At 51.3% G+C, this 57,671-nt stretch carries 52 protein-coding genes, 1 tRNA gene and 1 pseudogene (2 of these 54 cut by a window edge); 37 read left to right on the forward strand and 17 right to left on the reverse strand.

Annotated elements, in window-relative coordinates; all coding sequences use genetic code 11:
• From purK to ppiB, 4 genes are all read right to left on the reverse strand, one after another.
• Window positions 1-699, reverse strand: partial view of a 5-(carboxyamino)imidazole ribonucleotide synthase gene (gene purK, locus I2D83_RS06915; protein ID WP_015841117.1) — the 5' portion only. It extends 372 nt beyond the left edge of the window; 699 of the gene's 1,071 nt are visible here — the first part of the coding sequence; it begins with the start codon at window positions 697-699; its stop codon lies off the left edge, out of view.
• On the reverse strand, window positions 696-1,205 hold the full coding sequence (purE, locus tag I2D83_RS06920; protein WP_180741834.1) for a 5-(carboxyamino)imidazole ribonucleotide mutase: 510 nt from the start codon (window positions 1,203-1,205) through the stop codon (window positions 696-698). Before purE ends, purK begins: the two co-directional genes overlap by 4 nt.
• Window positions 1,206-1,383: 178 nt before the next feature.
• Window positions 1,384-2,106, reverse strand: coding sequence for a UDP-2,3-diacylglucosamine diphosphatase (gene lpxH / locus I2D83_RS06925; protein WP_181829063.1), 723 nt, complete (start codon window positions 2,104-2,106; stop codon window positions 1,384-1,386).
• 10 nt (window positions 2,107-2,116) lie between these two features.
• Entirely contained in the window at window positions 2,117-2,611 is a 495-nt protein-coding gene (gene ppiB, locus I2D83_RS06930; protein WP_015841114.1) for a peptidylprolyl isomerase B, read from the reverse strand.
• A gap of 421 nt (window positions 2,612-3,032) precedes the next feature.
• Here ppiB and I2D83_RS06935 point away from each other — a divergent pair, with 421 nt between their 5' ends.
• Both I2D83_RS06935 and cysS read left to right on the forward strand, forming a co-directional pair.
• Window positions 3,033-3,464 carry a DoxX family protein gene (locus I2D83_RS06935; RefSeq protein ID WP_015841113.1) on the forward strand — a complete coding sequence of 144 codons (432 nt, stop codon included), beginning with the start codon at window positions 3,033-3,035 and terminating at the stop codon, window positions 3,462-3,464.
• 310 nt (window positions 3,465-3,774) lie between these two features.
• On the forward strand, window positions 3,775-5,160 hold the full coding sequence (gene cysS, locus I2D83_RS06940) for a cysteine--tRNA ligase (RefSeq protein ID WP_181829062.1): 1,386 nt from the start codon (window positions 3,775-3,777) through the stop codon (window positions 5,158-5,160).
• 79 nt (window positions 5,161-5,239) lie between these two features.
• Here cysS and ybcJ read toward each other — a convergent pair whose 3' ends face one another.
• The 3 genes from ybcJ to I2D83_RS06955 all read right to left on the reverse strand — a co-directional run bounded on the left by ybcJ (window position 5,240) and on the right by I2D83_RS06955 (window position 8,014).
• Entirely contained in the window at window positions 5,240-5,452 is a 213-nt protein-coding gene (ybcJ, locus tag I2D83_RS06945) for a ribosome-associated protein YbcJ (protein ID WP_015841111.1), read from the reverse strand.
• A 32-nt stretch (window positions 5,453-5,484) separates the two neighbouring features.
• Complete coding sequence (folD, locus tag I2D83_RS06950; protein WP_205947768.1) at window positions 5,485-6,348, reverse strand: bifunctional methylenetetrahydrofolate dehydrogenase/methenyltetrahydrofolate cyclohydrolase FolD; 864 nt, start codon at window positions 6,346-6,348, stop codon at window positions 5,485-5,487.
• Window positions 6,349-6,466: 118 nt separating this feature from the next.
• Window positions 6,467-8,014 carry a sensor domain-containing diguanylate cyclase gene (locus tag I2D83_RS06955; protein WP_205947769.1) on the reverse strand — a complete coding sequence of 516 codons (1,548 nt, stop codon included), beginning with the start codon at window positions 8,012-8,014 and terminating at the stop codon, window positions 6,467-6,469.
• A 552-nt stretch (window positions 8,015-8,566) separates the two neighbouring features.
• Here I2D83_RS06955 and I2D83_RS06960 point away from each other — a divergent pair.
• From I2D83_RS06960 to arnF, 8 genes are all read left to right on the forward strand, one after another.
• Window positions 8,567-9,733, forward strand: a complete 1,167-nt coding sequence (locus I2D83_RS06960; RefSeq protein ID WP_205947770.1) for a nucleotide sugar dehydrogenase — start codon at window positions 8,567-8,569, stop codon at window positions 9,731-9,733.
• Between the two features lie 212 nt (window positions 9,734-9,945).
• Complete coding sequence (gene arnB, locus I2D83_RS06965; RefSeq protein ID WP_181845392.1) at window positions 9,946-11,094, forward strand: UDP-4-amino-4-deoxy-L-arabinose aminotransferase; 1,149 nt, start codon at window positions 9,946-9,948, stop codon at window positions 11,092-11,094.
• A complete protein-coding gene (gene arnC, locus I2D83_RS06970) occupies window positions 11,087-12,070 on the forward strand; it encodes an undecaprenyl-phosphate 4-deoxy-4-formamido-L-arabinose transferase (protein ID WP_181848610.1) in 984 nt (327 codons plus the stop codon). The genes arnB and arnC overlap by 8 nt, the downstream gene beginning before the upstream one ends.
• Window positions 12,067-14,085: a bifunctional UDP-4-amino-4-deoxy-L-arabinose formyltransferase/UDP-glucuronic acid oxidase ArnA gene (gene arnA / locus I2D83_RS06975; protein ID WP_181829058.1), complete on the forward strand. Its 2,019-nt coding sequence runs from the start codon at window positions 12,067-12,069 to the stop codon at window positions 14,083-14,085. Before arnC ends, arnA begins: the two co-directional genes overlap by 4 nt.
• Entirely contained in the window at window positions 14,082-14,975 is an 894-nt protein-coding gene (arnD, locus tag I2D83_RS06980; protein WP_205947771.1) for a 4-deoxy-4-formamido-L-arabinose-phosphoundecaprenol deformylase, read from the forward strand. The genes arnA and arnD overlap by 4 nt, the downstream gene beginning before the upstream one ends.
• Before the next feature lie 17 nt (window positions 14,976-14,992).
• Window positions 14,993-16,663 (forward strand): lipid IV(A) 4-amino-4-deoxy-L-arabinosyltransferase, encoded by a 1,671-nt coding sequence (arnT, locus tag I2D83_RS06985; protein ID WP_205947772.1) that lies wholly within the window; start codon window positions 14,993-14,995, stop codon window positions 16,661-16,663.
• Window positions 16,660-17,001 carry a 4-amino-4-deoxy-L-arabinose-phosphoundecaprenol flippase subunit ArnE gene (gene arnE, locus I2D83_RS06990; protein WP_205947773.1) on the forward strand — a complete coding sequence of 114 codons (342 nt, stop codon included), beginning with the start codon at window positions 16,660-16,662 and terminating at the stop codon, window positions 16,999-17,001. The genes arnT and arnE overlap by 4 nt, the downstream gene beginning before the upstream one ends.
• Window positions 17,001-17,393, forward strand: coding sequence for a 4-amino-4-deoxy-L-arabinose-phosphoundecaprenol flippase subunit ArnF (gene arnF / locus I2D83_RS06995; protein ID WP_180779770.1), 393 nt, complete (start codon window positions 17,001-17,003; stop codon window positions 17,391-17,393). The genes arnE and arnF overlap by 1 nt, the downstream gene beginning before the upstream one ends.
• A 28-nt stretch (window positions 17,394-17,421) precedes the next feature.
• Here the strand turns inward: arnF and I2D83_RS07000 are convergent, their stop codons facing one another.
• From I2D83_RS07000 to I2D83_RS07010, 3 genes are all read right to left on the reverse strand, one after another.
• Window positions 17,422-18,492 (reverse strand): ABC transporter ATP-binding protein, encoded by a 1,071-nt coding sequence (locus tag I2D83_RS07000; RefSeq protein ID WP_205947774.1) that lies wholly within the window; start codon window positions 18,490-18,492, stop codon window positions 17,422-17,424.
• Window positions 18,493-18,494: 2 nt separating this feature from the next.
• A complete protein-coding gene (locus I2D83_RS07005) occupies window positions 18,495-20,072 on the reverse strand; it encodes an ABC transporter permease (RefSeq protein WP_205947775.1) in 1,578 nt (525 codons plus the stop codon).
• Between the two features lie 152 nt (window positions 20,073-20,224).
• Window positions 20,225-21,241, reverse strand: coding sequence for an iron ABC transporter substrate-binding protein (locus tag I2D83_RS07010; protein ID WP_015841098.1), 1,017 nt, complete (start codon window positions 21,239-21,241; stop codon window positions 20,225-20,227).
• 498 nt (window positions 21,242-21,739) lie between these two features.
• On the opposite strand from I2D83_RS07010, the gene I2D83_RS07015 reads away from it, so the two are divergent.
• The gene (locus I2D83_RS07015; RefSeq protein ID WP_015841097.1) at window positions 21,740-22,063 is read left to right on the forward strand and encodes a PTS sugar transporter subunit IIA; all 324 of its coding nucleotides are present in this window, start codon (window positions 21,740-21,742) and stop codon (window positions 22,061-22,063) included.
• Between the two features lie 115 nt (window positions 22,064-22,178).
• On the opposite strand, the gene I2D83_RS07020 is transcribed toward I2D83_RS07015, so the two are convergent.
• Complete coding sequence (locus I2D83_RS07020; protein ID WP_413232274.1) at window positions 22,179-22,628, reverse strand: (R)-mandelonitrile lyase; 450 nt, start codon at window positions 22,626-22,628, stop codon at window positions 22,179-22,181.
• A 294-nt stretch (window positions 22,629-22,922) separates the two neighbouring features.
• Between I2D83_RS07020 and I2D83_RS07025 the strand changes: the two genes are divergently transcribed.
• The 9 genes from I2D83_RS07025 to I2D83_RS07065 all read left to right on the forward strand — a co-directional run bounded on the left by I2D83_RS07025 (window position 22,923) and on the right by I2D83_RS07065 (window position 33,296).
• Window positions 22,923-23,816 (forward strand): LysR family transcriptional regulator, encoded by an 894-nt coding sequence (locus I2D83_RS07025; protein WP_205947777.1) that lies wholly within the window; start codon window positions 22,923-22,925, stop codon window positions 23,814-23,816.
• A 44-nt stretch (window positions 23,817-23,860) separates the two neighbouring features.
• The gene (locus I2D83_RS07030; RefSeq protein WP_205947778.1) at window positions 23,861-24,247 is read left to right on the forward strand and encodes a hypothetical protein; all 387 of its coding nucleotides are present in this window, start codon (window positions 23,861-23,863) and stop codon (window positions 24,245-24,247) included.
• 1,274 nt (window positions 24,248-25,521) lie between these two features.
• Window positions 25,522-26,658, forward strand: coding sequence for a D-alanyl-lipoteichoic acid biosynthesis protein DltD (locus tag I2D83_RS07035; RefSeq protein ID WP_180779727.1), 1,137 nt, complete (start codon window positions 25,522-25,524; stop codon window positions 26,656-26,658).
• A 129-nt stretch (window positions 26,659-26,787) separates the two neighbouring features.
• Window positions 26,788-27,906, forward strand: coding sequence for a membrane-bound O-acyltransferase family protein (locus I2D83_RS07040; RefSeq protein ID WP_180779769.1), 1,119 nt, complete (start codon window positions 26,788-26,790; stop codon window positions 27,904-27,906).
• Window positions 27,903-29,336, forward strand: coding sequence for an AMP-binding protein (locus tag I2D83_RS07045; RefSeq protein ID WP_181848599.1), 1,434 nt, complete (start codon window positions 27,903-27,905; stop codon window positions 29,334-29,336). The genes I2D83_RS07040 and I2D83_RS07045 overlap by 4 nt, the downstream gene beginning before the upstream one ends.
• Window positions 29,337-29,352: 16 nt before the next feature.
• Complete coding sequence (locus I2D83_RS07050; protein WP_010300175.1) at window positions 29,353-29,574, forward strand: acyl carrier protein; 222 nt, start codon at window positions 29,353-29,355, stop codon at window positions 29,572-29,574.
• 233 nt (window positions 29,575-29,807) lie between these two features.
• A complete protein-coding gene (locus tag I2D83_RS07055; RefSeq protein ID WP_205947779.1) occupies window positions 29,808-30,686 on the forward strand; it encodes a TauD/TfdA family dioxygenase in 879 nt (292 codons plus the stop codon).
• Window positions 30,683-32,116 carry an FAD-binding protein gene (locus I2D83_RS07060; protein ID WP_181848597.1) on the forward strand — a complete coding sequence of 478 codons (1,434 nt, stop codon included), beginning with the start codon at window positions 30,683-30,685 and terminating at the stop codon, window positions 32,114-32,116. The genes I2D83_RS07055 and I2D83_RS07060 overlap by 4 nt, the downstream gene beginning before the upstream one ends.
• Window positions 32,117-32,810: 694 nt before the next feature.
• Window positions 32,811-33,296, forward strand: a complete 486-nt coding sequence (locus I2D83_RS07065) for an Hcp family type VI secretion system effector (protein WP_014699424.1) — start codon at window positions 32,811-32,813, stop codon at window positions 33,294-33,296.
• A gap of 442 nt (window positions 33,297-33,738) precedes the next feature.
• On the opposite strand, the gene I2D83_RS07070 is transcribed toward I2D83_RS07065, so the two are convergent.
• The 3 genes and pseudogenes from I2D83_RS07070 to I2D83_RS07080 form a co-directional block, all read right to left on the reverse strand.
• Entirely contained in the window at window positions 33,739-34,371 is a 633-nt protein-coding gene (locus tag I2D83_RS07070; protein WP_194430552.1) for a hypothetical protein, read from the reverse strand.
• 135 nt (window positions 34,372-34,506) lie between these two features.
• Window positions 34,507-35,073 (reverse strand): annotated as a pseudogene (locus tag I2D83_RS07075) (tyrosine-type recombinase/integrase); the annotation flags it as partial.
• A 175-nt stretch (window positions 35,074-35,248) separates the two neighbouring features.
• Window positions 35,249-35,325, reverse strand: a tRNA-Arg gene (locus tag I2D83_RS07080).
• 397 nt (window positions 35,326-35,722) lie between these two features.
• Between I2D83_RS07080 and I2D83_RS07085 the strand changes: the two genes are divergently transcribed.
• Complete coding sequence (locus I2D83_RS07085) at window positions 35,723-38,170, forward strand: DUF3772 domain-containing protein (RefSeq protein ID WP_181829041.1); 2,448 nt, start codon at window positions 35,723-35,725, stop codon at window positions 38,168-38,170.
• 80 nt (window positions 38,171-38,250) lie between these two features.
• On the opposite strand, the gene I2D83_RS07090 is transcribed toward I2D83_RS07085, so the two are convergent.
• Window positions 38,251-39,111 (reverse strand): D-amino-acid transaminase, encoded by an 861-nt coding sequence (locus tag I2D83_RS07090; RefSeq protein WP_205947780.1) that lies wholly within the window; start codon window positions 39,109-39,111, stop codon window positions 38,251-38,253.
• A 42-nt stretch (window positions 39,112-39,153) separates the two neighbouring features.
• Entirely contained in the window at window positions 39,154-40,134 is a 981-nt protein-coding gene (gene dgcA / locus I2D83_RS07095; RefSeq protein ID WP_205947781.1) for an N-acetyl-D-Glu racemase DgcA, read from the reverse strand.
• Between the two features lie 353 nt (window positions 40,135-40,487).
• On the opposite strand from dgcA, the gene alaC reads away from it, so the two are divergent.
• Window positions 40,488-41,729 carry an alanine transaminase gene (alaC, locus tag I2D83_RS07100; protein WP_015841055.1) on the forward strand — a complete coding sequence of 414 codons (1,242 nt, stop codon included), beginning with the start codon at window positions 40,488-40,490 and terminating at the stop codon, window positions 41,727-41,729.
• 108 nt (window positions 41,730-41,837) lie between these two features.
• Window positions 41,838-42,251 (forward strand): type II secretion system pilot lipoprotein GspS, encoded by a 414-nt coding sequence (gspS, locus tag I2D83_RS07105; RefSeq protein WP_015841054.1) that lies wholly within the window; start codon window positions 41,838-41,840, stop codon window positions 42,249-42,251.
• Here gspS and gspB read toward each other — a convergent pair.
• Window positions 42,248-42,820, reverse strand: coding sequence for a type II secretion system assembly factor GspB (gene gspB / locus I2D83_RS07110; protein WP_194430544.1), 573 nt, complete (start codon window positions 42,818-42,820; stop codon window positions 42,248-42,250). The two genes, gspS and gspB, sit on opposite strands and share 4 nt — an antisense overlap.
• Window positions 42,821-43,338: 518 nt before the next feature.
• On the opposite strand from gspB, the gene I2D83_RS07115 reads away from it, so the two are divergent.
• The 14 genes from I2D83_RS07115 to I2D83_RS07180 form a co-directional block, all read left to right on the forward strand.
• Window positions 43,339-44,907, forward strand: a complete 1,569-nt coding sequence (locus I2D83_RS07115; RefSeq protein ID WP_180777596.1) for a pectate lyase family protein — start codon at window positions 43,339-43,341, stop codon at window positions 44,905-44,907.
• A 126-nt stretch (window positions 44,908-45,033) separates the two neighbouring features.
• Window positions 45,034-47,013 (forward strand): glycosyl hydrolase family 28 protein, encoded by a 1,980-nt coding sequence (locus I2D83_RS07120; protein WP_205947782.1) that lies wholly within the window; start codon window positions 45,034-45,036, stop codon window positions 47,011-47,013.
• Window positions 47,014-47,063: 50 nt separating this feature from the next.
• Complete coding sequence (gspC, locus tag I2D83_RS07125; RefSeq protein ID WP_015841050.1) at window positions 47,064-47,927, forward strand: type II secretion system protein GspC; 864 nt, start codon at window positions 47,064-47,066, stop codon at window positions 47,925-47,927.
• An 88-nt stretch (window positions 47,928-48,015) separates the two neighbouring features.
• Complete coding sequence (gspD, locus tag I2D83_RS07130) at window positions 48,016-49,968, forward strand: type II secretion system secretin GspD (protein ID WP_180777599.1); 1,953 nt, start codon at window positions 48,016-48,018, stop codon at window positions 49,966-49,968.
• On the forward strand, window positions 49,965-51,461 hold the full coding sequence (gene gspE / locus I2D83_RS07135; RefSeq protein WP_205947783.1) for a type II secretion system ATPase GspE: 1,497 nt from the start codon (window positions 49,965-49,967) through the stop codon (window positions 51,459-51,461). The genes gspD and gspE overlap by 4 nt, the downstream gene beginning before the upstream one ends.
• A gap of 1 nt (window position 51,462) precedes the next feature.
• Window positions 51,463-52,689: a type II secretion system inner membrane protein GspF gene (gspF, locus tag I2D83_RS07140; protein WP_205947784.1), complete on the forward strand. Its 1,227-nt coding sequence runs from the start codon at window positions 51,463-51,465 to the stop codon at window positions 52,687-52,689.
• A 32-nt stretch (window positions 52,690-52,721) separates the two neighbouring features.
• Window positions 52,722-53,177 (forward strand): type II secretion system major pseudopilin GspG, encoded by a 456-nt coding sequence (gspG, locus tag I2D83_RS07145; RefSeq protein WP_181829035.1) that lies wholly within the window; start codon window positions 52,722-52,724, stop codon window positions 53,175-53,177.
• A gap of 100 nt (window positions 53,178-53,277) precedes the next feature.
• Window positions 53,278-53,844: a type II secretion system minor pseudopilin GspH gene (gene gspH, locus I2D83_RS07150; protein ID WP_015841045.1), complete on the forward strand. Its 567-nt coding sequence runs from the start codon at window positions 53,278-53,280 to the stop codon at window positions 53,842-53,844.
• On the forward strand, window positions 53,841-54,206 hold the full coding sequence (gene gspI / locus I2D83_RS07155) for a type II secretion system minor pseudopilin GspI (protein WP_015841044.1): 366 nt from the start codon (window positions 53,841-53,843) through the stop codon (window positions 54,204-54,206). Before gspH ends, gspI begins: the two co-directional genes overlap by 4 nt.
• A complete protein-coding gene (gene gspJ, locus I2D83_RS07160; protein WP_181829033.1) occupies window positions 54,206-54,856 on the forward strand; it encodes a type II secretion system minor pseudopilin GspJ in 651 nt (216 codons plus the stop codon). The genes gspI and gspJ overlap by 1 nt, the downstream gene beginning before the upstream one ends.
• Window positions 54,853-55,839 (forward strand): type II secretion system minor pseudopilin GspK, encoded by a 987-nt coding sequence (gspK, locus tag I2D83_RS07165; protein WP_015841042.1) that lies wholly within the window; start codon window positions 54,853-54,855, stop codon window positions 55,837-55,839. Before gspJ ends, gspK begins: the two co-directional genes overlap by 4 nt.
• Window positions 55,836-57,113, forward strand: coding sequence for a type II secretion system protein GspL (gene gspL, locus I2D83_RS07170; RefSeq protein WP_205947785.1), 1,278 nt, complete (start codon window positions 55,836-55,838; stop codon window positions 57,111-57,113). The genes gspK and gspL overlap by 4 nt, the downstream gene beginning before the upstream one ends.
• Window positions 57,110-57,604, forward strand: coding sequence for a type II secretion system protein GspM (gene gspM, locus I2D83_RS07175; RefSeq protein WP_205947786.1), 495 nt, complete (start codon window positions 57,110-57,112; stop codon window positions 57,602-57,604). The genes gspL and gspM overlap by 4 nt, the downstream gene beginning before the upstream one ends.
• Window positions 57,594-57,671, forward strand: the beginning of a protein-coding gene (locus I2D83_RS07180) for a type II secretion system protein N (protein WP_205947787.1). The gene runs 669 nt beyond the window's last position; only the first 78 of its 747 coding nucleotides appear in the window; the start codon lies at window positions 57,594-57,596; its stop codon lies off the right edge, out of view. Before gspM ends, I2D83_RS07180 begins: the two co-directional genes overlap by 11 nt.

Raw genomic sequence — 57,671 nt, forward strand, 5'->3', positions numbered from 1 at the left:
ACGATCGCCGACAATAAAGCATTCCATCGCCATCACACCGACATAACCCAGCGCGTTCATAATCGCGGATAGCATCTGCTCTGCCTGTTGTTGCAATTGCGGGTTGGGCTGAGGGAAGGCCACGCTGGTGCGCAGAATGCCATCCTGATGCAGGTTATGGGTGAGCGGATAGAACACGCATTTGCCGTGCGTATTGCGGGCACCGACCAGTGAGACTTCACCGGAAAAATTAATGCCTTGTTCAACGATGCATTCGCCGTAGCAGTCTGCAGGCAACGTCTGCTGTTCCCCATCGCGCAAGCGCCACTGTCCGCGACCGTCGTAACCACCAACGCGACGTTTAACGATCGCCAGTTCACCTAATGAGGAAAAAACGTGCGGCCATTCATCGGCGCTGGCCAGTAATTGCCAAGGCGCGGTCGCCAGATTCAGCGAATCCAGCAGCTGTTTTTGCGTCAGGCGATCGGCCAGACGCGGGAAAATATCGCGGTTCGCAAACGCGGTGTGTTCGGCCAATTCACGGGTGAGGGCGGTTTCCGGCCAGCGCTCGATCTCGGCGGTAATCACACTGTTATGAAACGGTACCGATTCCGGCTCAGCATCCAGTCCCACCGGATAAACGGCAATACCTAATGGTTCGCCAGCCTGACGCAGCATTCTGCCCAACTGACCATTACCTAATACGCAGACCGGCTTCATGCCTCCTCCCGCGGATCGGGATGAGAGAGTACATCGTCGGTTTGCGCCTGGCGCCAGTCGGCCAGTCGGGTGGCGATGCCACGATCGTGCAGGGCGAGAATTTGTGCGGCCAGCAGAGCGGCATTCGCTGCGCCCGCTTTGCCAATGGCTAACGTGCCGACCGGAATACCGCGAGGCATTTGGACGATAGAATACAGGCTGTCTACACCGCTCAGCGTTGAGCTTTGAACCGGCACGCCAAGCACGGGAACCAGCGTTTTCGCTGCCAGCATACCCGGCAGGTGTGCTGCGCCGCCTGCGCCAGCGATAATCACATCAAAACCGTTCTGTGCCGCTTGTTCTGCAAAGCTGAACAGCTTATCCGGCGTCCGGTGTGCGGAAACGACTTCGGTATGAAAAGGAATGTTCAGCGTGGTAAGGATTTCCGCAGCAAACTGCATAGTGGCCCAGTCACTCTTTGAACCCATGACGATGGCAATTTTAGCCGGGGCAACGTTGGATGACATGCCTGTAACGCTCCTGTGATTGTACGTGTTCGTAACGCCTTTGCGTCGACCAGACGGGGAGGGTCTGGCGTTGAGGGCGTAGAGCATACCACGCCATTATGGCAAGGAAAACGGTTGCGTATGCGGAAATGCTGGGGAAATAAGATTAGAGGCCGTTAAGCCAATGGCAGGAAACGCATTAAAATGGGAAGGAAATCAGTTCGATATTTTGTGGCGTGACCTTAATCATCGACCCTTCTTCATGCCAGGCACCGAGAACGGCGCGACGGGCATAAGACTCGCCGAGATCGACCTGATGAATGGCCGGGCGGTGCGTGTGGCCATGAATCATTGTCTTTACCTGATAATGCCGTAGGCGTTCAAGTACCGCGTCATGATTGACATCCATAATCTGCTGCGATTTTTTCTGGTTTTCCTGCTGACTGGTTGCACGCATCTTCGCCGCGATTTTCACGCGTGATGACAGCGGTAATAGCAGAAAGAGTCGCTGAATGAATGGATTGTGAACCCGGCGGCGGAATTGCTGGTAGTGATGATCGTCGGTACACAGCGTATCGCCGTGCAGAATAAGGATCTTTTGACCGTAAAGATCGAGCACCGTTTCCGTTGGAAGCAGCGTCATTCCGCTTTGTTTAGCGAAACGCTTACCGATCAGGAAATCACGGTTACCGTGTACAAAATAGCAGGGAATGCCGCGCTGATGTAATGCATAAAGTTCAGCGGCGATGGTGGCATGTAGCGGCTGAGGATCGTCGTCGCCAATCCAGGCATCAAACAGATCGCCAAGAATGTATAACGCATCGGCATGAATCGCATCATGGCGTAAAAAACGCAGAAAACCGGCGGTAATCGCCGGTTCATGAAGACTTAAATGCAGATCGGCAATGAACAGCGTTGCCATGCAGATCGGATTATTCGCTGACCGTTACGTGGGTAATTACCACGTCTTCTTTCGGTACGTCCTGATGCATGCCGCTGCGGCCAGTAGCTACGCCTTTGATTTTATCAACGACGTCCATACCTTCGGCGACTTCAGCGAAAACGCAGTAGCCCCAGCCATCTGCACGCTCTGAACGGAAGTTCAGGAAGTCGTTATCGACAACGTTGATAAAGAACTGAGCCGTTGCAGAGTGCGGATCGTTGGTACGCGCCATTGCCAGCGTGCCACGCGTGTTTTTCAGGCCGTTGTTGGCTTCATTTTTGATTGTCGCGTTGGTTTCTTTCTGATCCATACCGGGAGCGAAGCCGCCGCCCTGGATCATGAAACCATTAATCACACGGTGGAAAATCGTGTTGTCATAAAAACCGCTGCGGCAGTAGTTCAGGAAGTTTTCTACGGTAACCGGCGCCTTGTCTGCAAACGTATTAATAACGATATCGCCGTGGTTGGTATGAAGCGTAATCATAATAATGAACCCTAGATAGCCTTAGTGATTAAGAGTGCTGTTCACAAAAGGCGGTGAACAGCAAGAGCGCTGTTATAGCATAACTGGTCGATTGAGTCAGTACTTCGCGCTTATCGCGCCGTTGTTAGCGGTTGGCTGGAGGGGTAAATCGTATAAAAATGTTTACTACTCTGATTTTGGTAGGCATCAGATAAGGTGTGCGCTGAAGAAGATTGCGTAATCAGGCGTTAATCAGGGAATAGGGACTTTTAAAAACAAATAAATTGATCAAATTTTTCAATTACAGTTAATTAATTTGAATGATATTTTTGTTGCCCTAGATCAATGTTTTGCGTAATCAACGTGTTCTTTTTTTGCGGCTCAGATTAATCTGAGAGTAATTCTTATTCCTCCTAAATAACTCTAAAGAGATAGGTGAACTATGCTGGGCATTCTGGATAGTGTTAATCGTCTGTTAGACAAGCCGGATTTTGGCAAACTGTTTCTGCGCGTATCTTTCAGCGTTTTGATGTTGTTCCACGGTTGGCACAAACTACACGGTGGCATTGGTTTTATTGAAGGAATGCTGACTAATGCTGGGCTCCCTGCGTTTGTAGGCTACGGTGTTTATATCGGGGAAGTGATCATTCCGATCATGATGATACTCGGCATCTTGACGCGGCCTGCCGCGCTGATCTTCTCTTTCACCATGCTTGTTGCTGCATTGCTGGTGCATTCTGGTGACTTCCTTTCTCTGGAAAAAACCGGCGCATGGGCAGTTGAAGGCGCTGCGGTGTTCTTCTTTGCGGGTATCGCGATTGCTTTTCTCGGCAGCGGAAAATACTCCGTGATGTCGAATCCACGCTTGCGCTGAGTGTTTTTTCGCCAGTACGTCGATTGTGTGAAATGGCCCGGATTTTCCGGGCCATTTCATTTTTATCCTTTCCTACCTTTCCCTTTTCTTATTAACCTTGCAATACAGTAGGGTTCAGGTTTCAATACGCCGTTGGGTATCAACCCGAACGCATTGATGTTACTGACGCTAGCCGCGTCTGTGATTGACCTATCGTGTGAACGCTATACTTTTTGAACATTGTGTCGAATGTCGTGCGTTTGTGAAAACCATTTCTTTGAAAAACGTTTTTTGTGAAAACCATTTTTTATAAAAACACTGGAACGCCCTGATGCTAAAGATTTTTAATACGCTGAGTCGCCAAAAAGAGGAATTTAAACCTATCCACGCCGGTCAGGTGGGAATGTATGTGTGTGGCATCACCGTTTATGACCTGTGTCATATCGGTCACGGGCGTACTTTCGTGGCGTTTGATGTGGTGGCGCGGTATTTGCGGTATCTGGGATATTCACTGAAGTATGTGCGTAATGTCACCGATATTGACGACAAGATTATTAAACGTGCGGCCGAAAACGGGGAAACCAGCGACCAACTGACGACTCGTATGATTGCAGAAATGCACGCCGATTTTGATGCTTTGAATATTCTGCGCCCGGATGCCGAGCCGCGTGCGACGCACCATATTGCCGATATCATCGAAATGGTGGAAACGCTGATTGCCCGTCGCCACGCCTATGTCGCGAGTAATGGCGATGTGATGTTCTCCGTTGATACCGCGCCGGGCTACGGTGTGCTGTCTCGCCAGGATCTGGATCAATTGCAGGCTGGCGCACGCGTTGAAATTACAGAAGTGAAGCGTAACCCGATGGACTTCGTTTTGTGGAAAATGTCCAAACCGGGTGAACCGCACTGGTCTTCTCCGTGGGGAGAAGGGCGTCCTGGCTGGCATATCGAATGTTCTGCCATGAACTGCAAACAGCTCGGCGAGCACTTTGATATTCACGGCGGGGGTTCAGATTTGATGTTTCCGCACCACGAAAACGAGATCGCGCAATCCAGCTGTGCACACGATGGTCCGTATGTGAATTACTGGATGCACTCCGGCATGGTAATGGTTGACCGCGAGAAGATGTCGAAGTCGCTCAATAACTTCTTCACCGTTCGCGACGTGCTGGCGTACTACGACCCGGAAACCGTGCGTTATTTCCTGATGTCAGGCCACTATCGTAGCCAGTTGAACTACAGCGAAGACAACCTTAAACAAGCGCGTGCGGCGTTAGAACGTCTGTATACGGCGCTGCGTGGAACGGATCCTGATGCTGCGGCGCAAGGGGGAGACGAGTTTGAAGCCCGTTTCCGCGAAGCGATGGACGATGATTTCAACACGCCTGAAGCGTACTCGGTGCTGTTTGATATGGCGCGTGAAGTTAACCGCCTGAAAACGGAAGATGTGCAGGCGGCGAATCAGCTGGCATCGGCACTGCGTAAACTGTCAGGCGTGCTCGGCCTGCTGGAACAGGATCCAGAACAGTTCCTGCAAAACGGTGCGCAGGTGGATAACGACGAGGTGAAAGAAATCGAAGCGTTAATCCAGCAGCGTAAAGATGCGCGCGCGGCGAAAGACTGGGCGTTGGCGGATCAGGCTCGCGATCGACTGAATGAAATGGGGATCGTGCTGGAAGATGGCCCGCAGGGAACGATCTGGCGCCGTAAGTAATCTTCTTCTCTTTCAATAAATAAAAAGCCCGCAAATATACATTGCGGGCTTTTTTTCACCATCATTGCCGTCTTAAGCGTTAGTCGGCGATTTTTACCGTTTCACCGTTGAACTGAACGGTTTGCCCGGCGACGATCTTGCAGCGCTTGCGTGTTTCTATCTGGCCGTCAACGGTCACGTCACCTGCGGCGATAGCCAGCTTAGCCGTCGCGCCGCTTTCACTCCAGCCCAGCAATTTCAAGAGATCGCACAGTTCAACGTGCGGATGTTTTTCAAGATTAAAGGTTGCCATAAGTTCCTGCTTATTCGTGTTTGACTCGCCAGTTATTCGGCGTGGTCATGGTACTCTTCGCACGCCTGCAGCGTGTTTTGAATCAGTGTGGCAACGGTCATAGGGCCGACGCCGCCCGGCACAGGACTGATGTAAGACGCTCTTTCCTGTGCGGTTTCAAATTCCACATCGCCGACGACTTTGCCGCTTTCCAGACGATTGATACCTACGTCCAGCACGATTGCACCCGGTTTAATCCATTCGCCAGGAATGAAGCCCGGTTTACCCACGGCGACAACCAGCAGATCGGCATTTTCAATATGGTGGCGCAGATTTTTGGTGAAACGGTGTGTGACGGTAGTGGTGCAGCCTGCCAGCAGCAGTTCCAGACTCATCGGACGGCCAACAATATTAGACGCGCCGACGACAACGGCATTCAGGCCGAAGGTGTCGATATTATAACGTTCCAGCAGCGTGATGATGCCGCGTGGCGTACAGGCGCGTAGCAGCGGCGCGCGCTGGCACAGGCGACCGACGTTGTAAGGATGGAAGCCATCAACATCTTTACTTGGCGCGATGCGTTCGATCACTTTGGTGTTATCAATGCCCTCTGGCAGCGGAAGCTGGACCAGAATACCGTCAATCGCCTGGTCGGCATTGAGCTGGTCGATAAGTGTTAACAGCTCTGATTCTGTTGTCGTGGCGGGTAAATCATAAGAGCGGGAGATAAAGCCGACTTCTTCACACACCTTGCGTTTGCTGGAGACGTAAATCTGTGATGCCGGATTCTCGCCGACCAGCACAACAGCCAGACCCGGTGCGCGTTTTCCTGCTGCCAAACGCTGTGTGACTCGTGCGGCAACTTCGTCTTTGACCTGCTGCGCAATCGTTTTACCATCAATAATCTTTGCTGCCATCTGAGATGAGACCCATCAATGTGAAATAGGGGGGAGATGGCCGCTATTCTGTCAGAAGCTGCTCGTGCTGTCAGGCATTGCATCAACATTAATTGTTTCTACATTGAGATTTTTCTCGCTATTCGCTCACTTCGATACGGTTTTTGCCGCCATTTTTGGCGCGATACAGCGCGGCATCGGCGATATCGATGACGGACGACGCGGTTGGCGGCGGAGTATCCACGCAGAACACGTAGACACCCGCGCTAATGGTGACGATTTTGTCTAGGAACAGCGTCGTTTCATGCGAAATTTTTTCTTCGCGCACTAAATCCAGTGCACGCTGAGCAAGCGTGGTGGCACCGTGCTTATCGGTGTCGGTGATGATGATAGCGAACTCCTCGCCGCCATAGCGGGCGACCAAATCCTCTTTGCGCCTCGGCATGTTGCTCAGGATATTACCAATCTTACGCAGGCACTCATCGCCAGCCACATGCCCATAGTGATCGTTGTATTTCTTGAAGGCGTCGACATCGATCATGATGAGCGCCATACATTCCCGCGTTTCCGCCGCTCGCAATAGCGTTTGCTGTAGGAACATGTCGAATTGACGACGGTTGGCTAATCCCGTTAGGCCATCAAACAGCGCCAGCGTTTGCAGGGTATGGTTAACTGAGGTGAGTTCATCACGCACGATGGTTAAATCGACCTGATTTTTCAAATTGATGCGAATTTGTCTCAGTACGATCAGGCCGAGCAGGACAATGGTGAACAGCAGGATGAGCGTAATGGCACCGTAAACCAGACTATCTGTTCTCCATTTTGCGAGCACTAAATTGAGGTCGTAGCCTGCTGCGATAACGATGGGGTAGCGCTTTAATTTGGTGTAGCCATAAATCCGTTCGATGTGATCCAGCGTGGAGACGAATGTCGCTGTACCACTCTCGGACTGTTTCAGATGTTCTGAAAAGAGCGGACCGTTGGATACATTACGGTTGATGTATGAATCGTCGTAAGGCCGACCGTACAGAATCCTGCCATCGGACAGCAAGATAGCGAGCACATCCATGTTCCCCATGGAGTAGTACCCATAATACTGTTTGAAATAGTTCAGCGAGAGGGTGGCAAGTAGCACGCCGTTAAAGCTGCCGTCTGGCTTATTGATGCGCATAGAGACGGGAATGATCAAATCGCCCGTAGAGCGACTCTGAATCACGCTGCCGATGTGCATGGTCTGGCTGACGTTGCTCTGGTGGTACTTGAAATATTCTCTGTCGGCGTTATTCGCATTTGCTGGTTTTGCTATCCCTGAGTTCACCAGCCACTCGCCTTTGTCGTCGTAAATGAAGATGCCATGCAACTGCGGCAGCGTCGCTTTACGATTTTTTAGAATATCGCCCAATCGGTTCAGCTGTGCGGGCGATTGACCATCCTGCTCGATACGCTCTTGTAAATCCTGTAACAATATGTCGACTTGTAAAAATGTATCTTCGGCATGGCGTGCCAGTGACAACGACAGGTTTTTGGCGTTTCGCTCTGTGGAATCGATAAGCTGTTGGTGAGAGTTGAATACTGCCCATCCGTTCAGCGCCACTACCGTGGTGATGATGAATAGCATAAAAATAATCATCAATTTTTGGAGCGGCATTTGATAGTGGCTGGCCTTGTCACGCGTGCTGACCTTCATTGTCCTTCCCATCCTTAGCCAGAGAGATGACTGATGATAAGTGTAGACGTTCTTGTCGTTTGCGCTGTTATTGATGAGATTTGCTTATGATTTTTTGCCGGATTTTATCGAGCAATAAGTCGCTCTGATAATAAGGTAACCCCTCTGGATTTCGTCTCCATCTACCGTTGATAAAAACGCTAAAATAAATCGGTATCATCATGCTTATTTACTAAAATCATCTACGATAAATGACGTTGTGTTACATAACGTTATGAAAATTTATTTCTATGCTAACGATCAAGGTGAGTCACAAGGTGTAAGGAAATTTTTATTTGGCATTAAATACGCTATGTTTAATTGGCGTTTAACTGAAATTGCTAATGATAGGGCTATTGTATTTTTACGTTTCGGTTGATGAGAGTGACGGAGCATTCGTGAATGTAGATTGCTCATCACGATTAAGAAGGGCAAGAAATAAATTGAAATGTAACACCTCTATTCAGATTGAAAAATAAGAAAGATACTGCGGCGGAATATGGTTTCAGTCAGTGATGAAATAAAGAGCCCTTCATGAAAATAGCGATTAGCGGAACAGGTTATGTCGGTTTATCGAATGGATTATTATTGGCACAACAGCATCAGGTTGTGGCGTTAGATATTGTGGCTGAAAAAGTGGCGATGTTGAATCAACGCAAATCGCCGATTAATGACGCCGAGATTGAGCGTTTTTTACAACACGAAACGCTAAATTTTTCCGCTACGCTGGATAAGCATGAAGCGTATGCCGATGCGCAGTTCGTGATTATCGCTACGCCGACAGATTACGATCCACACACTAACTATTTCAACACGTCGTCGGTAGAGGCGGTCATTCGCGATGTGCTGGCGATTAACCCACAGGCCATTATGGTGATTAAATCGACGGTGCCTGTTGGTTTCACCGAGAAAATCAGCCAGCAGTTGGATACTGATAACATCATTTTTTCGCCCGAGTTTTTGCGCGAAGGAAAGGCGTTGTACGACAACCTTTACCCGTCGCGGATTGTCGTGGGTGAGCGGTCGGAAAGAGCCCGTTTTTTCGCTAACCTATTGATGGAATGTGCATTAAAAAAAGATATTCGCGTGCTGTTTACCGACCCGACAGAGGCCGAGGCGATAAAACTGTTTGCGAATACCTTCCTGGCGATGCGTGTCGCCTACTTTAATGAATTGGACAGCTATGCTGAATCGCTGGGGTTGAATACCCGGCAGATTATTGAAGGTGTGTGCCTCGATCCGCGTATTGGCAACTACTACAACAATCCTTCTTTCGGCTACGGCGGCTACTGTTTGCCGAAGGATACCCGGCAGCTTTTGGCTAACTATCGTACTGTTCCGAATAACCTTATCAAGGCTATCGTGGACGCTAACCATACGCGGAAAGACTTCATTGCCGATACGATTATCCGTCGCCATCCGAAAATCGTCGGCGTTCATCGTCTCATCATGAAGGCGGGGTCGGATAATTTTCGCTTTTCTTCCATTCAGGGCATTATGAAAAGAATAAAAGCGAAAGGAATCAATGTCGTGGTTTATGAACCTGGGATTGATGATGATAATTTCCTGGATTTCCCCGTCATTCACCAACTCGACAGTTTCAAACAACAGTGTGACATTATTATTACCAACCGCTATGCCGACGAATTAAAAGATGTAATAGGAAAGGTTTATACAAGGGACTTATTTGGTGAGGATTGATTTCTTGTCGTAAATCAATAAATCGACATTTCGCTATTCGAGAAAAGTTCATTTTTGCATTGTAATTAATTATGTCTTCTTGCCGCTTTGTGATGTTGTGCGGTTTATCTGTGATTTTATGATTGTCGCAATAAATTAAGGTTGGCTTAAGGCTTCATTATTTAGACTGCTTAATGATGATTTGTCGCCATTATTTATTTTGGGAATACGTTATGACGGATTTTTTGCCTTTTTCCCGCCCAAGCATGGGCGAAGAGGAAATTGCTGCCGTGGCGGAGGTATTACGTTCCGGCTGGATAACTACAGGGCCGAAATGTCAGCAATTAGAACAGGCGTTTTGCCAGCAGGTCGGGTGCCGACAGGCGATTGCGGTTAGCTCTGCGACGGGGGGGATGCACGTTACGCTGATGGCGCTTGGGATTGGCCCCGGCGACGAAGTGATTACGCCGTCCCAGACCTGGGTTTCGACCGTCAATATGATTACGCTCCTGGGGGCGGAACCGGTGATGGTGGACGTGGATCGGCATACGCTGATGGTGCGACCGCAGGATATCGAGGCGGCTATCACACCGAAAACCAAGGCGATTATTCCCGTGCACTATGCCGGTGCGCCAGCCGATCTGACGGCGCTGCGTGCTCTGAGCGAACGCTATAGCATTCCGCTGATTGAGGATGCGGCGCATGCCGTGGGTACGCAGTATCGCGATGAGTGGATCGGCGCGCGTGGAACCGCCATTTTCTCGTTTCACGCGATTAAAAATATCACCTGTGCGGAAGGTGGCATGGTGGTGACGGACGACGAGGCTCTTGCCGAACGCATACGTAGCCTGAAGTTTCACGGGCTGGGCGTTGATGCGTTCGACAGGCAGCGACAGGGGCGCAAGCCACAGGCTGAAGTGGTAACGCCGGGGTTTAAATACAATCTGGCGGATATCAATGCGGCGATTGCGCTGGTGCAACTGGATAAGCTCCCGGCGATCAACGCCCGCCGTCAGCAGCTTGCCGCCCGTTATCTTACCCAACTGCGTTCGCTGCCGCTCCAGCCGCTGGCTGTTCCCGATTATCCCCATTTGCATGCCTGGCATCTATTTATGGTGCGCGTGGATGAAACGCGGTGCGGCATCTCGCGCGATGGCCTGATGGCGGCACTACAAACGCACGGCATTGGCACCGGACTGCATTTCAGAGCGGTGCACACGCAGAAATATTACCGTGAGCGCTATCCCCATTTGCACCTGCCGGAAACGGAGTGGAATTCGGCGTCGCTGATGACGCTGCCGCTATTCCCTGATATGCAGGATAGCGATGTCGATCGCGTCGTCGCGGCGCTAACCTCGATTCTGGAGTCTGTTCGTGATTGATGACATCAAAAATGTGTCCGTTGTAATTCCCGTTTATAACGAAGAAGAGAGCCTGCCGGTGCTGATTGAACGCACGCTGGCGGCCTGTCGGCAGATCGGTAAACCCTGGGAAATTATTCTGGTTGATGATGGTAGCAGCGATCGCTCGGCGGAACTGCTGACTGAGGCGGCGAGCGACCCGGAAAAGCACATTATTGCCGTATTGCTGAACCGTAACTATGGTCAGCACTCGGCCATCATGGCTGGATTCCAGCAAGCGGTAGGCGATGTGGTCATTACGCTGGATGCCGATTTGCAAAACCCGCCGGAGGAAATTCCACGGCTGGTGGAGTATGCCGCGCAAGGCTATGACGTGGTCGGCACTGTGCGAGCCAACCGGCAGGATTCACTATTCCGCAAAGTGGCCTCGAAAACCATCAACATGATGATCCGGCGTTCGACGGGGAAATCTATGGCGGATTACGGCTGTATGCTGCGTGCTTATCGTCGCCACATCGTTAGCGCGATGCTGCACTGCCATGAACGCAGCACCTTTATTCCTATTCTGGCCAACACCTTTGCGCGGAAAACCATTGAGATCGACGTGATGCACGCCGAACGCGAATTCGGCACGTCCAAATACAGTTTTCTGAAGCTGATTAACCTGATGTACGACCTGCTGACCTGCCTGACGACGACGCCGCTGCGCATACTCAGCCTGATTGGCAGCGTCGTTGCGCTGTCGGGTTTCCTGTTGGCGCTGCTGTTGATCGGCCTGCGTTTGTTTTTAGGGGCAGAGTGGGCGGCAGAGGGCGTGTTCACGCTGTTTGCCGTGCTGTTCATGTTTATCGGCGCGCAGTTCGTCGGGATGGGGCTATTGGGGGAATACATTGGTCGTATCTATACCGATGTGCGTGCCCGGCCACGCTATTTTGTGCAAAAAACAGTGAGCGCGGCAACGCCACTGACCACCAGTTTACGGGATGAAGAAGAATGAAAGCGATCGTATTTGCCTACCATGATATCGGCTGCGTCGGCCTTGAGGCGTTAAAGCTTGCCGGTTATGAGATTCAGGCGGTGTTCACGCACAGCGATGCACCGGGTGAGAACCACTTCTATGCGTCGGTGGCGAAAGCGGCAGCCGAGATGGATGTGCCGGTGTTTGCTCCGGAAGACGTTAACCATCCGCTCTGGGTGAACCGTATTCGGGAACTGGCGCCGGATGTGATTTTTTCCTTCTATTACCGCACGCTGTTAAGCGACGATATTCTTCAGTTGCCGTCGTTTGGCGCATTCAATCTGCATGGATCTCTGCTGCCGCGCTACCGTGGACGGGCACCGGTGAATTGGGTGCTGGTGAACGGTGAAACGCAGACGGGCGTGACGCTGCACAAGATGGTGTCACGCGCCGATGCTGGCGATATCGTTGCTCAGTCCGTGGTGGCGATTGACGATGAAGACACCGCGCTGACGTTGCATGGAAAATGTCGTACTGCCGCTGCGGCTTTACTGGCGCAGCAGCTCCCGCTGATCCGCTCGCGTGAGATTATGCTGACGCCGCAGGATGAGAGTCAGGCTAGCTATTTCGGACGTCGTACCGCGGCAGACGGGCTGATCGATTGGCAAAAAAGCGCCCGTGAGATCAACAATCTGATCCGCGCGGTGACGGAGCCGTATCCGGGGGCGTTTACGTTCCTCGGCGAGCGCAAAGTGGTTATCTGGCGTGCCCGCGTGCTGAAAAACGACAGTATGAAAGCCAATGGCGTGAAGCAGGAACCAGGCTCGATTATCTCGACATCGCCGCTGGTCGTGTCCTGCGGTGAAGATGCACTTGAGATCGTCAGCGGACAGAGCGAGTCCGGGCTGTATATGTCGGGTAGCCGACTGGCGGCGGAAATGGGCATGGTGCCACAGGCGAAACTGGGTAACCTTGCCAGCCGTGTGCAACGACGCCGCACGCGCGTCCTGATCCTCGGCGTGAACGGTTTTATCGGTAATCACCTGACCGAACGCCTGCTGCGCGACGATCGCTATGAAATTTACGGACTGGATATCAGTTCGGATGCCATCGCCCGTTTTCTTGGCGATCCGCGTTTCCATTTTGTGGAAGGCGATATCAGCATTCATAACGAATGGATCGAATATCACATCAAGAAATGCGATGTCATTTTGCCGCTGGTGGCGATTGCAACGCCTATCGAATACACCCGTAATCCACTGCGCGTGTTTGAGCTGGATTTTGAAGAAAACCTGAAAATCGTGCGCGACTGCGTGCGCTACAACAAACGCATTGTCTTCCCGTCCACCTCAGAAGTGTACGGCATGTGTGATGACAAAGAGTTTGATGAAGATACCTCACGCCTGATTGTCGGGCCGATCAACAAGCAGCGCTGGATTTACTCTGTGTCCAAGCAACTGCTGGATCGGGTGATTTGGGCGTACGGCGCGAAAAATGGCCTGCGTTTCACGTTGTTCCGTCCGTTTAACTGGATGGGGCCGCGTCTGGATACGCTGGACGCCGCGCGAATCGGCAGTTCCCGGGCAATTACCCAGTTGATCCTCAATCTGGTGGAAGGATCGCCGATCAAGCTGGTGGACGGCGGAGCACAGAAACGCTGCTTTACCGACATTCACGATGGTATTGAGGCGTTGTTCCGTATTATTGAAAACCGCAACGGTCAGTGTGACGGGCAGATTATCAACATCGGCAATCCGCACAATGAAGCCAGTATCCGTGAACTGGGCGACATGCTGCTGACCAGCTTTAATGCCCACCCGCTGCGCGATCGTTTCCCGCCGTTCGCCGGATTCATTGAAGTGGAAAGCAGCAGCTATTACGGCAAAGGGTATCAGGATGTGGCGCATCGCACGCCGAGCATTCGTAACGCCAAACGGCTGCTGGAATGGGAACCGACGGTGAAGATGGAGCAAACCGTCGCGGAAACGCTAGACTATTTCCTGCGTACCGTTGATCCCCAGCACGCCGATAACGTCACGGATACGCAGGGATGACGCGCGTTGGCCTGCGAATTGATGTCGATACCTGGCGCGGTACGCGGGACGGCGTGCCCGCGCTGCTGAAGGTGCTGGCGGAGTTCGACACTCAGGCGAGTTTCTTTTTTAGCGTCGGTCCGGACAACATGGGGCGCCACCTGTGGCGTCTGCTGCGCCCACGCTTTTTATGGAAGATGCTGCGCTCCAGCGCGGCCTCGCTCTACGGCTGGGATATTTTGCTGGCCGGCACGGCGTGGCCGGGGCGTCATATTGGCGCACGGTTTGGCTCGTTAATCCGCCAGACGTACGACGCCGGGCATGAAGTGGGGTTACATGCCTGGGATCATCACGGCTGGCAGGCGAATGTCGCTCGTTGGTCGGATGCGCAACTGGCTGCGCAGTTCCGTGAAGGCATGGACGCGCTGACGCCGATGCTGCCAGCGCCGGTACGCTGTTCTGCGGTGGCGGGTTGGCGAGCCGATCCGCGCGTCGTTGAGATGAAACAGCGCTGGGATCTGGACTATAACAGCGACTGTCGCGGCACCCGACCTTTTCGGCCGCGCCTGAAAAACGGTGAGTTGGGCACTGTGCAGATCCCGGTTACGCTGCCGACCTACGATGAAGTCATTGGTGAGCGCGTGAGCGACGACGAATTCAACGACTTTATTCTTGAGGCGATCCAGCAGGATCGCGGCGTGCCGGTCTACACCATCCATGCGGAAGTGGAAGGGGGCGTGAAGCTGGCGCTGTTTCGCCAGTTGCTGCTTCGAGCCCGTCAGCAGCACATCGAATTTTGTCCACTTTCTTCATTACTGCCTGATGACCGAGCGACGTTACCCGTCGGGCGAATTGTACGCGCGCCGTTTCCCGGACGGGAAGGGTGGCTTGGCGTGCAAACGGAAGAATAAATAAAGCAGGAGATAGCATGGAAAAAGGCATGATAAAGCTGAAAAGTACCGTAATACTGGTGCTATTTGCTTTGCTCTACCTGTTGCCACTTAACGGCCGCTGGCTGTGGTCGCCGGATGAAACGCGCTATGCGGAAATCAGCCGCGAGATGCTTCAGCGCGGTGATTGGATCGTGCCGCATTTGCTGGACGTTCGCTACTTTGAGAAGCCTGTTGCAGGCTACTGGCTGAATAACATCAGTCAGTGGTTACTGGGTCATACCAATTTTTCTGTGCGCTTTGCCTCGGTATTTTCTACTGCCTTGAGCGCGCTGCTGGTGTTTTGGCTGGCGCTGCTGCTGTGGAAAAACCGGCGTACTGCGCTGCTGGCGGCGACGATCTATCTGACGTCACTGCTTGTGTATGGTATCGGCACGTACAGCGTACTTGATCCCATGGTGACGCTCTGGATGACGGCGGCGCTGTTCAGCCACGTGCTGATTCAGCGCGCTACGCTGACGCGTGAACGGCTGATGGCCTGGGGACTGATGGGGCTGGCCTGCGGCATGGGGTTTATGACCAAAGGTTTTCTGGCGCTGGCCTTGCCGGTCATCAGCGTGCTGCCAGTCGCGCTGGCGCAAAAGCGGATTAAGGAATTGCTGCTGTTCGGGCCGCTGGCAATTGTTGTCGCGGTATTGCTGAGTGCGCCGTGGGCGCTGGCAGTGCATGCGCGAGAAGCCGATTACTGGCATTACTTCTTTTGGATTGAACATATTCAGCGCTTTGCAGAAGACGACGCGCAGCATAAAGCGCCGTTCTGGTATTACCTGCCGGTGCTGATTGTCGGCACATTCCCCTGGCTGGCGCTGCTGCCGGGTGCATTGCGCAGCGGTTGGACGGAACGAAAGTCCTCCCCGGAACGGTTCCTTCTGCTGTGCTGGATGGTGATGCCGCTGCTGTTTTTCAGCATCGCCAAAGGCAAACTGTTAACCTACATCCTGCCGTGCTTTGCGCCGCTGGCGCTGCTGATGGCGGCGTGGATTTCCGGGCTGGCCCCTGCGGTACGCGACCGTCTCTTGCGCATCAATAGCTGGCTCAATCTTGCGTTCGGCAGTGTGCTGGCGCTCGCCGTTGCGGCGCTGGGCCTCGGTATCATCATGCCGCATCTCTATCAGCCAGGGGAAGGGTTGACCATCGTATCGGGTGTCGTCTGTTTTGTCGGCTGGGTGGCTTTTGCCGCAGTCAGCCTGAAAAAGTCGCGATCGTGGGGCTATCTGGTGGCAGGCTGTCCGTTATTTTTGGCGCTGCTCGTCGGCGGGAGTATTCCGGCGAGCGTGGTCGATTCAAAGAATCCTCAAACCTTTATTCGTAGTCATCAGCCATTGCTGGAGGACAGCCGCTATGTGCTGAGCGATGAAGTTGGGCTGGCTGCCGGGCTGGCGTGGGAGCTTAAGCGTAGCGATATCACCTTATTTAAGGCACGGGGTGAGCTGAACTACGGGCTGAACTATGCGGATGCCGCCGATCGCTTTGTGGATGAGGGGGCTTTCCCTGCCTGGCTTGCTGAGAAGCGGCGTAGCGGAAATGTTGCGCTGGTGCTGAAGATCGATAGAGATACCGATGAAGAATACCGCAACCTGCCTGCACCCGATCAGTTGAAAAAATCGCACCGCTACGTGCTGTTGTTTTATAAGCAGATAGCGCCATGAGTTATCTGCTGGTTGCTATCGTCTGCCTGCTGACCAGTCTGGGACAACTGTGCCAGAAACAGGCGGCGGAGTGCTGGCGGCGTTTGCCGCCAGATCGACGCCAGCGCGTGACGCTGGGGTGGCTGATGCTGGCGGCTGTGTTGCTGGGTATCGGGCTGTTGCTGTGGCTTGTGGTGTTGCAGCATATTCCGCTTGGCGTGGCATACCCGCTGCTGAGCATCAATTTTGTTCTGGTTACGCTGCTGGCGCACTATTGGTTTGGTGAGCGTGTGGACAGACACCACTGGTGGGGCATTGCGCTGATTGTCACCGGTATCTATCTGATGCAGGGGGGATGATGGCGAGACGAGGCTATGTCTGGGCGCTGGGCAGCATTGTATTAGCCAGCATTGCGCAGGTGTTAATGAAAAGCGGGATGCTGGCACTGCCGAGCATCTCCATGACGCACTGGCCGTCACTCAGCACATTGATGGGCGGTTGGCCTGCGGTTGCGGTGTTCTGCGGGATGGTCTGCTACGGACTGTCGATGGTGTGCTGGTTCATGGTGCTGCGTTATCTGCCGTTAAGCCGCGCCTATCCCCTGATTAGCCTGAGCTATGCGGTAGTGTATTTGGCGGCGGTTTTCCTGCCGTGGCTGAATGAGCCGATGAGCCTGCGTAAAAATCTCGGCGTTCTGATTATTATGCTGGGCGTTTGGCTGGTGACGCGTAACGCGCAGGCGGAGCGATAAACCGCCTGAGCGCGCGGGTAGTGCGGGATTATTGACTGAAGACGTGAGCGGTACCCGTGACGCTCAGGCTGACCTGTTGGCCGACGGCGAAAGCAGCGTGGCTGACGGTTTTCAGTTCAATGATCTCGGTTTCTGCGTGGTGGACGTGCAGCGTGAGCGTAGAGACGAAGCCGGAAAAATCAACTTTACGGATGGTTGCGCGAATCGTCGCTGCACGCTTTTCCCCCGCTCGGCCTATCTCTGTGCTATCAACCTCGACATCCTGAATCGTGATCTGCTCGGGTCTGAGCATGATCCGGGCTTTACCGCTGGCGATTGGGCGATCCACTGCGATGCGCCCAAGCAGGCAGTCAGCCTGACCGCCGTTAACCTGCGCATCAAGAATTAGCGTTTCGCCGAGGAAGGTCGCGATGTCTTCGCTGGCGGGCTGATGATACAGCGTCCACGGCGAGCCGGATTGTGACAGTTGACCGTCGCGCATCACGACGACGCGATCGGCAAAAGACAGCGCTTCCCCCTGATCGTGGGTCACCAGAATTGATGCCACGTTAGCCTGCTGCAAGACGTCCATCACCGCTTTACGCGTGGCGGCACGTAGGCCGGTGTCCAATGCGGAAAAGGGCTCATCCAGCAGCATTAATGCAGGGCGTTGCGCCAGCGCGCGAGCCAGCGCGACACGCTGCTGCTGACCGCCGGAAATCTCATGCGGCGAGTGCTTCTGTAAATGCGCGGGAAGGGAAACCAGCGCCATCAACTCCTCCACGCGCTTTTGCTTTTCCGCCTTCGAGCCTTTTAGCCCAAAGGCGATGTTGTCCGCGATGCACAGATGCGGGAACAGCGCGCCATCCTGCGGGACATAGCCGATCCCTCGCTGATGGGCGGGGACGGAAAGCCCGTTATCGCAGAGCGTTTTCCCGTTCAGCGTGATGACGCCGATATCTGGTTTTTCAAACCCGGCAATCAGGCGCAGCAGCGTGGTTTTCCCTGAACCGGACGGGCCGACAATCGCCGTGCGGCGGCTGTTTTCTAACGTCAGATGAATGTCAGACAGCACGGTGCGCCCGTTAAAGCTTTTACTGACGCGATGAAGTTCCAACATGATTACAGCCCCGCCATTTTTTGTGATTGCGTGTAGAGAAACCAGGTCCACGGTAGCGACAGTAGGACCAGAATAAGCGCGTAGGGTGCCGCAGCGGGATAATCGATCTCACTGGTGAGCGCCCAAAACCCGGTTGCCAGCGTGCGGGTGCCGTTGGGGGCCAGCAGCAGCGTGGCGGTCAGTTCGTTAACGATCGCCAGAAAGACGAGCGTTGCACCTGTGGCGACGCCGGGCGCGGCCAGCCGAATCGTCACGGTCATCAGCGTCTGTAATGGCGAACGCCCCAGACTCGCCGCAACCTGCTCCAGCTCCACGGGTGCCTGTGCGATACCCGCGCGTAGATTAACCAGCGCCCGTGGCATAAACATCAGCAGGTATGCCAGTAACACGGTGAATTCCGTCTGGTACAGCGGCCTGATGAGGTGAATGGTGGTGGTCACTAGCGCCAGCGCGACGACGATACCCGGCAGAGAACTGGTGATGTAATTGCACCCTTCCAGAAACCGATACAAGCGGTTGGGGTGGCGAATTGTCAGCCAGGCCATTGGAATGGCCGCCAGCGTCGTCAGTACGGCACCGCTCAGCGCCAGCGTCATGGTCTGGCGAAAGGCATCGAGCAGCTCGCTGCGCAGCCAGACGTCCCAGCCGCCAAACCACAGCCAGCGAGACAGCGTAATAAAAGGCACGCCGAGCGTGAGCAGCACCAATGTCACCAGTAACAGCAGCGCCAGTAGCAGCGGAAACGGCGACAGATGTTTTGGTGTGATAGCCTGCGGCGCGCCGGAACCGACATGTGCATAACGCGTGACGCCGCGTACGCGGGCATCCGCACACAACAGAAACAGGCACAGTAGCGCCAGCACGCCAGCCAACATATTGGCCGCCGGACCATTAAACGTTGACTGAAATTGATCGAAAATCGCGGTAGTAAACGTATCGAAACGGATCATGGCGAACAGGCCATACTCAGCCAGCAGATGCAGAGCAATCAGCAGCAGCCCGCCGCCGATAGCCAGCTTTAGCTGCGGCAGCACCACGCGGAAAAATACGGTCACGGGAGGCACGCCCAGCGTAGCCGCGACATCTTCCAGCGCAGGATTAAGCCGTCGCAGCGTCGCGGCACAGGGTAAATACAGAAACGGTAAATAGGCGACGACGGATAAAAACACGCCGGCCGGGAGACCGTGCAAACCGGGAGCGGTGCTGATCCAGGCATAGCTTTGTACAAATGCGGGGATCGCCAGCGGCGCGGTGAGCAGCAGTGACCACAGGCGTCGGGCGGGCAGAGTGGTACGTTCCGTCAGCCAGGCCAGCAGTACGCCCAGAACCGTACAAATCGGCAGCGTCAGGGCAACCAGCAGCACGGTGTTCGTCAGCAGTTCGCCCACGCGAGGGCGAAACAGCAGGGCGCGCGCTGTTTCCCAACCGGTATCAATGCTAACGCCAATCACAAAGCCCAGCGGAACAAATCCCAGCAGGGATAATATCAGGGCGATGAGGGTAAGCAGCGCGACTGGCTTGCATAATGGCGAAGAGGGGGCGGTGAACGCGGTCGTTTCGCTGTAGCTAACGTTTGTCATACGGCCTGTAGCTGCCTCGTCAGGACGATATTTTAAGACGGTGAAGCCGCGCTGAGCGGGCATTCAGGTAAGGATTCATCAGGGCGCGAACGCCCTGATGAAAGGGGGTTATGACATCTATGTGCTATAACCCATGCGCGACAATCTATGTGCTACAGCAAGCCAGCTTGTGTCATCAGATCCACGACTTTTTTGCTGTTGAGCTTGGCAGCATCGACTTTCGGTGCGTCCAGATCTTTCAGCGGAACCAGTTTGTCATTTGAGGCCGCGTTAACGCCAACGGCATACTCAAAGGCATCGTTGGTGCGTAAGATTTCCTGACCGGACTTGCCCGTAATCCATTTAATAAAGGCCTGTGCGTCTTTTGCATGTTTGCTGGATGCCAGTACACCGCCACCGGAAATACTGACGAACGCGCCCGGATCTTTATGTTTGAAGTAGTACAGCTTGGTGTTGTTACTGTTTTCGCCGGTTTTAGCCTGATCGACAAAACGGTAATAGTGATAGATCACGCCGCTATCAATCTGACCCGCGTTCACCGCTTTCATCACCGTACTGTTGCCTTTGTAGGCGGTGAAGTTTTCTTTCATGCCTTTCAGCCACTCTTGCGTGGCTTTCTCACCTTTCAACTCCAGATAGGCGCTAACGATGGCTTGAAAATCTGCACCGGACGGCGAGGCAGCCCAGCGGCCTTTCCATTCTGGCTTCGCCAGATCGGCTAAGGATTTCGGCAACTGCGCGTCGGTAAATTTGGTTGGGTTGTAGACAAAGACGGTTGAACGCGCGGCAATCCCGATCCAGCGTCCGTGGGACGGACGATAATCAGACGACACCTGTGCGAGGGTGGCTTTATCCAGCGGAGCAAAGAGATCGGCGTTATCGACCAGCACCATTGACGGTGAGTTTTCGGTCAGGAACACATCGGCAGGCGACGATTTCCCTTCCTGCACCAGTTGGTTGCCCAACTCGGTGTCGCTGCCATTGCGTAATGTCACCTTGATGCCGGTTTCTTTGGTAAAACCGTCGACCCAGGATTTTACGAGATTTTCATGCTGGGCATTGTAAATCACAATCCCTTCATCGTTTTCTGCTGCATTTGCCGACGCGCTGAGAGCCAAACCGGAAGCGAATAAAACGGCAGAACTCAGTAATCCAAAACCAAGCTTCATATTATTTACCCTTATCAATACTTGTCGTGTTTGCGTATTGCTGGCCTACATGAGAGCCCCCGTATCGCTGACGATAACCACGTTATTTTAGCGATACAGGCCGATATGTAGCGGCAGTCAAGGATGGATTTTACATATTGGTAATAATAATGATAGTTATTATTATTTCGCTTTCTTAAGGTTAAATTAAGGTTTTGGTGAATGTGATATGTCGGTTATCACTTTATTTCAGGGCGTGTCACGGTGTGGAATAGTATTAATCCATTGCCTGAAAAATAGCCTGGGGCGGTTGTGAAATTTATTTCACCAGAAATGAGATATAACGTCATGATTTACAGAAACAAATCCTGATTAATCATCTATATTTACTGTGCAGGCTGTGAGTAGCGATACAACAAATGCACCGTATTTCTTCGGTGTCACGTGCGCTTGTCTGCAATTTTGGGTTAATTGACCGACAAAAGGTGACACAGCAACTGATATTCGGGGGATGGAAAAATGGATGTAGAAACGCGGATGATTGAGCTTATCGTTAAATCTGGCGAAACACGTTCCTGCGCAATGGAAGCCTTGAGATCTGCTCGCCGAGGGGAGTGGGATCATGTCGATGAACTATTAAAAATGGCAGCGGTGGCGTTGAACCGGGCGCAATTGATTCAGACCGGGTTCATTGGCAACCAGAGTAAGGAAAAAACGAATCTCGAACTTATCGTGGTGCACGCACAGGATCACCTGATGAATGCGATGCTGTGCCGTGAACTGGCTGAAGAGATTATTGAACTCAGAAAAGAGGTCTCTGGCGTCAATCTTCACGTGCGCTAAGCGCATCACGGAGCAAATAGAAAAGCCATTCGGCTTCACGCTGAGTGGCTTTGCTGTTTCTGCCCGCCGCGCTTTTTTCTTAGCGACGGCTTCCTTATAGTAATTTTTTCTTGTGCTACTTCGCTTTTCCGTACTGTTCGTCGCTGACTTTTTCCAGCCAGTCGACCGGGCTGCCGTTAAGTGATTCGGCAATGGCAATGTGCGTCATGGCGGTTTGTGCCGTGGCACCGTGCCAGTGTTTTATGCCTTCGGGTATCCAGACGATATCGCCCTGATTGATCTCCTGAACTTCGCCACCCCATTCCTGAAGCCAGCCTCGCCCCTGCGTGACGATTAGCGTCTGGCCGAGTGGATGGGTGTGCCATGCCGTACGGGCGCCCGGTTCAAACGTGACCGTCGCGCCGCCAACCCGGGCGGGTGCGGTGCTCTGGAAAGGGGCATCGATACGTACGTTGCCGGAAAAATAGCTTTCCGGGCCGGGCTGGGACGGAAGTGAACCGCTGCGGGTAATTTTCAATTTTTCCTCCATTCCGGCAATCGCAGCCGGAGCTAATATAGATAACATCACAGCAGAGGCTGCAAGTTTCATTTTTATGACGGACACCCTTGTCCGTCACCCTGCGCGGGCCATCGCAAGCGACGTTGAAAAACGTTACTGCGATTTATGGGGAAGCACCAGAGGGCAAAAGCCGCAAGAGGCTATGAATTATATTCATTAATTGTGCGAGTAATGCAGGAGGTTATTCCCGATTGCCGCTTTTCAGTGCCGCCAAATCGGCTATTTCCGGTTTCACATGAACATCATTCATGAATTTGTATAATAGGTACACATTGATGACACCACTATTCGGACACGCTGATGTTAAAAGAAAATTTTAATGACCTCATTTCGTTCCTTGTGGTGGCAAGAGAACGTAGTTTTACCAAAGCGGCGGCGAAGCTCGGGCTTTCTCAGTCGGCGCTAAGCCATTCGATTCGTGGCCTGGAAGAGCGACTGGGCGTGCGTTTGCTGACCCGAACCACGCGCAGCGTCGCGCCAACGGATGCAGGGGAAAAGCTGGCACATAGCCTCGGTCCGAGCTTTGCGGATATTGAAAGCGAACTGGTGGCGTTGGGCGATATGCGCGAGCGTCCTGCGGGGAATATTCGCATCACGGCGGGGGAGCATGCGGTTGATTCAATTTTATGGCCGGTATTAAAGCCATTTTTGGCGAATTACCCCGATATTAACGTCGAAATTACGGTAGATAACGCCTTAACCGATATTGTTCTTGGCCGCTTTGATGCGGGGATTCGTCTGGGTGAGCAGGTGGCGAAAGACATGATCGCCGTGCGTATTGCACCGGAAATGAGCATGGCAGTGGTTGGTTCCCCGAATTATTTCGCGCGTCATCCTGCCCCCGCAACACCGCAAGATTTACAGCATCACCGCTGTATTAACATGCGCCTGCCGACGATGGGGGGCATCTACGCGTGGGAATTTGAGAAAAACGGTCGGGAAATCAGGGTGCGCGTCGAAGGACAATTGACGATGAATAGCCTGCGTCAGCGGATCGATGCTGCACAAATCGGGCTTGGCCTGGCCTATGTACCGGAAGATGCGGTGCGTGAGGATATTGCCAGCGGACGCCTGATTCGAGTGCTGACGGAATGGTGCCAGCCGTTCCCTGGCTACTATCTGTATTATCCCAGCCGCAAACAGCACACCACTGCCTTCTCACTGTTTGTGGAAGCGCTGCGCTACCCGCGTTAGCGATTGGGATTTTGAGTTTTCTTGTTAATACTTAAGGAAATGAAATGCTCTCTGATAATAATGACGCGCATTTAGCGGTTTTTTCCGGTGAGTTTAGCGTTAGTGACGATGCCTGGACGCTGGATGCCGTGCGGTGGGGATTCGTTGAAAAGAAAAAGATCATCGCCAGCCTAAAAGGGAAAATGGGGAGCGGCCCGTTTAATGCAGAGATAGAGTTATTATGGCGGGAAGAACTCAACGACTATTTCGGCAGAGGCGAAATTACCTATGATAATTACCGCTCGGAATACAAAACTAATGGTTTCGCAATAAAAATAATGGCGTCAGATATTTATCTAGAAGACGATGTTTGCGTTATTGACGAGGCCGAATGGCTGGAAAATGGCTACCCGTATGCCTTTTATGGCGATTTAGAACGGGTAGGTCATTGAAGCGAATAGCGGCCATTTTCAATAATGACCGCTATTTTATCAGCGTTATTTTGAGGGAGAGTGGATTTATTCGAAGGCGATCGTATGTTCTGTAAAATACACCGGATCTTCGCGGGATCTGATGAACATACCTGCATCAATGCCTTGATTGCTCGCACTGATTTTTTAGCCTCATCATTTCCGCTGGTGGCAAGGGGGCTGTCATCATAGAACGATACTTCATACACGCTGGTGTTTCATCCGTAGGGGATCTCTTCGTGCTGGATGAGCAGGCGATAACAAATAGGGTTATTGAGACGATTAATAGCCGAGGGATCGTGGCCTGATAATTTTTCATCGATTCTCCTGTTTGCTTTTTATACATTACCTTTCAACACTATTCACTTCCACCCGTTATGGGAAAGGTATATGTAAATAGCATAGTTCACGGCCCAATAGCTTGTTGTTTTTGCACTCTGCCATTCTACATATCTCTGAATCAAGTCCGCCGTGGGCAAGAAGACAAAGATGCACCTTAGCTGCCTTTATTTCTTTATCTGAAGGTAATGAATTCACATCCTTCGTCTTTAATGCGAAGAGGAGGGAAGGGGAGTGTTCTGGGGTACACTCGATGTACCATGCTTGTCCACATTCCGCACAGTAATACATGGATTCCTCATAGTTCCACTGTGGTTCAAAATACTCACTATCTGGTGTTTCAAAATGCCGATTATGAGTTAATGCATTTGAAAAGTGGAAACCGTGCCCCCAATAGTCGAGTTCAGCCACGCTGGTGGGAAGTTGTTTGCAATTACACATAGTTTTTATATTAAATTTAATCGCACAATAGTAACCCTATAAAGCATGAGGAGGAATACCGAGCGAATCCGTAATATTGCGAATATATTAAGTTAACATTAAGAGAATGGTTTGTCAGATGAAATAAAAAGGAAGGTCAGGATGACGCTATTCGTACTTATTCATCACACCAAAGATTCTTGAACGCCATCATCACTGAAATCACTCACAAATCTGAGAACTCGGAGCTGTCAACAACCCTTTACTGCCTCATATTCAGGCGGCGTAGATGATAATGACGGCCTGAAAACCCTTCTCCTATCTGGTTATCAGCCTGATTATTGTGACGGACATAAACACTGTACATACCGTTACACAGCAACGCTCATCATCGGCGATAAGCCTGGTATATAATCCAAAAATACAGGGATCGATTTACTGTGAAGATAAAAATTCACAACTTTCAAACAATAAATATCATGTAGCCTTACTTTATAATGAAAATCAAAAATACTCTCTGCCTACATATCCTGATGGCTACCCTTGCCATCCTGTTTCTTAGCGTTCCCCCGCTGGTGAAGAGCGTTGATCCGGCGCTGACATTCCAGCCGATGATTAACACGATGGAAGGGACGGCAAAAGAACAAAAGGAAAAGATAGCCACCATTTCCCATGCATTACAGGGAAATGCGATTTTCTTTCTCGGCGCTTCCGAGGTCTCTACATCGGAAGATGAACATTACGCTGTCTATAATTACTTTAATAACCAGTTACATCGTCCGGTTGTGGCCTATGGCGATAGCTATGTAGATAGCGTCACGCACTTTTTACTGCTTTCACGTTTTAAAAATGAGCTTAACGCTAACAGTAAAGTTGTTTTGCTGCTGGCACCCGATAGCTTTTATTCAGACGGTATTCCCCCGGCAATTTTTGCCAATAATTTCCCGGCATCTATTTTTAATCCCCTGATGCAGGATGATCAGACGCGCCCCTTTTTGGTCAATTACTTACAACATATCGATAAAGAAGAGATAAGCCACTTAACGTTTGGCCAAATGCAAGTCTATGGCTGGGATCCACAAATTATCTGGCAGGAAGTGAGTTATCAATTTGCTAATTTCTGCGAGCTAATAAAAAACGACTGGCTGTCGATGCTAGGTATTATTCCCCAGCCGACACAACCGTGGCCACATCGGTCAACTGTCAATACGATTCCTGACTGGAATCGCGAGTTGGCGCAGGCTCAGTTGTTGAATCAGTCCCGCGAGCAAAGTGCAGACACATTGTGGATGGATAAATCCGTTTTTGCAGACGATAAAACACCGGAAGAGTGGGACGATGCACCGATTGTTCCGGCGCAGATGGAAGCGTTATCGGCGACGATCAAACTGCTGAAAGCGCGCAACGTCCAGTTTGTTGTGATTGTCGATCCGATTAATCCGTGGGCAATTAAAAATTCCGAGAAATTCCAGCCAGTCGATACCCAGATCAGATCGATGCTGGAGGCAAATCAGGTTCGCTATTTTGATATGTATGCGCAGCCTTATCAGAACGGCTGGAATTGGGATCGCCTGCACCCAACCGATCCGGCATGGGTCGCGATGGATCAATTTATTGCAGAGAGTTTTAAATGATGAAAACTGCCATTCGCCTTTTTTTCCTTTATCTCTTTCTGGCAGTCACCATCGTCGCATGGACTTCTGTTGATGAAAGCATGAGTTTAAAAGTGCATTTTGAATATCAAAAATTCTGAAGGATGAATGATGTACAGCTCCGGAATGTTTTTTTTCCTTCTGTTTTCATCGGCCTTACTGTTCGCGCTGGTTAATCGCGTATTCAGTTATCGGCTGACGTATTTATCCGCCTTTTCCGTATTGGCGGTGCTAGGCTGGGGATATATTTTCCAGGGGGATTACCTTGTTCCCGTGGCGGTTTTCCTGAGCTTTTATCTTCTGGTCACCTTAAAAGAGAAAGGGTGGTTAAAAACCTGGCAGGCAGTCAGCCTGACGCTGTTGCCGCTATTTTTGGTGAAATTACACCTCAATAACCACTGGGGCATGATCGGCCTGTCCTTTATGACCTTCCGCGCCATTGATGTGCTGCTTTATCGCAGCAAAAAAGATGGTCAGCATTTCCTGCATTACTTCTGCTACCTCTTTATGCCTTTTATTATTCTGGCTGGCCCGATGTATCGCTGGCGGACATGGGTTAATGACATCACTAAGCCTGTCTTCACGCTCACCCGTGAGCAGTTTTTGGTGGCCATGGAGCAAATTTTTACCGGCATTATTCAGAAGTTCTTATTTGCCATGCTGATCAATAATCTGGTTATTGAATCGTGGAGCCATCGCCCGTTTACGTTAAGCGTTGGCGTCGTGATGTCGCTGGCCTACAGCGCCTATCTCTACTTTGATTTTGCCGGCTACAGCAATATGGCTATCGGGGCTGGTCGCTTATTTGGCCTGAGTATCCCGGCAAACTTCAATCTGCCTATTCTGGCCAAAAACCCGCAGGATTTCTGGCGGCGCTTCCATATCAGCCTGTCTGAATGGCTGCGGGATGTGGTCTTTATGCCGATTTATATGAATCTGATGAAGCTCGACTTTTTCCGACAGAACAAAACGTTGGCGCAGAATATTGGCATCTTCTGCACCCTGTTTTGTATGGGGGCATGGAACGGGCTTGAACGACACTATGTCATCAGCGGCGCGCTGTTTGGCGCCATTTCCGTTGCTCACAACATGTTGCAGTGGTCAGCCAAACGCAGCCCAACGCTGAGCAATTGTCTACATCATCCGGTTATTGTGTTCATCGGTCGAATTCTGACGCTGGCAAGCGCTGCGGCCTCCCTCTACATCTTTAGCGGAATGTCTCCTCTATGAACCTTCACTCTGAGCTTCAGGAACTGCAAGATTTCCTCCGTGCGGCCTTACTCCAACCCGCCAACCCAGATTGGTTGGCGATTAGCGGCAGCGATGACGCGATGACCTGGCAACAGCTCTCCGTCGCCGTGACAGACTGGTGGCATCGCTATCAGCAATGCCAGCAGCCTGCGGGATTGCCGGTCGTGTTATATGGTCACCAGCAGGCTGAGTTTGCCGTAGCGATCTATAGCTGTTTGCTGCATAACATTCCGTATATCCCAGTGGATTGCATCTATCCGCAAGAGCGGCTTAAAGAGATTTGCCATCTGGCGAGCGCGCCTTACTATTATGATGTCGCGACCCGACAGTTCATTGCGACCGGGGAGGCCGGACAGGCGCTGGTCGAGCAGGACCTTGCCTATATTATGTTTACCTCTGGCAGCACCGGAAAACCTAAAGGAGTGCAGATCGGACGTGAAAGCCTGTGGCACTTCATGAAGTGGGTACGTCAGGACTTTTCGCTGCCGGACGTGCCGGTGCTGATGAACCATGCGGTGTTCAGCTTCGATCTCTCGTTGATCCCGTTGCTGGCGAATCTGGCAACCGGAGGGCATATCGTTCTGAATGCGAAAGAGGATATCGCGGCAGAAAACTGGCTCGATCGCCTGAAAGACAACGGCGTTTCCGTCTGGGTGTCAACGCCGTCTTTCGCTTACCAGAAGCTGCTCTCGCCTCAGTTCAACAGTGAATATTTACCTGAACTCAACGTCTTTGTGTTCATTGGCGAAGTGCTAAATAAAGCATTGGTCAAACAGCTACGCCGCCGCTTCCCGCAGGCCAAAATTCTCAACTCTTATGGGCCAACAGAAGCGACTATCGCGACCACTGTTATCGAAATCACCGATGAAATCCTACACAGCGACAACGATCTGCTGCCGGTCGGCGCGATGATGCCGGATTCCAGAATGGAAATTACCGCTGAAGGTGAGTTGATCATTTGGGGCAAAAACGTGATGCGCGGCTACCTTGGGCTCGCGAAAGAGAATGCCGAAAAATTGCTGCGTCGGGAAAGCGAAGCGTTCCGGGGCTACAGAACGGGCGATCTGGGCTACGAGAATGGGTTGCTATACTGCCAGGGGCGTAATGACAGCCAAATCAAACTAAATGGCTACCGTATTGAAATCAACGAGATTGAAAACCGCCTGCTGGCGATGTCCGACATCAGTGAAGCGGTGGTTCTGCCGCTGATGAAATCGGGCGGCGGCGTTCTGCGCATCGCGGCGTTCTGCGTCACGAACTTAGCGCCTGAAGCGATTAAAACGTCACTCTCGAAAGTCATCCCGCCTTACATGGTGCCTTCCCAAATTATTATCAAAGATGCGTTGCCGCTGAATCCTAACGGCAAAATCGACCGTAAACTGCTGGACACCCATGCCCGCACGATCTAATGACTCAGGAAAAATGATGGAACAAGAAATACTCGCGCTGTTTGAAAAGATCTTATCCCGCAAAGTGGGTTTCAATGATGAGCTGATAGAGTCCGATATTCTCGACTCTATTCTGGCGGTCGACTTGGTACTGGAAGTGCAGGACGTTTACGGCTGCGTGATCCCGCCAACCGAAGTCGCTACCGTACTGAAAACTCCGGCGGACTTGGCTCGCTATATTGAAGAGAACCGCGGCTAGGGCTGAAACGGCAACGGCTTTTCATGATTTAAAAACCCTGGATATTTATCTGGGGTTTTTTTATGGGATTTTATTCAGGTTGATTACATCATCAGATAGTGGTGAACAATAGGGGGAGTGATTCTCTATTCCAACCACCCTAATTATTATAATTGTATCCGTGGTGTTGAAAATTTGTTGCCGATATTATCTGAAAAGATCTTTCAACAATGGATAATACACGGAGACGTAAAATGGACTCATTCACTTTAGAAGATCGATTTAATTATCAACCTTTAACCAATTCTCAAGGTGAAATCTACCCTTTTGGCGTGAGTATTGAACCTAAACAGTCAGGTGTGCATATTGGCGAATTATCGCCTAACTGGCTGCGTACACTCGTAGAGAACCAACAATTAGTGATACTGCGGGGCTTTGATAGTTTTACGAGTGCAGAAAATTTAACAACATACTGCGCCGCCATGGGTGACATTATGCAATGGCCGTTTGGCGCCGTGTTGGAACTGGTTGAACAGCCCGATGCTACCGATCATATCTTTGCTAACAACTATGTCCCCTTGCACTGGGATGGCATGTACCTTAAGACCGTGCCTGAGCTCCAGGTCTTTCAATGCGTCTCAGCGATTGGCGAAGGGCAGGGTGGGCGAACCACGTTTTCTAGTACCACCACTGCGTTACGTCTGGCATCACCCGAAACCAAAGCGTTGTGGCAACGTGCAACAGGTCAGTATCAGCGTGCCGTCGAGCTATATAGCAGTACCGCAGAAGCGCCTATTATAGAACAGCACCCTTACCGCACTTATCCCGTCATTCGCTTTTGTGAGCCGCCGATTGCTGGCGATAAAGAATTCTTGAACCCATCCACTTATCATTTCTCAGGCATTGAACCTGAAGAGCAAGAGCTATTACTCAGCAGTTTGCAACAAGCCTTATATGATCCACGGGTTCAGTATGCGCATCAGTGGCAAAGCGGCGATATTGTCATTGCAGATAACTACTCGTTATTACACGGTCGTGAATCTTATGCCAGCCAGAGTGGCCGTCATCTACGTCGGGTGCACATCCATGCGAAACAGCCGCTGACTAACCCACATTTGGTGCAACCGTCATGAAACCACAGCATGTTGATCTCATGATTATCGGCGCCGGGCCAGTCGGCCTGGCCTGTGCCTATCTTGCTCAGCTGTCAGGTTTAAGCACTGTCATTATCGATAAATCATCAGGGCCGCTAACGGTAGGCCGTGCTGATGCGCTAAACGCCCGTAGCTTACAGCTGTTTGAAATTATCGGTTTATTCGACGAGCTTTACCCCTTAGGCAAAACCTGCAATACCAGCTCAGTCTGGTCAAAAGGTAAATTTATTTCACGCCAATCTACCTGGTGGGATGCTTTAGAAGGCTGTTTCCACAAGCATTTTTTAATGATTGGTCAGGCTTATGTGGAACAAGCGCTCGATAATAAGCTCACCGAACTAAAGAGTGCCGTGCGCCGTAATACTTCTGTGGAAAATATTGTGCTGGAGGGCGACGGCTGCCTCACTACGCTCACCAACGGTGAGACCGTGCGTTCCCGGTATTTGATTGGTGCAGATGGTTCACGATCGTTTGTGCGCCAACACTTTGCTATCCCGTTTGAGATCACGCGACCACAAATTACCTGGGCCGTGATTGATGGTGAAATAGAAACTGATTTCCCAAAAGTACCAGAGATTATTGTTTTCCAGGCTGAAACTGCCGATGTAGCGTGGATACCACGTGAAGGTAAGATTGATCGTTTCTATATCCAGATGGAGAGCGAGGACTTCACGCAACAGCAGGCGGTAGATAAAATTAATCATGCTCTGCAACCACACCGTCTTCGTTTCAAGTCGATTGAGTGGTACTCACAATTCTCGGTTAAAGAGTCCGTAGCAGAACATTATAGCCTTGAAAATAAATTATTTATCGCTGGTGATGCGAGCCATATTCACTCGGTAAATGGTGGGCAAGGGTTAAATACCGGGTTGGCTGATGCATTTAACCTCATCTGGAAAATAGCGATGATTACCCATCATCATGCGCCTCAAACGCTATTACAGACTTACGAAACAGAGCGAAAAGCGGTCGCGCTGGAAGTGGTAAAAACGTCAGCGGAACTCGTGCGTTCGACCAAAACCTCAGAGACAGGCAACCATGCCGATGATTACGTCAAGATTGTCGAAAAACGTGCGGGTTACATCACGGGGATGGGCGTTCGCTATGGAACCGACGGGCGTGTTGGTGAAAGGCTGCATGATTTTATGTGGTGTGATCCTCAATCTGGGCAGCCTGGCAGAATTTACTCACATTTAAATTATCGTCATTACAGTTTGCTCATCATCGGCGCGGCAGATGTACCTGCATCACTGCCTGATATCGTCAATATTCTGCACGTTGAAACGGGAAGTAGCCCCTATTCCGATCAATACCTGTTAGTTCGGCCAGATGGCTATATAGCCGCCACCGCTCCTCTCGACCATCCTTCAGTCATCAGTCATTACTTCAGTGACTGGCGAGTTCAATAGAATAAACGTTGCCGGCTCAGTGGGATTGTACTGAGCCGATTTTTCTCTGTCGTGCAAAGTGTAATAGAGCACGCTAGACGTTATTTTGCTTACAATCCAAACTTCAAAGTCTATAGAGATGTCATCTCTTTTGATCGGCTGCTGAACTCTGCTAACGAGCGCGCCTCTCTGCTGCTGAGACTAAGCAAGATGCGGTTAATGAAGTGGGGTTCTTCGCAACTAAATACGGTATGTAAACGGCGACACACGGTAGAGAAATTAAAGCGTTATTTCGGAAATTGGGGCGCGGAATGGTAATGTTCTGGTTATTATTTTCCCGAAATACAAAAAATGAGTATGTCAGACGACATGTAAAAGTGAATGGTTCGGTTTGGCGGGCGCTTACATCTGAATTTTATTAATCTCCCCAGCCTGACGGGTTTATACTTTTATGCTTATAATTTTTTAAATAAGTTCCAAAAAAACATCACGAGGCTCGACCTCACCACCAAGAAGTTCCTTCTTAAAATCGTATGTAGGGTTATTTAATTTTCTGTCGATGGGGAACGTTCATAATAATTTATAAATAATAAAATCGATTCACTGATTTCTTTGAACCTCATACCATTCTAATTATTATAATTGCATCCATAGTCTTAAGCATTCATTAGCGATAATATCTACAAGGCTCAAAACCATTGAAAAGGAAATTTATATGGCTAATTATGCATACATGACTATCGAAGGTAAATCACAGGGATTGATTTCTGAGGGATGTTCCACATTAGAATCAATCGGTAACCGATATCAGGCAGGGCATACCGATGAAATCATGATCCTGGCTTTTAACCACATGATGAGTAATGACGGTCATGCTGTTCATAATCCTATCACCCTGGTAAAACCTATCGATAAGTCAACACCGTTACTGGCAATGGCATTGAACGAGCAAGAAAAGGTCAAAGTGTTGCTCGATTTTTACCGCACCACGCAACATGCCAAGCAAGAGAAGTTTTTCTCCATTCAAATTAATGATGGACTCATATCAGATATCAATCTAGTCATGCCTAATATCATTGATGATGGTGCTGGTCTGATATTAGAGCATATCTCTATCAGATATAAAGATGTGACATGGACGCACCACAAAGCCGGAACGTCTGGTTATGCATTGTGGGAAATGACGAAGTTTATGAACTAAAAAAGTGCAGGGGAGACCCTGCATTCATTTTTCATCAAGCCATGTGAAGAACTTCCCTAATCCGAAGCAGACTGCAATGGCGATGATGAGATGAATGGCCTTTTCATTCCACGAAGCATAACCAACCAATAAAATATAGATGATACAAAGAAAGGATATGCTGAAAAGAGCAAATATGATGTTTTTAAATAAAAAATAAGCCGATTTTTTTAAGAGTTTAAGCATGTTATTGGCTCATGTTTATTTCTTATCAAACCAGTCAGATAACTTCCCAAGTCCAATGAAAGTGGAAACGGCAATGATTAAATGGACTGTTTTTTCACTCCAGGGGGCATATCCAACAAATAGAATATAACAAATCCAAAAGAAGCATATGCTGAAAAGAAACATGGTTATGTTGTTTAATATGAAAATAAATGCCTTTTTTAGAAAGGTAGTCATATCACTTAATCCTGTATTCTATTTTATCAATTAATTTATTAAAAATTCCATTACCATACACTCTCCTCATCTTTATCGCTTCGGTTAGTGGTTCAACATTTTCTTCAAACAGGAAGAAAAGAAAATCTAAATCATCTCTTCTCAACTCTGAATATACTTCAGGATTATGGTTTCTCAAATACATTGATCGATATATTGACCGCTTCGCCATCCCGCCAAGCAACAAAATATAATATACCGTGCCAGTAGATACTTTGGGGGCATTGCCGATTCTCTTAGCTATTTGAAAGACTGCCTGTGAAACAAGCATACTACCCACTACGGAGCCTACAGCTTTATGATAGATTGCTTCTTTTTGAGATTCAGAGGCATTTCGGTTAAAGACTTTAAATATTCTTTTTATTGCCTCAATAATTTTTTCTCTTGATACAATTCCTCTATGAATCGCTTTTATCAATCTCTCCATTTCTCGTGATTTGGCATACCGTGTATCCGTATCAATAAAATCATAGGCTAGATAGCCAAAATTCTTACCTATTTCTGATATGCCAGAACCCATCCCTTCATAAAAATCCGTAGTGGTTAGCATCTTCACTATACGGTCAGCCAGTTCATCCAAGTCTGCTTCGGTCATTGTTATTCCATCCGTGAATGACAAGATTACTTAGATTGTAGTGTAATCGACAGGTGAGCGGAATACATTCTTGTTATATTAATAGGCTGCTATCTGTCTGGTATGAATAAAAGATGTTGTTCTCAGAAAGCAATACTAAGCAATAAGACTGAATTCGGAGATATTACCCTTTCCCAGATTATCAACATAATCCGCATACCATTGAAGCATTTCCCGCCGACCATCCAGATATAGCGCGTGGTTGTATGTGGCACGGATAGTGTTTTTATCGACATGGGCTAACAGGAGTTCAATCCATGCGCTGTTATAGCCTTGTTCATGAAAGATGGTACTCATCGTGTGGCGAAAACCGTGTCCGTGAGTTTTTTATCGTATCCGACACGTTTGATGACCTGATTGATGCTCGCTGTCTTTTTTCAGATATTCAAGAATGTCTTCAGCATAGCCCTTTGACCAGTTAGGGCGCTTATGTTCGTGCCACTCTAATGCGATAAGCTTAAAGCTGTTATTGACCGCCGCGATTTTTGCCTGTTTCTCAACTTGCTTTTCTTCGCTCGGATCGCCGCCATTCGCAAGAAGCTTTCTGGCTTCCCCACGTTTTGTTCTTGCATCACCCAGTGAGATATCGGGATATGTGCCAATAGAAAGCAGTTTTTCTTTCCCTGCATAGCGATACTTTAAACGCCAGTAGCGTGAGCCATTTGAGCACCATCAATTAGCTTCATTTGGGGGTATCACTGCTATTGAACCTGCGAATACCCCCAAGTGATGCTGGAACTCAATAGACCACACTAGACCTTCGTAGCCCATATTGCAGAGGATAATGCTGATTTTAAAGGGGATTGTAGACTTTAAGATACGTCAAAAGACGAGATTATGGTACGCCCTACAGGATTCGAACCTGTGACCTACGGCTTAGAAGGCCGTTGCTCTATCCAGCTGAGCTAAGGGCGCATTGCGCAAAGAAATGGCTGCTGCTTGTCACAACAGTGGGCTGGATTATACCCACACGTCCCAGTGAGTCAACGGGTTAGCGCTGGATTTACGCTATACGGTGAATCCCTGTACAACTTTGGCGAATGTCGCTTTTTCGGGTGTGACTTTTTTGCACAATTGCGAGTGCTGTCCACACGTACTACACATAGCAATGAAAGTTTCAGTTTTATCTGCTGGATGCGTCCAGTAATTCTTTTCAAGTTATGATCGGACGTATTCTGTACCCTGCGCTGTTGGTACACTATGCCCGCATTCGTTGGGTTTTGGATGAGTGTGGGCTGCTTTCACATATCGGGTTTATCGCTCGGTTATTTGTGGATCCGCTATTCTGTCGAACTTTGGAACCTTTTGATTTATGAACATTCTTTCATCCGCATTCTTGCGCGTTTGCCTGCTGGCGATGTTGATGCTGCCTGTTGGATATTCATCGGCGGCGAGTGCGGATCCTGATCCACAGCCTGCGCAGACCGATGCGCCAGTAAAAATTAATGTTGATGCCGAGTTGGTCAAGCTGCAAAAACAGTTAGATAACATCAAGCAGCAGGTCTCAGGCACCAATAACGACAGCAAATTTGGCGCGTTGAATGACACCACGCAGGAACTGGCGAATAACGCCAGCGAGCTTGCCAATACCGTAGCGCCGCAGCGCGCTCAAATCCAGGCTCAGTTGGATGTTTTAGGGCCAGCGCCAGAACCCGGCTCTAGCATTACTGAAACCAGTGAGGTGACGCGTAAGCGAAACAGTTTGAATGCGCAAAAAGCAAAAATGGATGCGCAGAGCGAGCAGATTCAGGCGTTACGCACCAGCGCGGCCAACTTATCAGCGCAAATTGTCACTCTGCGTCGTAATGCGCTGAAAACGCAGCTGGCATTGAATTCCGGTAGCATTCTGGGCGGGCGTTTCTGGGCACCGGTTGTGACTCCGCAGGCCGAAGACGTACGTCGCCTGAGTGCCTTTCAGGAGCAGTTAAGCGATGCCTTTACTGTAGCCTGGGAGCCGGACTGGCGTTACGGTTCTGCCTTTCTGATTGTGATCGCCATGGTGATGAGTTCGACAGGGCGTCGGTATCTGGAGAAATATCTGGCCTGGGCGGGAATTCACTGGCTGCCAGAAGGGCGTCTGCGGCGGAGTTTTTTAGCTACGGCGTCGGTTATCTCGACCGTGGTCACGATCGGTATCGCAGTGAATCTGATCGACTTTACGTTTACGCGCCACGGCGAGGCTTCAGAACGCGTCGTGTCGTTCCTTGATGCGCTGGTGAGGCAGGCCATTTTCTGTTCGATGGTGGCCGGATTAGGACGCGCGTTCCTTTCAAATCAGCGCCCTTCGTGGCGTTTGCCTGCGATTGCTAATCCCGTCGCTAAAGCGATGAAGCCGTTCCCCGTGGTGGCGGCTGGCATTATTCTGATCTTCGGTTTTATTGAACAAGTGACGGCGACGGTGGGGACATCGGTCGCGGCAACCATTATGGTGAACGGCTTATCTGCGCTGTTCCTTGCGCTCACTGCCGGAACGATAACGCTGAAAAGCGATCAGATTCGTCGGCAGATGGTGCATTCAGGCGAACAGCCAGAAGCGCGTTCGACGTTATCCGGTGTTATTCATCTTGCGGTATTGGCGACGGCGTTCTCGATTCTGGTGTCGCTGGTCATCGGCTATATCTCACTGGCTCGTTTTTTGGCGTTCGAGCTGGTGTGGATTGGCATGGTGTTCTCCTGCCTGTATCTGTTCTCAACATTCATTACTGATATCTGCGAAAGCCTCTTTTCCCCCAACAATGCCAGCGGCAAGCGGATGAAAAATTCGCTCAATCTGGACGATCGCCATCTGGCTCAGGCCGCCTTGATCTTGTCAGCCAGCGGTAAAGTCATTTTAATTTTAATGGCGGCGGTCGCCTTACTTAACGGTACGTTTGGCACCACGACGCCTTTGGAACTGGTGCAAAAAGCCGTTGAGATCTGGGGCGGGAAAGGGCTGGAAACCTTAAGCATTGTGCCTGCTCATCTGGTCAATGCCGTGCTCTTTCTTGTCGTGGGGGTCTATGTTCTACGCTCCTCAAAACGCTGGCTGGAAGATGAGTTCCTTCCTAAAACGACGTTAGAGCGCGGAATCCGTGCGTCACTGGTAACGCTGTTCAGCAACATCGGCTATATCCTGATTATCCTGTTGACGCTGGCGACACTGGGGATTCAATGGAACAAGCTGGCGTGGATTGTCAGTGCGTTGTCGGTAGGTATTGGTTTTGGTTTACAGGAAATAGTGAAGAACTTTATCTCCGGCCTGATTTTGTTGACGGAGCGTCCGGTGAAAGTAGGGGACTCGGTCAGCATCAGTGGGGTTGAGGGAGATATCCGGCGGATTAATGTGCGTGCGACGGAAATTCAGTTGGGTGACCGTTCGACGGTGATCGTGCCGAACTCTCAATTTATCTCACAGAATGTGCGCAATATTACGATGGGTAACCCGTTTGGGGTTGCTACGCTGGCGCTGACGTTCCCGCTAGATATCGACCCTGAAGAAGTCCGGGCACTGCTACTGGATGCGTATATCAACCACGATTCGATTCTGGAATCACCGGCACCGTCAGTGAAGTTCAGTCAACTCACCCCAACGGGCATGGTGCTGAGCGTAACAGGCTATGTCAGCAGCCCGAGAATGGTATCGGAAGCAAAGAGCGATCTGTTGTTTGAGATCATCAAGCGATTACGGGCATCTAATATTCCGCTGGCCGTACCGCAGAAGATGGTGTTGGAAAACTCAGGGCTTGCGCTGACTGACGGCACTTCGGGTGAGGATAAATAAGTTGCTTCGCCATCCGTTATCCGACATTGGACGGGTAACGGATGAGCATCAAAGCCGTGCTGGCAGAGTGTGACGCGCGGCTATTTTCCCTGCTGTTTAATCATATCGAGATAGATTTCACGTAACTGCTGGGTAATTTTTCCAGGCTTGCCGTCGCCAATCGTTTTTCCATCCAGCATCACGACAGGAAGGACGAGCATGGTGGCTGAACTGACAAAAATTTCTTTGGCGTGATAAGCCTCTTCCGGCGTAAAACACCGTTCTTCCAGCGTAATCCCTTCCTTTTCTGCCAGCTTGAGCAGCGACTGACGCGTAATGCCGTGCAGAATATCGTTGCTGAGTGGACGTGTCACAACTGTGTCGTCATGCAGAACAATGTAACAGTTGCAGGAACTGCCTTCGGTAATGAAACCCTCTTCGACAAAGAAGGCATCATCGGCCTGATTTGCATGGGCGTACTCTTTTGCCAGGCTGGCAGCCAGCAGGCTGACGGTTTTGATATCCCGACGATGCCAGCGAATATCCTCGGTGGTGACAACGTGCAGGCCTGTTGTGGCTTTCGGGTTACCGACCAGCGAACGCGCCTGAGTGAATAGAACCAGCGTGGATTTGACGTCAGCAGAAGGGAAGTAGAAATCGCGATCGCCAGCATTGCCGCGGCTAAGCTGTAAGTAGATCGCGCCTTCTTTCAGATCGTTTTTACTGATCAGCTCATCGTGAATATCTTTGAGTGTCTCAGGAGTGACGGGCAACGTGAGCGATAGCTCGCGGCAGGAGCGTTGCAGGCGAGTGATATGATCGGGGAAATCAACTAGCTTGCCATCGATGACCGCAGTCACTTCATAAACGGCATCAGCAAACAGAAAGCCACGGTCAAATACAGAAATTTTTGCTTCATTTTCTTCCAGATACTGTCCATCAACATAAACAAGACGTTGCATCACAACACTCCTTAATAGTTGCTCAATGCAGGTTAACGCGCGTTATCCCCACAATAATGCGTTGGGCGGTAATATTTCGCTACCGTTATAGTGCAACCCGTTATTGCGATCGCGCTGCAAGAGCAGCGGACCGTCCAAATCAACCACGGCGGCACCTTGTGCGACGACAAATGCGGGTGCCATCGAGAGCGATGTGCTTACCATGCAGCCGACCATAATTTTTAAGCCTTCCTCCTGCGCGGAGTGGCGTAGGCGCAGGGCTTCCGTTAGACCGCCAGTTTTATCCAGCTTGATGTTGATCATGTCATAGCGCCCGGTCAGAGCGGCCAGCGATTGGCTGTCATGACAGGACTCATCGGCACAGACGGGAATCGGGCGGGGCAGATCTGCCAGCACATCATCTTTGCCCGCTGGGAAAGGTTGTTCGATCATCGTGACGCCAAGTGCGGCGAGTTCAGGCACCAGCATCAGATAGCGTTCAGCGTCCCATCCTTCATTGGCATCCACAATCAGGCGAGCCTGAGGGGCGCCCTCTCGAACCGCGGCGACTCTGGCCAGATCGTTTGCATCCGCCAGTTTTAATTTGAGAAGGGGACGATGGGCATTGTGTATTGCGGCGTGCCGCATACGATCGGGTGTATCTAGCGATAGCGTATAGGCGGTCTCCAGCGGCATAGGCGAAGGGAGATTCAAACGTTGCCAAATGCGCTGCTGGTGCTGTTTGCATTCCAGATCCCAGAATGCGCAATCAAGCGCATTGCGCGCCGCGCCTGCGGGCAGAATGTTTTGCAGCGTCTCCCGATCTAAACCGTTACGAAAATCGCTGTGCAATGAGGCAATTTGCGCCATTACGCTGTCGAGGGATTCGCCGTAGCGTGAATAAGGGACACATTCTCCGTAGCCTGCTACCGTGCCGGACTGAAGCGCAACCATAACGACATCCGCCTGGCGTTTGCTACCGCGCGAGATGGTAAATGCGCCCTCTATTGGCCAACTTTCGGTAAAACATTGCATCTCGGTCATAAGCTTATTCTCGGGTTAACCATCCTGTGCATCAGGGGATAAGCGCCTTGTCTACACGGCCTGAGCGGGTCACCAAGTGTAATGCTTCTTCCGGCATGTATTCTTCATTTTTCGCACTTTTAGTCGGAAATCGATGAGGCTTCATGTCGGGAAGAAAAAATTTATTAAGCGTGGTATCGACAGGGTGAATTATCTGAGATAGCTTGAATAAGCTCACTGCACTTCAGGTCGTACGTGCCGCCGTCATCAACAAAACTGGCTGGCTGCGTTTTGAATGATATTGAGTAGAGTGCCTTCTTACAGGCACTGCGTCGCTCGGACGGTCCGGGCGCTCACGTTAATTTGAGGATGTTATGGCTGATTCTACTTCTCCGCGCCGTTTTACGCGCATCGATCGTCTTCCCCCGTATGTATTTAATATCACTGCTGAATTAAAAATGGCTGCGCGTCGTCGCGGCGAAGACATTATTGACTTCAGTATGGGTAACCCTGACGGCCCGACACCTCCTCATATCGTGGAAAAACTCTGTACGGTTGCACAACGCGAAGATACTCACGGATATTCGACATCCCGAGGCATTCCGCGCTTACGTCGTGCAATCTCCCGCTGGTACGCCGATCGTTATGAGGTTGATATCGATCCTGAAAGTGAAGCGATCGTCACGATTGGTTCCAAAGAGGGGCTGGCGCACCTGATGCTGGCAACGTTGGATCATGGTGATACGGTGCTGGTGCCGAACCCCAGTTACCCGATTCACATTTATGGTGCGGTGATTGCCGGGGCGCAGGTTCGCTCTGTACCGCTGGTGGAAGGCGTCGATTTCTTCAATGAATTGGAACGCGCTATCCGCGAGAGCATCCCGAAGCCGAAAATGATGATTCTCGGTTTCCCGTCGAATCCGACAGCACAGTGCGTCGAGCTGGATTTCTTTGAACGTGTGGTTGAGCTGGCGAAACAGTACGGCGTGTTGGTGATCCATGATTTGGCCTATGCCGATATCGTGTATGACGGCTGGAAAGCGCCATCGATCATGCAGGTTCCCGGTGCGAAGGACATCGCGGTGGAGTTCTTCACGCTGTCAAAAAGCTACAATATGGCGGGCTGGCGTATTGGCTTTATGGTCGGGAACCCAGAGCTGGTCAGTGCATTGGCGCGGATTAAGAGCTACCACGATTACGGCACGTTTACGCCGTTGCAGGTCGCGGCGATCGCGGCACTGGAAGGCGATCAGCAATGTGTGCTGGATATTGCCGAGCAGTATCGCCAGCGCCGTAACGTTTTGGTGCGTGGTCTGCATGAAGCGGGTTGGATGGTTGATGAACCCAAAGCGTCTATGTATGTCTGGGCCAAAATTCCTGACGCCTATGCGCATCTGGGGTCGCTGGAATTCGCCAAGCGACTGCTGTCGGAAGCGAAGGTTTGCGTCTCCCCCGGCATCGGTTTTGGCGATTATGGCGATACGCATGTTCGGTTTGCCTTAATTGAAAATCAGGATCGTATTCGGCAGGCCGTGCGCGGTATTAAGACCATGTTCCGCGCCGATGGCATCTTACCGACGACCAAACCGGTATCAGGCAAGGGCTCCGCAGCTTAATCATCACGGCTCCCAGTCGGCTGACTGGGAGCAATATAAACATGCCGTGACAGCGGCTTATCATTTGCTAGAATGCCTACCGTTAATCTCAATCAGGATGAGTTCTTCATGTCGTTATCTCTGTCTAAATTTTCCGCGTTAACGCTGCTTTGCGTCACGCTGGCCGGGTGCCAACAAACAGGAACGTCTGCCCACAAAGGAACGGTGGCAGGTCAGTCTTCTGCGGTAACGGTCTCTCCTAACGATCAACTGAATCAGCTGTCGTCGCTGGTTGCAGCTACTCGCTATCTCAAATCAAAATGTAATCGCAGCGATCTTCCCGATGATGCGACGGTTATGAATGTTGCGTTGACAGTGGCGAAACAAAGAGGCTGGAATGTTGCGAGCTACCAGGCTTTACCGCAGCGCAGTGAAAGCCTGTATCAAGGATTATTAAAAGATAGCACGCCAAAAGAGACGCAGTGTTCGGAGTTTAACCGTACGCTGACGCCGTTTATCGATGCTATTCGCAGTCGCGGCTAGGGCGCGGCGCTTCCACTTTCATCGGCGGCGGAACGTTCATTCTCATTGAATTTTCCGCCTGGCCAATCCTCCAACGCCTCCAAAATAAACACTTCACCCTCGACGCTGAAAATGGTCATGTCCTGTTGGATTTGTTCGATGGTCAACCCTTCTATTGGCGAATCGCCTTCACGGAATTGCAGGCCGTTGAGCGTGATACTGCGCTTGGCTTCATCCGACGTGTAAACGTGTGCGCTGTAGGTCAGCGGTGGAACCTCACCATTGCTGATGGCAGGTAACGGCAATGTGGTTCTTTTCTCTGGCAGTGCAGGCGCCTCGACATGAGCTTCTTCTTGCTGAGGTGGTGTCGCCGCGGGTGCGGCTGGTGCTTGTCCCTCTGCCGCAGGCAAGGTAGCAGCTTGGGCAGCTAAAGCGACGGCAGGAGAAGTAGAACTCCCCCAGCGCTGATGGCTGAACCAGCCAAGTGCGATAAAAAGCAGAGCATAAATAACCATCAAATACCCAGGCATGGGGTATTTGGCAAGCAGCGCTGGCTGTGAGTGTGTCTGTGCGTCCGGTGCGTTATCCACGCGCTAATCCTTAATTATCTACTTAGGCCGTGTAGCCTCACATCATAAACGAAAGTAGGGTGAGTAGGATGGTGCCGTCTGCCTTATTTTGCAAAAAATAGGAAGAGCCAGAAAACTGAATCTCTCGGTTATGTGACAGTTCCTCCATTTTGATTAAAAACTATTGCAATCATAATAATCACATATGGAATCTTGAAGCGGGTCGCAAAAAAAACGTGCGAATTTGCTTTAATGAAACCATGTTTTACCCTTGTAGGTATGGCGTTTCTTTTCAAGGTTTGAATAGTCAATAAATGTGGAGGTCATAATCATTTAATTAACATTTCCGAGTGTTAAATCAGCAGTCTCATTATGTGGTTTTTACTACAGGTATTGCGCTGCTTTTTTATCAATCAGGGATGTAAAAATCTGCCGTTAATTTATGAATAAAAGCAATTTTAAAGTATGCGATTAATATCGCAGGGTTTTGTGCGGATTTATTTTTCTATTTTGATAATTAAAAAATACTGAGGGATAAAATGTTTAGAGCGGTTATTGGGACTGGTCGTTTACGCACCTGTGCGGTAGCTATTGCCTTTTCTGGGCTCGTGCTTTCCGGGTGTGATAATAGTCAGAAACCAGTGGAAGAAGCGGCTCCGCCAGATTTGCAGGTGAAAACGGCACCGTTTGGCTGGGCTGCGCAATATCAGAATACGGATGGTAAGTTTTATGCAACGACGGGGGGCGAAGGCGCACATGAAAATAGCATTTATGTCGTGACCAGCCGCCAGGAATTAAAAGATGCGTTAAATAATATACGCAGTCCCCTTTATATCGCAGGCGATGCCGATGCGGAGTTGAAGGCAAAGTTAGAGCCTAAAATTATCTATTGGCAAGGCACTATCCGCGGCGATGATTTAGGTAATGGGCGCTATGCGGATGCTGAGTATTATAAAACCAAGCCGAATAAAACAACGTTTGATTTTGATTTATATGTCAAAGCGTTCGATCAGGATTATATGGCGCAGTTGAAAGCGACGGCGGATGCGGGTGGCAGCGATGCGGCGGCGGCTAGCGCGGAACTGAGCCTGCTTAAGAAACAAAATGGTCAACGCTCGCAGTATGCCAACAACCAGAAGGCGCAGATTCAATTTCAGGTACCGCCGAATACCACGATTTTAGGCGTAGGTAGCGAAGCGAAACTGGTGGAAGGTTATTTATCCCTCAACACCTTAAGTCATACGTTTGGCAAAACTGATAACAGCAACATCATTATCCGTAATATTACCTTTCAGGCGCCGCGCGACTTTGCCCCAGCATGGGATGCCAGCGACGGCGATAAAGGGAACTGGAATGCCCGTTATGATGCCGTCTCGATTAATGCCAGCAAAAATGTTTGGGTTGATCACTGCACCTTTACGGATGGTGAACATCCTGACTATCAGGAACCGGTGTTATTTGGCAAACATATCCAACGCCATGATGGCCTGCTGGATATAGAAGACGCTGCCGATTATCTGACGATTTCCTACAACATTTTCGCTCAGCATGACAAAACGGTATTAATTGGCTCCGGTGACGGTGATAAAGGGGAATATCGAATCACTTTTGAAGGGAATTTATGGGACAACAGCGTGCAGCGTTCTCCGCGAGTGCGTTTTGGTCAGGTGCATTTGCTCAATAATTACCATCGCGGGGCAACGGACACGAATTACCCCATTCTGTATGCCGTTGGGATGGGATTCGACTCCTCCATTCTTTCCGAAAGTAACGTGTTTAATTTCCAGGGCGGGGGAGCGGATGAAAAGTTGATTATCGGCGCCTACAAGGGAAGCAAATTTAAAGACAACGGCTCCTGGTTCAATGGCAATCCGGCAAGCAATTTGAATCAAATCGCATTAGACAAATGCAGTGCATTGCAAGAAACCGAGAAGGCCGCTGCCGCAAACTCAGGGAAAGCAGTACCCGCATGGGCGCTGGAGACCTGCACCAATGAATTGGAATGGAGCCCACCTTATGCGTACAGCGCAGGGAAATCCCTCGCCGTCGTTGAGAAATATGTTCTGGAAAATGCCGGTGCGGGAAAACTGGAGATTGCCCTGCCGTAGCCATCTGATCTTACTCGTTATTTAAATTTTCATCTGTAAACCCTCCGCCTGATGTGTGTCTCCCTGTGGTAATGATTCTGCCGCAGGGAGAAAGATGTCGGGCGATATAAAAATACAGGAAATGTTATGACTGATTTTTTACCTCGTACTCGCCTTACGCTCTGCGCGACACTCGTTCTGAGCGGCCTGATTGCCGGATGCAGCGATAGCGACTCAACGCCGAATGTGGATGTTGACCGTTCTGCCGCGCCACAGAATCTTAAAGTGCCGACATTGGCCTATGATGACAACAGTGTGGTACTGGCCTGGGAAAAACCGACCAAACCTGCCGCGGGTATTAAGGATTACCGTGTCTACATGAATGGAACCTTGCTGGGCGGCACGATTGACAACCAGAACACTCATTCGCCCGCCAAGCCTTATATCGATAACTTCTACAACGCGATCGATACCGATAACTGGCATGTTCGCGTTAGCTTCCATAATTTCAAGGTGACGAATCTGTCGCCGGAAACGGAATATCGCTTCACGGTGCGCGCGCTTTATGACGACGGCAAAGAATCGGTAGATAGTGAAACCATCGTGCAGAAAACAACGGCGACGCCAGCCTCATTGAATGTAACCAACTACGGTGCAAAAGGGGATGGCATAGCCAATGACACGCTGGCGATTCAGAAGGCAATTGACGATTGTACGCCAACGGCGTATCCGAAAGGGTGTAAAGTCGTGGTTGAAGGGGGAACGTTTAAAACTGGCGCGCTGTTCCTGCATAGCGACATGACGTTTGAGGTTGCAAAAGGCGCTACGCTGCTGGGGTCGGCAAATGGTGACGACTATCCACTTGCCCGCGGTTACTATCTCTACCCTTACACTTCCCCTCAATTACCTAAGCGTCCGCCTTCGCTGATCAACGTGTTGGAAGCGGACGATCGGGGCAATAGCCATGCCGGTACCTTTAAAAATATTCGTATCGTCGGACAGGGTACGATTGATGGCAACGGTTGGACGCGCGGCATTAAAGCCAGTGATACAAACATTACTGAAATTGATGAATTAAAGAACGAATTGCCACTCTATCGTGCGAGCAAAGCGACCAATGTTGGCAGTGACGGTATTCTGGCAAAAGACCAAACGGCCAAAGCCGTTACTGAAGGCATGTCACTGGAGGAAGCGTACAAAAACCGACGCTCCAGCCTGATGACGCTGCGTGGCGTGAGCAATATGTATCTGGAAGGGCTGACGATTCTGAACCCGGCTTACCACGGTGTGATGGTGCTGGAATCCGAAAATGTGGCGATGAATGCGCTGGTGCACACGACGTATGATGCGAATAATGCGGATGGCATTGAATTCGGCAACAGCCAAAACGTCATGGTATTCAATAACTTTTTTGATACAGGTGATGACAGCGTAAACTTTGCGGCAGGGTACGGTGCCGAGGTGGCGACGCTGGGGCAAAAAGCGCAGAGTGGGGCCTGGATCTTCAATAACTACTTCCGCCGCGGACACGGCGCGGTGGTCACGGGTAGCCATACCGGTGCCTGGATTGAAAAAATTGTTGCTGAAGATAACGTCATGAATAAGACGGATGTTGGCTTGCGCATGAAGAGTCGACCCTATTATGGTGGCGGCTCGCGTGACGTGGTATTCCGTAATAACGCGATGCGTGATATTGTCAACGAGCCGTTCGTTTTCACTATCAAATATAAAGCGGACGTGAACGATACCCAGCCTGCGGCTGAACCTGCACAATTCCGTGATGTGACCGTCTCCAACGTCACGATTGATGGCTCAGCGAAGAAAAACAGCATTCTGGTCGATGGGATGACCATCGCTGAGATGGCTGATGCGTATAAGTTCTCTTTTGAACGTGATGCCTATCATCAAGGCTTGCATTTTGAGAATGTAAAATTCAGAAGTGTAAAAGCCACGGACATTACGTTCCTGAAGAACAGTGACTTTAAAAATGTCATTTTTGAGAATGTACCGGGAGCCTGGAATTTCGGTCATATTGAAAATATCAGGCTCGAAGACCGTGTAAATAATGATGCCGCGCTGACGACCAGCGGTGATGAAACCATCACCCGGGAAGCCGCAACGGAATAAGGCATTTTCCCCACGCCCATCGGCGTGGGGAGTATTATGGATGATTATCTATGGCACGATTGCAAGCTTTCAAAGAACCGTCTTTTAATTCGTTGGTTGCGACTTTTCGGTCACTGCCCGCGCCGCTGATCCGACGTATCGTGTTGGGGCTGATTTTACTGCTGATTTGCCAGCAGTTGGCCGTCTTGACCTGGCGCTTTCTCCTTCCTGAAGATTCACGCATTGTTGGCGTGTCGGTGACGCCTGCCCAGGCGAAAGAAAAACCCGTGACGCCCGGTGACTTTACCCTGTTTGGCCATGCTCCTGATGCGGATGCCGCTGCGGCTAACGATGCTGCGCTATCTGGTGATATTCCGCTGACATCGTTAAATATCAGTCTGACAGGGGTTCTGGCGAGTGAAGATGCTAAGCGTTCGATTGCCATCATCGCTAAAGATAGTCAGCAATACAGCCGCAACGTCGGCGATGCCATTCCGGGCTATGAAGCCAAAATTGTGACTATCTCTGCCGATCGTGTTGTGATCCAGTATCAGGGGCGCTATGAAGCGCTGCATTTGTATCAGGAAGAAAACACCGCCGATGCACCGCCGTCTTCTGGCGCATTTAGTCAGGTGAAAGAGGAAATACAAAAAAATCCCCTCTCGGCACAGGATTACCTCACCATTTCTCCCGTCACGGAAGAAGAAGTACTGAAAGGATATCAGTTAAACCCCGGCAAAAATCCCGATCTTTTCTACCGCGCAGGCTTGCAGGACAACGATCTCGCAGTGTCATTAAACGGCATGGATTTACGCGATGCAGGTCAGGCACAGCAGGCGATGGCGCAACTGGCAGGGATGAGCAAATTTAATTTGACCGTTGAGCGTGATGGTCAACAGCAGGATATATATCTGGCATTGGATGGAGACCACTAATTTGTTTAGCAAGGGACAGGGATTTTTTAAGCCTCAGGTTTTTTCAAAACATAAAAACCAATGGCTTGGTCATGTACGCCGTAAGAGCATGTTATTACTCAGCGGGAGCGTTTTGCTGATGGCGTCATCATTGGCGTGGAGCGCCGAATTCTCCGCCAGTTTTAAGGGCACGGATATTCAGGAGTTTATCAATACCGTCAGTAAGAATTTGAATAAGACGGTCATTATCGATCCGTCGGTCAGCGGAACGATCACCGTACGCAGCTATGACATGATGAACGAAGAACAGTATTACCAGTTCTTCCTGAGCGTGCTGGATGTCTATGGATTTACCGTTATTCCGATGGATAACAACGTCCTGAAAATCATTCGCTCGAAGGATGCGAAATCGACGTCTATGCCGCTGGCGACTGACGATCAGCCGGGCATTGGCGATGAAGTGGTGACACGCGTCGTGCCGGTGAACAATGTCGCTGCCCGCGATTTGGCGCCGCTGCTGCGCCAGTTGAACGATAACGCTGGCGCCGGGAGCGTGGTGCATTACGAACCGTCGAACGTGCTGCTGATGACCGGCCGCGCGGGGGTGATCAAACGGTTGATGACGATTGTCGAACGGGTTGATCAGACGGGCGATCGGAATGTGACCAGCATACCGCTGTCTTACGCTTCCTCGACGGAAGTGGTGAAAATGGTGAATGAGCTGAACAAGATGGATGAGAAATCCGCCTTGCCCGGCATGTTGACCGCTAACGTGGTGGCTGACGAACGAACCAACTCGGTGCTGGTGCGCGGAGAACCTAACTCACGCCAGCGCGTTATCGACATGATCAAACAGCTCGATCGCCAGCAGGCGGTACAGGGCAACACCAAAGTTATCTACCTTAAGTACGCGAAAGCGGCCGATCTGGTCGAAGTGCTCACTGGCGTCGGCGACAGTATTCAAACCGACCAGCAAAATGCGCTGCCTGCGCTGCGCAAAGACATTTCGATTAAGGCCCACGAACAAACTAACTCACTGATTGTGAATGCGGCACCTGACATCATGCGCGATCTGGAACAGGTGATTGCACAGTTGGATATCCGCCGTCCGCAGGTACTGGTCGAAGCGATTATCGCAGAAGTACAGGATGCCGATGGAATGAATCTGGGTGTTCAATGGGCGAATAAAAATGCCGGGGTAACGCAATTCACCAATACGGGATTGCCGATTACGACAATGATGGCAGGAGCGGACCAATTTCGACGTGATGGAACGCTTGGCACGGCAGCGACAACGGCACTTGGCGGTTTCAACGGGATTGCCGCCGGTTTCTATCAGGGTAACTGGGGCATGCTGATGACGGCGCTGTCTAGCAACAGCAAGAACGACATTCTGGCAACGCCCAGTATCGTGACGCTGGATAATATGGAAGCGACGTTTAACGTTGGGCAGGAAGTACCTGTATTGGCAGGTTCGCAGACGACATCCGGCGACAACGTTTTCCAAACAGTGGAACGTAAAACGGTCGGTATCAAACTGAAGGTGAAACCCCAAATCAACGAAGGCGACTCCGTTCTGCTGGAAATCGAACAGGAAGTCTCCAGCGTGGCTGATGCCGCCTCCAGCAGCAGCACCAACCTTGGCGCAACATTCAATACGCGTACCGTTAATAACGCGGTGCTGGTCAGCAGCGGCGAAACCGTGGTGGTTGGCGGTTTGCTGGATAAAAGTACGAATGAGTCTGCAAGCAAAGTGCCCCTATTGGGCGATATTCCCGTTCTGGGATACTTGTTCCGCTCCAACAGTCAGGAAACGAAAAAGCGTAACCTGATGCTGTTTATCCGTCCTTCCATTATTCGCGATCGCAGTCAGTACCAGAGTGCTTCTGCCAGTAAGTATCATTCGTTCAATGCTGAAGAAGAGAAGCAGCGAGAGGCGAATGGCGGGAAGGCTAATCTGCTGGATAACGATTTACTGCGCTTGCCGGAAGGCGGGAACGCCTATACGTTCCGTCAGGTTCAGTCCTCTATTGTGGCGTTTTATCCGGCGGGCGGGAAATGAGTGACGTTGCCTCCCAGATTATAGAATTACGCCCCATACTGCCTTTTGCCTATGCTCGGTCGCAGCAAATTTTGCTGTTGCAGCGGGAAAATGATACCAGTCTGCGGACGATCTGTGTCGCGCAAACGCCGCCAGCCGCCTTGCTGGAGGCACGTCGGATTGCAGGCTGTTCGCTTAAGATTGAACGCGTTACGGAAGACGAATTTGAGCGGCAATTAGTTATCAGCTATCAGCGTGATTCGGAAGAAGCCCGTCGTCTGATGGAAGACATCGGCAATGAGATGGATTTCTATACGCTGGTGGAAGAGCTACCGGACAGCGATGATTTGCTTGATGCCGATGATGATGCGCCGATTATCCGCCTGATCAATGCGATGCTGACCGAAGCGATTAAGGATAAGGCGTCGGATATTCATATCGAAACGTATGAGCGCTATTTGTTGATCCGTTTCCGTGTCGATGGTGTGCTGCGTGAAATCCTGCGTCCACAGCGTAAGCTGGCGTCGCTGCTGGTATCGCGTATCAAGGTCATGGCCAAGCTGGATATTGCGGAAAAACGTATCCCGCAGGATGGACGCATGGCGCTGCGGGTGGGGGGACGAGCGATTGACGTTCGTGTCTCCACGCTGCCGTCGAACTATGGTGAACGCGTTGTGCTGCGTTTGCTGGATAAAAACAGCGTGAAGCTCGATCTTGAACTGCTGGGCATGTCGCAGCGCAACCGGCAGCAGCTGGACAGCCTGATCCATCGTCCACATGGCATTATTCTTGTCACCGGTCCGACAGGGTCGGGGAAAAGTACCACGCTGTACGCTGCGCTCAGCCGCCTGAATGCTTCGGAACGTAACATCATGACGGTGGAAGATCCCATCGAGTATGAGCTGGAAGGCATTGGGCAAACCCAGGTCAATACCAAGGTGGATATGACGTTTGCCCGCGGGCTGCGTGCCATTCTGCGTCAGGACCCGGACGTTGTGCTGGTAGGGGAAATTCGTGATGGTGAAACGGCACAGATTGCCGTGCAGGCATCGCTGACCGGTCACCTTGTGTTATCCACACTGCATACCAATAGCGCGCTGGGCGCGCTGTCTCGTTTACAGGATATGGGCGTCGAGCCTTTCCTGCTGTCAACCTCTCTGCTGGGCGTGCTTGCACAGCGTCTGGTCAGAACGCTGTGTTCTGAGTGTAGCCAGCCGCATCCGGTCGATCCGGTTCAGGCCGAACAGATGGGGATCGCACCGGGTACGCTGCTGCATAATCCGGTGGGTTGCCCGCAGTGTAGCTATACCGGCTATCGGGGACGTATCGGCATTCATGAACTGGTACTGATCAATGACGACGTTCGCGCCGCGATCCACCGCAGCGACGGTGAAATGGCGATTGCGCAGATTCTGGGCACAAGTCGAACGACAATTCGTCAGGACGGGCTGGAAAAGGTACTGGCGGGGTTCACGACCTGGGAAGAAGTGATCCGCGTAACCAAAGAGGAATGATATGGCACAGTACCACTATCAGGCGCTGGATGCGCAAGGGAAAAAATGCCGTGGCACTCAGGAAGCGGACTCTGCCAGACAGGCGCGTCAGCTATTGCGGGAGCGCGGACTGGTGCCGCTGTCGGTTGATGAAGGCCGCGGTGACCAGCAGAAAGCCGGTTCTTCGGGGTTTTCCTTACGCCGCAAAATTCGTATCAGTACCTCAGATTTGGCGCTGTTAACTCGCCAGTTGGCGACGCTGGTGGCGGCGTCATTGCCGCTGGAAGAAGCACTGGATGCGGTGGCGAAACAGAGCGAAAAGCCGCATCTGAGCCAGTTGATGGCGGCAGTGCGCAGCAAGGTTATGGAAGGGCATTCGCTGGCCGATGCGATGAAATGTTTTCCCAGCAGCTTTGAGCGACTGTATTGCGCGATGGTGGCCGCAGGCGAGACCTCCGGACACCTTGATGAAGTGCTTAACCGACTGGCGGACTACACCGAGCAGCGCCAGCAGATGCGTAGCCGCATCCAGCAGGCGATGATCTATCCGTGCGTGCTTACCGTCGTTGCGATTGCCGTGGTCAGCATTTTGCTATCCGTTGTGGTACCAAAAGTCGTCGAGCAATTTATTCATATGAAGCAGGCGCTGCCGCTTTCAACCCGCGTGTTGATGGGAATAAGCGATGCCGTGCGCACATTCGGGCCATGGGTGGTGCTGGTGCTGCTGGCCGCGTTCATGGCGCTACGCGTGATGCTGCGACAGGAAAAACGGCGCATCAATTTCCATCGGCGTTTGCTGTATTTGCCGCTGCTCGGCCGTATTGCTCGCGGTCTGAATACGGCACGCTACGCGCGGACGCTCAGTATTCTCAATGCCAGTGCCGTGCCGCTGTTGCAGGCGATGCGCATTAGCGGCGATGTGATGAGTAATGACTATGCCCGCCATCGGCTCTCTCTGGCGACGGATGCGGTACGAGAAGGCGTCAGTCTGCATAAAGCGCTGGAACAGACGGCGCTCTTTCCCCCAATGATGCGTCATATGATCGCCAGCGGTGAACGCAGTGGCGAGTTGGACAGCATGCTGGAACGGGCGGCGGATAATCAGGATCGGGAATTCAGTTCGCAGATGACGCTGGCGCTGGGGTTATTTGAACCTCTGCTGGTGGTCAGCATGGCGGCGGTGGTGCTGTTTATCGTACTGGCGATTTTACAGCCGATTCTGCAACTGAATACGTTAATGAGTTCGTAAGCGAACCAACAATTGAACGAGGAAAAGTAAGGATGCAACAGTCTCAGCGTAGTTGTGGACAAAATAGTTATGGTCAGCGTGGTTTTACCCTGTTGGAAATTATGGTGGTGATCGTCATTCTCGGCGTACTGGCGAGTCTGGTAGTACCCAATCTGATGGGGAATAAGGAAAAAGCGGATCGGCAAAAAGCCGTCAGCGATATTGTGTCTCTCGAAAGCGCACTCGACATGTACAAGCTGGATAACAACCGTTACCCGTCCACGGAGCAGGGACTGAAAGCGTTGGTGACGAAACCAACCGTTCAGCCGGAACCGCGTAACTACCCAGCCGATGGTTACATCCGCCGCTTACCACAGGATCCGTGGGGCTCTGAGTATCAACTGTTGAACCCTGGTCAGCACGGTAAGCTGGATATCTTCTCTCTGGGGCCAGATGGCATGCCGGGAACGGAAGATGATATCGGCAACTGGAATCTGGATAAAAAATAAAGGCATGGGGCGATTATGCCCGTCTTTATAAGTGACTGTTGCAGATGGAACTGTAGATAGTTGCTGTCGATAGCGTGCGGGAAAAGGATGGCAAGGCGCAATGAAGCGGTCAACGAGGAAACAGCAGGGGTTTACCCTGCTGGAAATGATGCTGGTCGTGTTACTGGCGGGCATTGCAGCTAGCATGGTGGTCATGGCGTTTCCTCGCGAACGCCAGAACGACAGCGCGTGGCAGTTGGCTCGCTTTCAGGCGCAGTTAGAGTTTGCCGCTGAAAGCAGTCAGGTTAACGAATACATGCTGGGTGTTCGCATCTATCCCGACCGTTGGCAGTTTTATCAACTTCAGCGACCCGCTGCATCGGAAGGGACACCGATCCCGAGCGGCGATCGCTGGCAGGGCTACAAGTGGCAGCCGTGGCAACCGCATCGGGTGAGCGCCTCGGCGACGCTGCCTGAGGCATTACGGCTTGAGCTCTTGCAGGCCGATGGGAAAAAAGTGGATAAAACGCAGAGTGGCGACGATCCCGATATCCTGATTTTGCCCGGCGGTGAAATCACGCCTTTCCGTCTGCTCGTTAAGTCTAAAGACAAAGCGCTCTCGAATTGGCTTCAGGTCGATAGCAACGGAAAATTTGTGACGTCGATGAGTCAGGGTAAGAAACGATGAAACGACAGAAAGGGATGACGCTGGTGGAGGTGCTGGTCGCGCTGAGCGTTTTTGCGCTGGCGGGGATCGCCGTTTTGCAAACCACAGCCAGACAGGCAAGCAGCCTTAGCAGACTGGAAGAGAAGACGTTTGCAGGCTGGGTAGCAGAAAACCAGCAGGTTCAACTGCGGCTGGAACAGCGCTGGCCGGAAGCATCGTGGGTGAGGGGCGAAACGCAATTCGCGGGCATGCGCTGGCATTGGCGCTGGCAGGGGGTAGAGACGGGTGACCCTCAGACCAAAGCGCTGGATGTAGAGGTGCGGCGTAATAAAGACGCCTTTGCCGCCGATGCTTCGCTGCGTACCTATGTGGTGAAGCAATAATGTTTAATAAAACAGGGACGTGTAGTCAAACAAGAAGGGAGCGAGAGATCGCACGGCAGAAACGCCAACAGGGGTTTACTCTGCTGGAGATGATTCTGGCGATTGCTATCTTTGCCGCGCTGAGCCTCAGTGCGTTTCAGGTGCTGAATGGCGTGATGCGTAACGATGAAATTTCGCAGCGCAAGGCCGAACGTCTGGCTGAAATACAGCGTGCCTTTTCACAAATGGACAGCGATTTCTCCCAGATGATCGCACGTGGAAGCAGAGGAAGTACCTCGATATTTTATGCTGGCCGCGATCAGTTAAAAAGCGATGACTGGGGCGTCAGCTTTATGCGTAATGGCTGGCAGAACCCGTTTGGCATATTGCCGCGCTCTGAACTTCAGCCTGTAGCCTATCGGCTACGGGAACACACTCTGGAACGGTTAACCCACGCGGTGCCTGACCCGATTGAGGGGCTCGATCCCGGTGTAAAACCGCTTCTCACGCAGGTCGATGGCTTCCGCCTGCGCTTTTTCAGCAATAAAACCTGGCGCGATCGCTGGGATAACACGACGCAATTGCCACAAGGGATCGAAGTGGTGTTGACCTTAAGGGATTATGGCGAAATGTCGCGTATGTTTTTGATTACCACCGGGCCGGCTAAATGAGGCCGCGTCAGCGCGGTGCGGCGCTGCTGGTGGTGCTCCTGATTCTGGCATTAATGGTGACGATTGCCGCGGTGATTACGGAACGCACTGGTAAAGCGTTTTTGCGCACCGAGAGTCATTTGAGCCGTCAGCAGGCGAAGTGGTACGCCTTGGGGGCAGAAACGCTAAGCGGGCAGATATTGCTGCGCGATGCGCGGAATATGCCGGGACGTACGTTTGCCGGACAGAACTGGTCACAACCGGGGCATCGTTTCCCAGTGGACGGCGGGGAAATCATCGGCCAGATTAGCGATGCGCGTACCTGCTTTAATCTGAATGCGATCAATCAAGGCGTGGATAACGACAGCACGCTGGTGAAGACGCCTTATCCGGCGCAGGTTTTCCGTTTGCTATTGAAAAATCTAGGCGAAGATGCGGATCGTGCAGAAAAGATCACTGCGGCGGTGCGTGACTGGATTGATGCGGATAACTATCCGTCGGCGAACGGTGCAGAGGATGATGTCTACGCCACACTGCCAGTGCCTTATCGTACGGCCAATCAGAGAATGAGTGAAATCAGCGAATTGCGGGCAGTCTATGGCGTGGACAGCGATCTTTATCGTCGTTTGTTACCTTATGTTTGCGCGCTGCCGGTGGATACGATGTCAATTAATATCAACACGTTAACCGAGTTTGATGCCCCGCTGTTATCCGCCATATTCTTGAATGAAATGACGATGTCGCAGGCGAAGGCGCTGGTGCAGCAGCGACCTCGTACGGGATGGGCAAGCCTTGAGGTTCTGCAACAAACCGGGTTATTGCCTCCGAATAGTAAAAATACCGCGCAGCGAGTGCTGTCAGTAAAAAGTGAATGGTTCTTTGTCAAACTTCAGGTGCGTGTCGGCGACAGTGATTTTCATCAGCGCAGCCTGCTTCATCTGAGTGGACAAAAGGTACAGGTCGTGCAGCGGCAATATGGAGGATATAGGACGGTGAATCCATGAAATTAGCGGGAAAATGGAAGCAAAAAGCCGCGAAAACCCCATTAAATCGAGGTCCGGTTGTTCGTCATCCGTGCCTCATTGTGCGTCTTCCGGTAGAGGAACAGGGCGAGATTGAATGGCAGGTTCGTTCACCCAATGGGGAAAACTTACTGAGCCAAGGGCGTGGTAACGTCGAACAGGTTTGTCAGGCGCTGGCGGCGTATCCGTCTGTGGCATTTACCCGCGTTCTGGTTCCGGCAACGGACGTGACGTTTTATGCTCTGACGCTCCCCCGGCAGGCCCGGCGTCAGCTAACGCAAGTTGTGCCGTTTATGCTGGAAGATCAGCTGGCGACAGAAATCGAAAAGCTGCATTTTGCTGTGCTGGAAATTCATGGAGATGATGGCACGGTTGCCGTGGTGGAAAAAAACCGGATGCAGCGTTGGCTGACGCAGTGTGATGCATTGGGGCTCATCGTCAATACCTTATTACCTGATGCCCGGGTATTGCCGAAACATCAGGATGGCTGGAGCGCGTTGCAACATGATGACATGTGGCTATTTCGTCAGCCGACGGGCCATGCTATGGCGGCAGAGTCCTCCTGGTGCGGCGACCTGCTGAAAGCGTCTATGCCGCTGCCGGCGATATACAGCTACAGTGTTGCATCGGTCGGCGGTGAGCTGTCGCAGTATGAATGGCAGGAGGAGGGCGAGTGGAAGGCTCAGCCCGCAACGGATCTCTTCACGCTGGCTGCAACGGCGCAGCTACCAGCCTCGGTCGATCTGCGGCAAGGCGATTACGCGCCAGAGAAAGCCTGGCAAAACACGCTGCTGCCGTGGCGCGGCGTGGGAATCGCTTTTGCCTGTTATCTTTTGCTGGTCGTAGCGGATGCTGGCTGGGCGCACTATCAGCTTTATCAGCAGGCTGAGCATTGGCGACAGGAAAGCGTGCGCGTCTATCGGCAGATTTTCCCCTCCGAGACGAATGTCGTTAACCCACGTGCGCAGATGCAGCAGCACCTGCAACGTACGGCTGCCGGGGGCGCGGGGAAAGGACTACTGGAGCAATTGAACCCTTTACAGCAATTGATGACGCAAAATAGTGCGATCAAAATTCAGTCGCTGTCTTACGACGGTTCCGCTGGCGAATTCCGGCTGGCGTTGCAGGCCACGTCGTATCAGGAATTAGAGCAGTTTCAGCAGCAGGCTGCCGCTTATTATCAGGTACAAGCGGGAGAGATGCGGCAGGAAAACGATCGGGTTGAAGGCCGCTTAACGTTGAGGAGCCAGCAATGAATGAATTACGGCAACGCTGGCAAGCGATGAGCCAGCGCGAGCGCCAACTGATGGTCGTGTGTGCGGCGGTGCTCCTGCTCTGTCTGGTGTATTACGCCATTTTTCAGCCCTGGCTGCTGCGGGAAGATCAGTGGGAACGTACGATTTCCCGCGAGCAACAGACCGTCAACTGGATGCAGAAGCAAGCTCCATTGATTCCGCAGGGCAATCAGGCACAGGGAGACAATAGTCAGCGAGACGTCAGCCTGCCGATTTTGATTTCGCAAAGTACCAAACGTTACGGGCTGACGGTCGTACGCTTGCAGCCGCAGGGCAATCAGGCGTCGGTGACGCTGGCTCAGAGCGACTTTACCAGTTTGCTGCGCTGGCTTAGCGAACTGGAACAGAAAAACGGCGTGAAAGTGATGTCACTGGATGTGAATGCCGTTGAGCAAAGCCCGGGAATGGTGGATGTGACCAGACTGATGCTGGAACGGGCGGATGAAGCTTAAATCCGGTATTGGCGCAGGCGTCGCTATGGTTCTGGCCTATGGGGTGTTCCTGGCGTGCTATGCGCCT

It is taken from the genome of Pectobacterium aroidearum (assembly GCF_015689195.1).
GTDB lineage: Bacteria > Pseudomonadota > Gammaproteobacteria > Enterobacterales > Enterobacteriaceae > Pectobacterium > Pectobacterium aroidearum.

What these genes read in the sequence shown, in the direction of transcription:
- purE (WP_180741834.1), bottom strand. Translation starts at nt 1,205, where the DNA reads ATGTCATCCAACGTTGCCCCGGCTAAAATTGCCATCGTCATGGGTTCA.
- lpxH (WP_181829063.1), bottom strand. Translation starts at nt 2,106, where the DNA reads ATGGCAACGCTGTTCATTGCCGATCTGCATTTAAGTCTTCATGAACCG.
- ppiB (WP_015841114.1), bottom strand. Translation starts at nt 2,611, where the DNA reads ATGATTACGCTTCATACCAACCACGGCGATATCGTTATTAATACGTTT.
- I2D83_RS06935 (WP_015841113.1), top strand. Translation starts at nt 3,033, where the DNA reads ATGCTGGGCATTCTGGATAGTGTTAATCGTCTGTTAGACAAGCCGGAT.
- cysS (WP_181829062.1), top strand. Translation starts at nt 3,775, where the DNA reads ATGCTAAAGATTTTTAATACGCTGAGTCGCCAAAAAGAGGAATTTAAA.
- ybcJ (WP_015841111.1), bottom strand. Translation starts at nt 5,452, where the DNA reads ATGGCAACCTTTAATCTTGAAAAACATCCGCACGTTGAACTGTGCGAT.
- folD (WP_205947768.1), bottom strand. Translation starts at nt 6,348, where the DNA reads ATGGCAGCAAAGATTATTGATGGTAAAACGATTGCGCAGCAGGTCAAA.
- I2D83_RS06955 (WP_205947769.1), bottom strand. Translation starts at nt 8,014, where the DNA reads ATGAAGGTCAGCACGCGTGACAAGGCCAGCCACTATCAAATGCCGCTC.
- I2D83_RS06960 (WP_205947770.1), top strand. Translation starts at nt 8,567, where the DNA reads ATGAAAATAGCGATTAGCGGAACAGGTTATGTCGGTTTATCGAATGGA.
- arnB (WP_181845392.1), top strand. Translation starts at nt 9,946, where the DNA reads ATGACGGATTTTTTGCCTTTTTCCCGCCCAAGCATGGGCGAAGAGGAA.
- arnA (WP_181829058.1), top strand. Translation starts at nt 12,067, where the DNA reads ATGAAAGCGATCGTATTTGCCTACCATGATATCGGCTGCGTCGGCCTT.
- arnD (WP_205947771.1), top strand. Translation starts at nt 14,082, where the DNA reads ATGACGCGCGTTGGCCTGCGAATTGATGTCGATACCTGGCGCGGTACG.
- arnT (WP_205947772.1), top strand. Translation starts at nt 14,993, where the DNA reads ATGGAAAAAGGCATGATAAAGCTGAAAAGTACCGTAATACTGGTGCTA.
- arnE (WP_205947773.1), top strand. Translation starts at nt 16,660, where the DNA reads ATGAGTTATCTGCTGGTTGCTATCGTCTGCCTGCTGACCAGTCTGGGA.
- arnF (WP_180779770.1), top strand. Translation starts at nt 17,001, where the DNA reads ATGGCGAGACGAGGCTATGTCTGGGCGCTGGGCAGCATTGTATTAGCC.
- I2D83_RS07000 (WP_205947774.1), bottom strand. Translation starts at nt 18,492, where the DNA reads ATGTTGGAACTTCATCGCGTCAGTAAAAGCTTTAACGGGCGCACCGTG.
- I2D83_RS07005 (WP_205947775.1), bottom strand. Translation starts at nt 20,072, where the DNA reads ATGACAAACGTTAGCTACAGCGAAACGACCGCGTTCACCGCCCCCTCT.
- I2D83_RS07010 (WP_015841098.1), bottom strand. Translation starts at nt 21,241, where the DNA reads ATGAAGCTTGGTTTTGGATTACTGAGTTCTGCCGTTTTATTCGCTTCC.
- I2D83_RS07015 (WP_015841097.1), top strand. Translation starts at nt 21,740, where the DNA reads ATGGATGTAGAAACGCGGATGATTGAGCTTATCGTTAAATCTGGCGAA.
- I2D83_RS07020 (WP_413232274.1), bottom strand. Translation starts at nt 22,628, where the DNA reads ATGTTATCTATATTAGCTCCGGCTGCGATTGCCGGAATGGAGGAAAAA.
- I2D83_RS07025 (WP_205947777.1), top strand. Translation starts at nt 22,923, where the DNA reads ATGTTAAAAGAAAATTTTAATGACCTCATTTCGTTCCTTGTGGTGGCA.
- I2D83_RS07030 (WP_205947778.1), top strand. Translation starts at nt 23,861, where the DNA reads ATGCTCTCTGATAATAATGACGCGCATTTAGCGGTTTTTTCCGGTGAG.
- I2D83_RS07035 (WP_180779727.1), top strand. Translation starts at nt 25,522, where the DNA reads ATGAAAATCAAAAATACTCTCTGCCTACATATCCTGATGGCTACCCTT.
- I2D83_RS07040 (WP_180779769.1), top strand. Translation starts at nt 26,788, where the DNA reads ATGTACAGCTCCGGAATGTTTTTTTTCCTTCTGTTTTCATCGGCCTTA.
- I2D83_RS07045 (WP_181848599.1), top strand. Translation starts at nt 27,903, where the DNA reads ATGAACCTTCACTCTGAGCTTCAGGAACTGCAAGATTTCCTCCGTGCG.
- I2D83_RS07050 (WP_010300175.1), top strand. Translation starts at nt 29,353, where the DNA reads ATGGAACAAGAAATACTCGCGCTGTTTGAAAAGATCTTATCCCGCAAA.
- I2D83_RS07055 (WP_205947779.1), top strand. Translation starts at nt 29,808, where the DNA reads ATGGACTCATTCACTTTAGAAGATCGATTTAATTATCAACCTTTAACC.
- I2D83_RS07060 (WP_181848597.1), top strand. Translation starts at nt 30,683, where the DNA reads ATGAAACCACAGCATGTTGATCTCATGATTATCGGCGCCGGGCCAGTC.
- I2D83_RS07065 (WP_014699424.1), top strand. Translation starts at nt 32,811, where the DNA reads ATGGCTAATTATGCATACATGACTATCGAAGGTAAATCACAGGGATTG.
- I2D83_RS07070 (WP_194430552.1), bottom strand. Translation starts at nt 34,371, where the DNA reads ATGACCGAAGCAGACTTGGATGAACTGGCTGACCGTATAGTGAAGATG.
- I2D83_RS07085 (WP_181829041.1), top strand. Translation starts at nt 35,723, where the DNA reads ATGAACATTCTTTCATCCGCATTCTTGCGCGTTTGCCTGCTGGCGATG.
- I2D83_RS07090 (WP_205947780.1), bottom strand. Translation starts at nt 39,111, where the DNA reads ATGCAACGTCTTGTTTATGTTGATGGACAGTATCTGGAAGAAAATGAA.
- dgcA (WP_205947781.1), bottom strand. Translation starts at nt 40,134, where the DNA reads ATGACCGAGATGCAATGTTTTACCGAAAGTTGGCCAATAGAGGGCGCA.
- alaC (WP_015841055.1), top strand. Translation starts at nt 40,488, where the DNA reads ATGGCTGATTCTACTTCTCCGCGCCGTTTTACGCGCATCGATCGTCTT.
- gspS (WP_015841054.1), top strand. Translation starts at nt 41,838, where the DNA reads ATGTCGTTATCTCTGTCTAAATTTTCCGCGTTAACGCTGCTTTGCGTC.
- I2D83_RS07115 (WP_180777596.1), top strand. Translation starts at nt 43,339, where the DNA reads ATGTTTAGAGCGGTTATTGGGACTGGTCGTTTACGCACCTGTGCGGTA.
- I2D83_RS07120 (WP_205947782.1), top strand. Translation starts at nt 45,034, where the DNA reads ATGACTGATTTTTTACCTCGTACTCGCCTTACGCTCTGCGCGACACTC.
- gspC (WP_015841050.1), top strand. Translation starts at nt 47,064, where the DNA reads ATGGCACGATTGCAAGCTTTCAAAGAACCGTCTTTTAATTCGTTGGTT.
- gspD (WP_180777599.1), top strand. Translation starts at nt 48,016, where the DNA reads ATGTTATTACTCAGCGGGAGCGTTTTGCTGATGGCGTCATCATTGGCG.
- gspE (WP_205947783.1), top strand. Translation starts at nt 49,965, where the DNA reads ATGAGTGACGTTGCCTCCCAGATTATAGAATTACGCCCCATACTGCCT.
- gspF (WP_205947784.1), top strand. Translation starts at nt 51,463, where the DNA reads ATGGCACAGTACCACTATCAGGCGCTGGATGCGCAAGGGAAAAAATGC.
- gspG (WP_181829035.1), top strand. Translation starts at nt 52,722, where the DNA reads ATGCAACAGTCTCAGCGTAGTTGTGGACAAAATAGTTATGGTCAGCGT.
- gspH (WP_015841045.1), top strand. Translation starts at nt 53,278, where the DNA reads ATGAAGCGGTCAACGAGGAAACAGCAGGGGTTTACCCTGCTGGAAATG.
- gspI (WP_015841044.1), top strand. Translation starts at nt 53,841, where the DNA reads ATGAAACGACAGAAAGGGATGACGCTGGTGGAGGTGCTGGTCGCGCTG.
- gspJ (WP_181829033.1), top strand. Translation starts at nt 54,206, where the DNA reads ATGTTTAATAAAACAGGGACGTGTAGTCAAACAAGAAGGGAGCGAGAG.
- gspK (WP_015841042.1), top strand. Translation starts at nt 54,853, where the DNA reads ATGAGGCCGCGTCAGCGCGGTGCGGCGCTGCTGGTGGTGCTCCTGATT.
- gspL (WP_205947785.1), top strand. Translation starts at nt 55,836, where the DNA reads ATGAAATTAGCGGGAAAATGGAAGCAAAAAGCCGCGAAAACCCCATTA.
- gspM (WP_205947786.1), top strand. Translation starts at nt 57,110, where the DNA reads ATGAATGAATTACGGCAACGCTGGCAAGCGATGAGCCAGCGCGAGCGC.